Below are 57671 nucleotides of genomic sequence, written 5' to 3' on the forward strand. Positions count from 1 at the left end.
TTTGGTACCATCAATACCAACATCAATACTAAAGCCAGCGTAAACCAAAAAATGGCAAATATCCTGGCTGTCAAACTATTTATCATGTTGCTGAAACCATCAAATACCCTCGTCCACGTAAGGTTTTAAACCAAGGTAATCCATCTGTCCGCTCAGGTAATTTACGCCGCAAATTTGAGATATGCATGTCAATAGCACGATCGAAAGGGGTTAAACGTTTCCCTAAAACCTCTTGGCTAAGATGTTCACGAGAAATAACCTGACCAAGATGTTGTGCTAATAAATAAAGTAAAGTGAATTCTGTTCCAGTAAGATCAAGCACCTTGCCATTAAAACTCGCTTCTTGTCGTCCTGGGTTTAACTGTAAACCATCTACCTGACAAATTGACGAATTAAGATTATCCTGACTTTGCTCACTCCAATTTGAACGTCTCAGTAAGGCTCGTATACGTGCAACTAATTCACGATCATTAAATGGTTTAGGTAAATAATCATCTGCACCTAATTCCAAACCAAGAACACGATCCAAATCACTGCCACGAGCGGTTAACATAATCACCGGAATTTGATATTGTCTACGTATCTCTTTTAATGTATCAATACCATTTTTCTTGGGCATCATGATATCAAGTAACAATAGATCAATTGTTGAATCGAGAAGCGTTAATGCTTGCTCGCCATCATAGGCGATGATCACACTAAAGCCTTCCATTTCAAGTAATTCTTTTAACAGCGAAGTCAGTTCGCGGTCATCATCAACAAGTAAGATTTTATGCATTAGTCATATCCTCCAAGAGCAAAATACGACAAGAATCGCCGCGATGCCATGACTTTACGTTCTTTTACACGCTCTGACGCTAGTTTTCAACCACACGGATATAGTTAGATAATATTAACATTTTTATTCAAAGAGGGCGGGAGTAAATTATTAATGCGTCACTGGGCAATGATAACTTTTACATCATCGCTATTTATTGTTGGCTCAACAGCGGCTTTAGCCGAAGCAGCAGATGTTAGTATAGCAACATCATAATCTGCCGAAAAAATACAGGCTGTAAAATATGATAGCCATATTTCTAAGCGTAACATAACAAGAGATAGACTATGCAATCCCTATGATATATTTATCCCCTTAATTAAAGGTATTACATTAAGCGAAAGACAACGCCAGCAAATGCGTGACTTGATGGCTTCACAACGACAACAAAGCTTTAAAAATAGAGTTTCGCGACAAGAACGTGAAATTTTACATAATTTGATGACAGCAGATATTTTTGATGATGTTGCTTTTCGCGTAACAGCAAAAAAACTGGCACAAGACATTGTTGAACAACAAGTTGAAATAGCTCGCATATATAACCAATTTTATAAATTATTAACACACGAGCAAAAAATAATACTGGAGAAGCAACATCAAAAACAGCTCTCTCTAGCAAGATATTAAATATTTCGTAATAAGCCTAGTAATAAGTAGCAAGTAATCATTGAAGTTTTTCCTTGCCATAGACACCATCCCTGTCTTTGTTGCCCTCTTTTATGGAGGGCTTTTTTCTATGTTAGAGAAAACTAATTTTTAGATTTAATAGGCTTTGTTGAATAAATCAGAATTAGCCGACAGGATGGCTCCCTCTGCTACACCTATTATCCGATCCTGACGCTGTGTGGCATACCCAACAACGTCATACGGTTCAGCGCTTTGACCATCGCCATTGCTTCACCTACCTGAGCCTCATAGTCACGCAGCCTCAGATGGCCACCCAGCAAAGTTTTTATGCGGAACATCGCTGTTTCTGCCACTGAACGCCGGTGATAACCCACTTTCTTTTTCCACATATCATTACTCCTGCTCAGACGCTGATTCGCCACTGCATGGTTACGTTCATGGTACTTGTCCGGCCAGTATTTCGCTCCGCTTCGCGGCGGGACAAGGGGCCTGATTTTCTTTCTTAGCAACGCATCGTGGCAGTAACAGGCGTCATAAGCACCGTCTGCTGACACTTCCCTGATTTTCCGGTGGGTTTGGTTAATCAGGCCCGGCAGTGCCTGCGCATCTGTCGTTCCGCTGAGCGATAAGTCGGCACAGATAATCTCATGAGTCACACTGTCTGCTGCCAGATGAAGCTTGCGCCACACTCTTCGTCTGTCAGCCCCATGCTGCCTGACTTTCCATTCACCTTCGCCAAAGACCTTCAGACCGGTACTGTCGATGACCAGATGCGAGATTTCACCACGCGTTGGCGTTTTTATGCTGATGTTTACGCTCTTTGCTCGTCTGCTGACCAGCGAGTAGTCCGGACAGCACAGCGGCAAAGACATGAGTTTAAAAATCGAATCAACGAAGCCCTGTAATGCCCGGAGCGACAGGTTAAACACACGCTTCATCATCAGGACAGTGGTAACAGCCATATCGCTGTAGTAAAGCGGCCGGCCACGACCTTCAGGCGAAGAACTGTCAGTCCATCCAGCGATGGCCGACTCATCAAGCCAGACCGTCAGGGAACCGCGTTGTCTGAGTGCCTTGTTGTACGCGGGCCAGTTGGTAATTTTAAACTTTTGCTTTGCCATGGGGACCTGATGTTGAAACGAATTTAGCGATCAGCTCCGCCAATCACCTAAAAGTTCGATTTATTCAACAAAGCCAATAAAATTGTGCGCGTTTATTTCTGAAAACATAGCCCAGGGTACGAATATTGTCACCCTCGACAACCTCATCAAACCAGGCGCCTGATTGATACGCCGCCTCTTCATTGAATGGTGATTCGCTTCCTTTAAACAGGGTAACAACGGTTTTTTTCCCTCGAAAGCGGCCGTAATCTGTCAACGAAGTCCAGCGCCGAGGCCATCAGCGTTCCAAAGGAAGTGATCTGCGCCCTGCCTAATGGCTAATTCCGTCGCCCAATCAGCACCCTCGTTAACATCCATTCGTAAGCCTTCTGATATATGCTTCACCACTGAACCGTGGCGCATTGCATAGCCTTTCGCATCTGTGCCGGTATCTGATGGGTCATGTGCGGCAATAATTGCCCCTTTCCCCTTCCAGCCAAGCACCTTATGTGCATCGATAGCCGCTTCCAGCCATTCGCGTTTGGTGATAGCCCTCTCACTCGCACTGACGGGCTCACCTAACCAGATATGACGGTAAAGCGTTGGATTACGGTGTTTACATTCTTCCATTTCTAATCTGAGTACGTCAGGAAAATGCTGGTTATCAGTGTAATTGGCGGTCAGTAGGCAGATATCATCCGGGGGATTGACAACAAATCGCTGGTAAGTATCATCAAGAATATTTTTAGGATTGAAGTTCACCCATATTTCAGAATTGGGTTTTCGAATGGTCGGGATCAGAATATCCCAACTCTCTTTCGTCACAGCCTCGGCTTCCTCAACCCAGCAAATATCAATCCCTTCTAATGACTTAATCTTTGTTGGCTTGTTCTTGATGCCATAAAACATGAATTCAGCGTGAGTGCCTAGATGCCGAATCATGAAGAGCTGGATTTCAAATTCGGCACCATACCCTTCACGCTCAATCGTGTCTTCAAGTAATCGGATGACCGAGTCGCGAATACTGTTCTGCAACTCACGCGCGCAAAGTATACGAACCGTCTGGCGTCTTGCCGCCTCAATGAGCAACCGCGCTATCGCCCATTACTTACCGCTCCCTCGCCCACCTTTAGCGACCTTGTAGCGATGCGCTTCAATGAAAGGTTCAAAGACAGGGTTAATCATTGTCATGTCCCAAATAGTGTACTCATAGGGGATGTTTCAATTTTGATAGCCCCTCCCGCTTTACCCGTAAGAGCGGTTTCTTGTTTTTCTGCGTAGCCGTGATTAGATAACATTAACTTAACAATCGTTGGGTTAAATTCACCGGTAAGCCCTGTATTTATCAGACTATTTTCCTGGATAGTTTTTATGGACGCTAACGTGCCCGAAAAATCGCTATTTTCTTTGGCGTATTCCTGTGCGATAGACCGTCTTATCCCTAAATAACAGGCTAAACCTGCCACACTGGGCACAACATCCCCCACGGTTTTGTATTCCCCCATCAAATAGGCTGTGGCCTTTTCGAGGCTCACGGTTAACTTGCTTGGACGTCCAATTTTATTTTTACTCACCATCACTTAGTCTCTAGATTGACTGTAAATATCATCAGAGAAAAATTTCCCTGATGTTTCGCCCAGAACTTTTGGTTCTTTCTTCAAAAAATCATTGTGCTATAACTTGCGATACTTTTTACAGGGAAATGATAGTCCCTCTATTTGGGCTGCTTTTCATTTTTGCATATCATTTTTCTTTTCTTCAATTCGCCTTATCGCCGCTTTATCTTGGTTACACATCTCGAGAGCCAGCAGCAGTTGCTCATTGAGTATCAGGCTATCGACCCAGGTCATGTGTTACGATATCACCGGCAGAGCGCAATCATCGAGGAGCGTGGCGGGAATGGGTGCTGGAGGCACGGGAAGATATTTTATCGGCGTGTGCACGCAACCGGTTAACAGCGGCAGTAGGCACAGGCAGACGAGCACAGCGTTCAGGGGTAATTGCTTTTTGTATCTCAACAATTTGCGGCTGCGATTCGTGTATCGCCTGTTGGTGCGCATCCTGGGTGGCTCCCGCTATGGTGTTAACAATATCAACCGCCTGCGCATAGTGGGTAAACTGTGCTCGTGCTTCATCACGCTCGGCGATTAGTGATTGGTTGGCCAGTTTTAGGCGGACGTTTTCGACATATTGAAACCTGACCACGATGGAAAGTGCTGTTATCGTGGCAACTAATCCAGCTGTGAGAAGCAGTTTCCAATACATAACGTTAATCCGATAGACAAAGCTCACGCTCTATCGCCCGGCGATTAACCAGCCCTTTTGATACCTTGCCTTCGTCATATTGCCATCGCCGCTTTCAGGTCACGCTCCAGCAAAGCCTGACATTCCTCGTCTGTGTAGTGTTTACCCGGAATAATCGCTTTCCCGGTATGCCCGTAGCACACCGTTAACACGTCACCCCCATCTTTATAGGGTTTATGTCTTAAGCCTTCAAAATATGTTACCATCGTCGAGGCCAACAACACCGCACTACCGCCCATCGCCATCAGGATTTTTTTCAGTATCTTCATAATGCCGCGCTTTGAGTTTGTATTCCTTTTTGCGGTAGTACACGTTGATAAGAAATGTCCCGATTGTGCAGACAATACCGGTTACCGCCACCCATTGTTCAAGCGTAAAGAAACCTAAAACGGTCGTCATCAGACTTGAGAGATAGGCCGTCGGGGTTGCGTATTTTTCAGACATACTTAGTGACATTTATTGTGATTATTTCATTAGCAAGGATTAATAAATTTTAGAGTTTTCAAAAAAGATTTTCTATTGTGAAGAATGAAGCAGTAGCATCCATCATCCCCAAATTAAAAAATTGACGGTAAATTTCATCTAACGATGAGTAACAGAATGCTTGAATAACATGAACACTATTATCATTAAGAAGAGCCGAATAACTTGTAGCATTCATATCAAATATATCGATAACTTCCATACGTCCATTCAATGGCCGAAGCCCCTCAGGTAAACCCTTTATATACCTTGCTTTATCCTCGTTTAACATATGGATATCTCTAAGCGCTGGATTTCTAACAATTTCATTAGAGTTCTTGAATTTACCCCAATTATTCCCACGTATCTCACCATGACTGCCACTAACAATAACAATATTACGGTCATCGTTCGTGTTTTTCAGTAAAAATTCCAGTATTTCATCAGTACTGGTCCGATCTACCTTAGTATCAGAACCAAATTTAAGAGCGCCGTCAACATCAAATATTCTGTAGTGGGGTTTTAAACCTACGCCTTCCATTTCGGGAAAACGTATCTGTTCTCTAACAAAAAATGGATAATCAAGCTGAGTTACAGTAAAATTAGAGGCACTACCTGAAGAACCGCTTCTCAGTTTATTAACCTCTTTAGTATTTCTTAATCCAGCCTTACTCACAGAATTTGCTTTCGCAAAGCCAGCAGCCATTCCCGCTAACCACGTGGCGAGCGATACCCAGCCTAAAGTAGCTGAAGCCTCTGGATTGGAATCTTCCATTGCACCACTCACTATTCCGGTGATATCCGATGCAATACCCAACCCGCCAATAATCAATAATGACGCAGATGCAGAACTAATTGCCGCCATAACACCACCGGCTGCCGCAATAGAAGCGCCTGCCGTGAACACTGCGAAGCCAATCCCAATGATTCCTGCCACAATCCCCGTAATCGCCTGCCAACTGAGATGGCCTGACGGGTCGGTATGATTGATGGGGTCACCGGCACAGTAAGCATAATGGTTAATGCCGCCTGCACCGAATGGACTTAAGCTGTCCTGACAGTTAAAGCGCATTAACACCGGATTATAAGCTCGGTAGCCGTTGCCTAAATGATACGTACCACTGACAGGGTCAACCCGCTCACCATTAAAACCAGGCAGCCTATCGCTCGGTTTACCACTGCCGTAAGGTGACCAGACGTGGAGCTCACCTTCGGCAGAGGTCCCCGCCTCTTCAGACCATAGCAGGCTGTCGTTTTTGTCTCCCGCCGTTAGCGTCAATCCCTTATCGTCACTCACGCCCAAACAGGTTAGTTATTAATTTTTGAATAAACCATTCCAATTATGACCGGTTTTAACCAACCGGGTTGCTTTGTTTGTTGACGTGTTAACTTCATTGACCCATTCAGCCCCACGATAATAAAGTTCCCTGACGTCATTGTTGCCCGCGTGGCGCGTAATCAAACGGTTCAAGGCATCGTACCTGTAGGTCCCTGTGCGGTGGATTGTCTCATCACTTACGCCCGTTAGACGTCCCATCACGTCATAGGTCAGGGTTCGACCCGCTTCATCGCGGGTCATCCGGTCTTCAGCGTCATAGCTTAAGTTGATGGTCTTCGGATAGTTATCGTGCGTATTAGTTAGCGTTGTCAGCTGGGTCGTGTCGCTCGCGTTCTGATAACTATAGGTCGCCGTGGTGGTACTGCGGTCAACAAAGGTGGTCTTGACGGAAGTGAGGTTATTAAGGGCATCATAGCGGTACGTTTGCGCGCTCATCCGATGGCCATATGCATCCACCGTTAGGCTGTCTCCAGAGGCTGTGTAGCGAATCAGTCGGTTACGGTTGTCATAACCATACTGCTCTTCACGGCAGGTTAGGCAATTTTTCTGTGTCGTGCGTGCAGCGAGTAGACAGTTTTTCAGCCACGTTTGTGATAACATCAGTGTGGTACCGCGTTTGTCCGTGATGGTACGCGTGATTTCACGCCCAAAAATGTCATAGTTGAACGCAGTCGCTAAAGACGAGGTAGAAGCCTTATCACGCACTGGCTGGCTATTTAATCGACCCAATGCATCATAAGTTAGGTTAACCGTTAAGCTATCATCGGTAATGCGGGTGACGCGACCGTGTGCATCCATGCTGTACTGGGTTTGTTTACCAGTAATATCAGTATAGGAAACTGGAGCACCTTTTAGCGTATACTTATACTTTGCCTTGCGGTTCTGTGCATTATGTAAAAATGCCTCTTCCTTCAACTGGCCGGCCTTTGACCAGGTGTTTTCAAGCTTGGCGCTGGCTTCCTGAGCGTTCAGTAATTTTCCGGTTTGCTTGTCATAGTTGAATATTTGGCGAATACCCTCAGCCTTTATACTGCATATACTGCATATACTGCATATACTGCATATACTGCATATACTGCATATACTGCATATACTGCATATACTGCATATACTGCTAACGGCATTACCTAACTCTGGAATATAGGTGTATTTCACTGCTTTCCCCGATGGCAGGGTAATAGTTGAGGGCGTGGGCGAGACACCCTGATAGCGATAGGCAGTCTTGCGGCCTCCGCTGACACGTTGCGTGACCCTGCCTAGACTATCAAAGGTTTGCGTACCCAGGAACCAAGTCCGGGAACCCCCTTGGATATCCAAGCCGGTGACGCTAATGGAAGCCACTGCATTGCCGGTAAGGTGAGGGGCATACGTCCGGCTAACGACGGTACCGTCAGGCAATGCTTGGGTTAATACCCGACCATATTCATCATAGGTTCTTTGTGTAATCTGACCCAGCTCGTCCTGTTCTTCGAGTAACTGCCCTAGGCCATCCCACTGATAAGTGGATTCGCTATATTTTGCCCAGGTGAGGTCTTTGACGATTTTATTAAGCGGAAGCTGACTGATTTTATCTAACGTGCTGGTCACGCTAGCGCTAGTCAGCGCTGTGTTACACCGGTACTGCTTTGGCTGTAAACGGTCTGCGTGAGCGCAATTGGGTCTGTCTGTTGCAGCGATTTTTTACCGTCAGAGAACGAGACCGCTTTCTTTTCTCCCCATCCGCCATAGGTAATCTCGGAGGTTAACGGGTAAGCCGTCTGGCTTCCGGTTAACCAATCCTTGACGGTACCGGAGCTAACCTCACCTAACTGATTATGTTGACAGCTAAAGGTGGCATACCACCGCGCCGTCTCGGTATCAAAGGTGTCTTGACGGAGTGCACGTCCCGCACCGTCAAAAGACGTTTTATGTTTATTTCCCCACGCATCCGTTTCGATTGAATAAGGCCCTGCCGGATGAACCCGATATTCCCAGGTGCTGGTGTTGGTATACACTGAATCAGGACAGAGTGTCCGACGTATTATCCGTCCCAGTTTATCGTAAGCATAATGGGTTTCTATCCCTTGGGCAGAGGTTTCAGACAACACATTGCCTGTGCTGATGTGTCTAACGGTGGTGTTTGTTGCCGTTAGCCCGTCGTGGCCTGTGAACGCGTGATGCTCAGTGACAGCCTGCTCCGTCATGGTGTAAGTTAATAGCTGGCTATACGTAAACGTTTTTTCTTGACGGATATCGGGTGTTAAAGTGATAGTTTTGCGATGAAGACACCCATATATCGGGCGTGAATGCTTATCAGCATAATAGGTATTCTCCGTCAGGCTACGTTTATTTCCCGTGGTTTGCTTGACCGTTTTTTGCACCACAGCATAGCCGTTACCTGTTATTGTCTCTAATGCCGCTAACGGCTGCCACGTGTACTGGGTCATATTCTTCGGTTCACGACCGCTCTTTTGCAACGGGGTGAGCGATTGGCTTTTAACATACCGGGTAAAGCCATACGGGTCCGCCGGACAGTTACTGCCCTCTCCTTCGGCAGGGTAATAGGTGTACTCACTGATTGTCCCATCCGGCGCTTCCTGACGAACAGGATTGCCGAATTCATCAAATTGATAACGTGTCACCACCGCGCGAGAAGCGGTACCCCCTTTTTCGCCAGGTTCGGACCACGTCTCTTTTTTCGTCTTCGGCAAAGCATGCTGAGTCGGTTGGTCATCAAATTTAACCCCCGCTTTTGCGTAATACTGGGTCTCACTGAGATGAGTTTTGCCTTCCCGCACCGTTTTTTCAGACGCAAGCAGATGATAGGCGTTGTAGCGGCGGGTTACCTGACAAAGAATATGGCCGTCCGCATCCAACCGTTGCTCGGTAGAGCCGTACTGATAATCAGGCAGAAAGAAGTTCAACATCTGGTCTTTATCTGGCTGCCACAGATTAAAGCCCGCATCTTTCCCTAAATAGTTTTTTTGCGTATACGTCCAGTTGGTCACACTGGGCGGCTGTTCCCCACCCGGAATAACGGTGTGCCGATGGACACAGGGAAGGGGGGAAGGTTGGCAATCTCCGGGAATGCCATACTGTCAGCCGTTTGGGTATGGTAACTGACTGTTTCTGTTAGGCCGGTGGGCGAATGCACGGCGGTAATCGCCCGGTAACGGGCTTGGGACCCAATATCGTCGTAGTCAAAACCAGACCAATGCGGGGTCAACCGCATCACTGGTAACGCTTTTTAGCCTGTCGTTGATGAACTCAAAGATTATTTTGTAGCTGAGATCCACACTATCCGGCAAATGAGTGAAACGCGTGAAGTCTGAGTTTTTATCCGGGTAGACCACTGCGCAAAGAATATGACCATCGTCATCGGTCACTTGGGTCAAGCTGGCGGGAGAAAACTGCGAGTCCCAGCTGAGGTGTAGCCTTCGTCCTTCAGCGGAGGCAATCTGCGTCGGAACATAAATTTCACCGCTACGTAGCGATAAACGCTCTATTAGACCCGATTTGTGAATGACCTGATAGGTATTTTTATCCGCTTTTTTAAAGACAAAGGTTTTCAGCTTTTGCTGTTTTACCCTACCATTACTGTCAACGCGGTACTCCTCACCCGTAGACAGCAAGAGTTGGCCGGTATTGTTATCGTATTGCGATAAGTTCAACCGAAAACCAATACCAAATCCCGTCGGATTTGCCGTTGATAAGGGCGAGTACATCAGGGTAAGCGAGAGTGCAGGGCCCGTCAGCCCATTCGCATGAATATTGGCCAAAGGAAGCCGCAGATTAAACAATCCAGTCCGTGGGTCGACGCTGCCCTGAACGGCGCTGATAAAATTACCGGCGCTGGTATAGTGTGAAGATGAGCTCATAATGATTTTGGTTTCCTAAGCAGGATGAGCAGGATTTACGCAGAGAGGGGTTGTATGCAAAAATAGGTTTTATTACTTTAACAGCATCATGTTAATTTAAAAAATCAGCATTGTGATTTTTGATAGCATGACATTATTATTACGCGTAAATTATGATGAGGTTATATCATAACCGACTAATGGGCTACATGACTCAATGCTGAAAAGAAATAAAGAACATTTATCGGCTATGACGTTACTGTTATTTATCGCTTCACTAGACGATGCCGGGGATATCAAAGTGATCCGTATCGTTAAATGTCAGGGTAATCGTTCCCTCATTGCCGTAAAAGTCAGTCACTCTAACCTCTGGGTGGTAAATGAGATTATGCCAGAAGAGTGGAGAGCAGTTAGCGGAAGGCATCGTAAATTTATATAACAAATAACTAGTGCTTTCTAACATTACACTGCCGCCAATGTTAATCTGATTTTTTGCATTATACCAAAGATTAATTTGATAATCATTAAAATTCTCTCCGCGACCTATTACAGCGCAAGGATAATGCGGCCCTTGAATAATATTGAAGCAACTTACATTCTCATCTGGCACAAATGTATGCTCAGCCCAAACAAAGTAACTATTACTTACATCATAGTTCGTAACTGTGGTATAAATTATTTTGTGTTTTTTGAATTGCCCACCCATCGCAGGATGAATTTCAACAAATTTTCTTTTGCAGGTGCCATCATGGTGCTCTTTAAAAATTGGTTTCCCGAAACGTGAGGCCCAAGGTACGCTATTATTAATGTCCTCAAAACTTCCCTCGGTAATACGTATGTTATTGCGGTTGCTATAATTAATTTTCGGGTGCGAAATTATAGTTAAATACATTTTTTCAGCGCCAGAGGGAATATCTGCAGTAGTAAAGTGTTTTCCGTTATCCGTATCGACACTGACGGCGATACGTTTTGTGTTTATACCATCGGTGTAAACATACAGAATAATAATGGCCGTGCCATCTTCTCCAGTCGTTAGTCTCTTACTACGGTGTGAGCCTGGCTGAAGCTCTACACTGTACTCATTTTCCACCTCCGTAAAACACCAACCACTGTTACCTTTACTACTGAGTTTTTTATCAGATTCAGCAAAACATAAATTCAATATAGAAATCCACGTCTCGTTAGAAAATTTAAGCGGGTTCCCGTCTTTATTGACCGCTTTGGCTGTAATTTCAATGGGCAGCTGATTTCTCCCGTTGGCATATATGCTAGGTGATAGATTTCCAGAAACAGCTTGTATTTTTAGTGTACTAAGGATATCGATGTCATTTGGATTATCATATTGCGTTATTTCATCAGTCATTTTTATTTACCAACAATAGGTGTATCAAAAGTAAAATATAGTTTTTTTGAAAAGTATTACTGCGCCGTACACATGTATCAGCGTGGTAATTTCAATATTAATTTATGTTTTCAGATTTGAATTTTATTAAACGGATATTTCTATGAAGTGGACTTCGGGGTAGCAAAACTGCTGAATCCTTTATGCCTTGCGATGGAACTGTTAGCGCACTACCTTGATTTATTCAATCAAGCTAAATCAACCACTCATAGCACATTAACAAACTTTTTGCGGACCGCACTAATCCTTTTTTCACTTTTTTGTGGCGAATAAATTTTAACCTCCTGGTCCATGTCTAATCGCACGGCGAGCAGCGATAAACAACCGTCAATAAAGCCTTCTGCAATCAGTAATTTTGCCCGTATCAGCCTCTCATCCACTCGACGTCGGCGAGCGATGGCCCGCTTCGAATAGCCCTTGACGTAATACGCAATAATTAAACTTAGTTCTTCAGGCTGGCGTACTTTTTGCAATTGCGAAACGCAATTATCGATAATAAGACCATCCTTATCTGAGCACGAAGGGCGCATAGACGGGCGTAATGGGAGCAATCCCTTAAAACCGGCAGCTATCGGCGACCAGTCTATCCCGGTGTTGTTATCACGGGCCCATGTTCCCCATCGCTCTAACACTTGTTGAATATCTCTGCGCATCGTATTTTACCCTCAGTCTTACTCTACTTGCTTTATTCGAAATATTTTAGGTGGTGAATTTGTCAGTTCACTGGTAGTAGCAACCAGCATGCCGATTACCCGCACGGCCGTCGTCCCAATGGAGAAGTATTTTCTCTATGTCTCTGCTCATGTTATTTTCGCTCCTGTTGTGAACGGGAATATTTTTACCGTTCGTAGGCGTAACAACCTGCAACGAAATGTAACAACCTAAACCCGTTAGGTTGTTACACCATTTATTTTATTAATATCAATGGGTTAAATTTAGTGTAACAACCCAGTGCTTATACGTTGTTGCAGGTTGTTACGCCTTTCCCAAACCCGACAAACTTTTCCATCAACACGACGCAGAACTTGTTTAAAATTGCAATTTTGCAAAACATTACCAATGCGCATTTGTTCACGTCGCGATATATTTTTCGGTTCCAGGTTCAGAGCTGCACGCAAAATATCCGCTGACCGTAAAAATTGCCGTGACCGTGGTTTTTGTCAGGTCATTAAATCCGGTTCATCTAACCAACGCTCGATAATTTCCTGCCACGCATCTTTGATGAAATATTTTTCATGCACCTGATTAGCTAGTTGCTCTGCTTCTTTAAATTGAATCCATTTTTTGGTAAATAGCTCTCGTGCTTCCGCCCAAAACTGAATCACATCCTTTTTGATACCTTCTAAATCCATTTTCCCAACTTCAATCGGCAACCAACGCCGATTACCGGTTTTGTCGCCTAAAAATTCGTCTTCATTTGTCGTACCAATACTAAATGAGCGTCTGGGAAATTGTGTGGCGAATTCTTTAAACTTGGGGATCCACTTTTCATGTGTACGCGTGACAAAGGCTTTGATGGATTCCAGTTCTCTCTATGCGCTAGGGGCGTTACATCAGTTTGACCTTGTTTATGATTTTAAAACAGTTCATCTTTTTATTCATCAGCCAAGACTTAACCATCTGTCCGAGTGGGCGCTATCGGTTGAGGAGTTAAAAGACTTTGGTGACCTGGCTAGATTGAGAGTGCAAAAAGCCATTGAGATGGCAACCCTTGCCGAGCGCAACGGGCTTGATGCGCTACCAGATAATGCCTTTTCACCAGGCATCAAGCAATGCCAGTTCTGCAAAGCAAAAGGCGGATTGTGTTTTGCCCAGGCGCAGTTTGTCCATAATGAAGTCAGAGGCGATTTTGTCGATCTAATCCAACCTCTAGCACCCCAACTGAGTGATGCCCCAAAACACATTACGCTACTAACGACTGCGCAAATGGCAAAACTCTACCAGCATGTCGATTTGATAGAGAGTTTTTGTAAAGCCCTGCGAAATCTGGTCGCCGAGGCATTACATATTGGGCAATCGGTACCTGGCTTTAAACTGGTTGCTGGCAAACAAGATAATCGCACTTGGTGTGATGAGCATGAAGCCGAAGTGCTGTTAAAAAATGCCAAACTTAAACAGGAGCAAATCTACCACAAGAAAATTATCAGCCCAAGACAGGCTGAAAAACTGCTTAAAAAAGACAAACCGAGTCGCTGGGCAAAACTGGAAGCGCTTATTGCGCGAGCAGACGGTAAACCCGTTATCGCACAGGAATCTGACCCAAGACCTTCCATGATTACTAACCCCTTAAACGACTTTGACGATGTGACCGAAGCGGCACTCGTTGATAAATCCATTTAATCAAAAGGTAACTTTATGAAAATCAAATTAAAGAATGTACGTCTGGCTTTTCCTGATTTATTTGAACCTTCTCAGTTTAGTGGTCAGAGCGAATACAAATACCGTGCCACTTTCCTTATCGCCAAAAGTCGTACTGATTTGATTGAAGAAATCAAAGCCGGTATCAAACACGTGATTGGCGAAAAATGGGGCAACAAGGATATCGAAAAAATCTATAACAGCATTTGCAATAATCCTAACCGTTTTTGCTTACGCGATGGCGACAATAAAGAATACGACGGCTATGCCGGAAACCTGTATATCAGCGCCAACAATAAATCCCGCCCATTAGTTATTGACCGTAACACCTCCCTGTTAACCGCACAGGATGGTCGTCCCTACTCTGGCTGCTACGTGAACGCCACCGTTGAATTTTACGCTTATGACAATAACGGTAAAGGCGTTTCAGCATCATTAAGAGGCGTTCAGTTTTTCCGTGATGGTGATGCGTTTGCAGGCGGAAGTGTGGCCTCTGTTGAAGAGTTTGACGACCTTAGCATGGCTGAGGAAGAAGAGCTATTGGCAAGTTAAACACCAGGGAACTACCGCGGCCTGAGGTAGTGGAACAATCAGGCATCTATTAAAAATATGAGTAATTTTTACTCAATTTATCTTAAGGAAAATTTGATATGTAAAGTGTAAATAACCCGAGGAGTCTAAAAAATGAAATTAGATAATATGAGTGAAACCATTGCACTTACTAATCCAAGTAACAACCACCATTATCTACTTAAACTGGAACAACCCGTTTACGCCGATGAAGAAACCAAAACATTAATCAATATGGTTCAGCTACTGGCAGAAGAAAACAAATACCTGAGAAAAGAGAATAGGCGATTGGCAAAAAGCCATCGGTAAAATGGTGTGCTATTCAGGGTTCGAACCTGCGACCGATGGATTAAGAGTCTACTGCTCTACCCACTGAGCTAATAACTTAATGGTAATTATAGTGCAGGCATCAAGAAAGCTTTAACCACCAGAGAAAGGATACCTAAAATACCAGCACCTAACATCCAGCGTATTAATTTTTGTTCAGCACGAATGCCTGACATCTCAAGTTGTAGGTCTTTGCGGGTTATCTCCATATCTTTACGGACATTGGTTATTTCAGCCGATAAGTCTTTACGAACTTCTATTATTTGGGCAGTTAAATCTTTACGTACATCTTCTAAATCACGTTTAGTCGCAATATCCGCAACCTCATGTGATTTTCGCACAACGAGTGAGATAGCCCTAGCTTGTTCTCTGGAAATGCCAGCATCTTCAAGCGCTTCTGAGGCTTGTAATGTATCAAATGAAACCTGAGTCATAGGGAATCCTCCTTTTTTGGTAAGTATAACGGGTTTAGGCTGCAATATGCAAAATCTTTCATCAATTTAACTATTGAGGATACCTTTATGTCAAATTTAATAAATGTGCCAAATGTCACGCTTTCCAACAACGAAACGGTTGACTCGCAACAATTACTGCTAATGGTCAACGAAACACGAAAAGAACATGGCGAACCACCAATTAGAAACAACAAATTTATTGCAAAGGTCAAAGATGAACTTGAAGGAGAGACCTACACAAAAAGTGTAGGTCAAAAAAACGGCGCTGATATTGAAATTATCGAAATGACGCTTAAGCAAGCGCTCCGCGTTGCCGCGCGTGAATCGAAAGCCGTTCGCCGTTCACTGATTGATAAACTGGAGCAGCAAAGTAAACCACAAAGCGCCAATGAAATTATTGCAGCAATGGCATTGGCTAACGTTGCACAGGAACGCCGTTTAAAAAGTATCGATCAGGTTGTACAGGTGTCGGAAGAAATCGAGCATATCAAACAAGGCACAATACCCGAGGGTTTCCAAGGCTATAGCTATCTTAAAACAAAATATGGCTTGAGCGATGCAAAATGTCGCCAGTTAGTGATGGCGTGGAATGTGCCTTATAAAAAAGTGCCCCATGTTTCACCAGGCGGACAGATTACCCAGATGTCGGTAGTTGAGGAAGAAGCATTTAAATACGCTTTGGCCAAGGCGCTGCTTGAGTCTGAGAAACGCGGCAGTCAGTGGTATCACTCTAAAATGGGGCGTTTTTCCGTAACCGCCTGATAAGGATGGATTCTGCAAAATTTACTATTTTGCGATTTAGAAACCTACAGCGATATACCGATTAATTGTGGCACGCATCGCTATGCTGAAAATGCAGAAATATTACTTTTTGCCTATGCTTATAATCATGAAACCGTAAAGGTGTGGGATGTGACGCAAGATAAAACGATGCCAAAGGATTTAAAAGCCTATCTTGATGACTCTGCGATTTTAACTGTCTGGCATAATGGGGGGGTGTTTGATACGGTAATTTTAAGCAAAGTGTTAAATATTGACTTACCGTTATCCCGTGTTCACGACACGCTTGTGCAAGCCCTGGCACATGGCCTAACCGGTGCGCTTGGTTCGCTTTGCGATATCTTCAACGTCAATAGCGATAAAGCCAAAGACAAATAAGGTAAAGCACTTATCTCTTTATTTTGCAAACCGCGCCCTAAAAACAGCAAAATACAACACGCCACGGCGTTAACACATTTCGAAGAATGGCAACGGTTTAAAACTTACGCAGGTTCAGATATTTTAGCCATGCGCGAGATTTATCAACATTTACCGCGTTGGAATATGAATTTTAATGAAACAACGTTGTGGCAGTTAGACCAAAAGATTAATCGCCGTGGGATGTGTATGGACGTTGAGTTGGCCAAAAGCGCCCTAACCACCGTTGAAAACGGGCAAAAACGGTTATCAACCGACACTCAACAATTAACGGATAACGCTGTACAGACCGCAACACAACGCGACGCTTTGCTACAACATATCGTTTCGGCATTTGGCATCACATTACCGGATATGCAAGCCAGCACGCTACAGCGCCGCATTAATGACCCTGATATTCCACCGGCTTTGCGCGAACTGCTGTCAGTCCGTCTCCAGTCGTGCACAACCAGCACCAGGAAATACAAAGCTCTGCTAAAATCGGTAAGCGCAGATGGACGACTTCGAGGAACCAAGCAATTTTGTGGCGTCTCACGCACTGGACGCTGGGCGGGGCGGATTTTTCAACCGGATAATCGCCAACGACCCACGCTTAACCAAAAGACCCTTGATAACGGCATTGAAGCCTTAAAAGCCGGTTGCGCCGAACTCATTTGTGGTGACATTATGCAACTGACCAGTTCTGCGCTAAGAGGATGTATTATTGCCCCGCAGGGTAAGAAGCTGGTTATTTCTGACCTGTCAAACATTGAAGGATGCATGTTAGCATGGCTGGTGGGGGAAAACTGGAAAGTCAACGCTTTTAGCGAATTTGATAACGGCAAAGGCAATGACCTCTATAAACTCGCCTACGCGCTCGCATTTAATTTTTTACCTGAGAACGTCACTAAATCTCAACGACAAATCGGTAAGGTGATGGAGTGAGGCTTAGGCTATAGCGGTGGGGTTGCGGCATTCCTAACGTTCGCCCTCGCCTACGGTCTGGATTTAGATGAATGGAGGAAGCCTCATTACCTAATATACCGCCTGGCGTTAAGCGAGAGGCGATGCGCTGGTATCAAAAATCCGTTGAAACGGATAAAGCTTATGGCCTCAGCAAAAAAGTCTTTGTTACCTGCGATGCCCTTAAGCGCATGTGGCGCAATGCCCATCCGCAAACCGTATCATTCTGGTACGACATTGAAGAGGCAGTAAAACAGGCCATTCATTCACCAGGGATAGTGTTTAAGTGCCGTAAACTTAGCGTTCGTTGCGATAAAGGCTGGCTCAGGATTTGTTTACCTTCAGGGCGTAGTATTTGCTACCCTTCTGCGCGAACAGAGAATTGGACAAATCACCTACATGGGAACTAACCCCTATAGCCGTAAATGGGAAAGGCTAAACACCTACGGGGGCAAAATTATTGAAAATATATGTCAGAGCACTGCACGGGATGTATTGGCCTATAACATGCCAACTATTGAAAAGGCAGGTTATGAGATTGTCTTAACCGTCCATGATGAAATTATCAGCGAAGCGCCCGATACCCCAGAATTTTCCGCCGAGGGATTAAGTAAATTGTTAAGTTTTAATCCGGATTGGGCTTTTGATTTACCGCTTAGTGCTAATGGCTTTGAGACTTATCGCTATCGCAAGGAATAAAATAACACACAGGATAAAATAAACACCATGGCCTTTAGAAAAAACGACAGCCCACTTTATTTTAAGGCGGCACAAGATGCGGTACACCTTGAGCAGTCAGGCCAATACCATGACGCCGCACGCGCATGGTCACAGGCAAACCGACTGGCGCGTAATCTCAATAACCGTATCTGGAGTGAGAACCGCGCCGATTTTTGCCTTATGCAAATTAAAAGGATGTATTCATGCGGTTAATCAGGGAAGACAGCATCGAAAAACATTTGGTAAGTGAAGTGCGAAAAATCGGTGGGATTGCCTATAAATTTGTTTCACCCGGGCGACGAGGCGTACCTGACCGATTAGTCGCACTGCCCAATGGCAACATTATTTTTGTGGAATGCAAAGCACCAGGCGAAAAGCCCACTCCCTACCAGTTACGCGAACACGCACGGCTTTTTGCCCTAGGCCATCAGGTAATCGTACTGGATAGTCAAGATCTAAGCAGCATCTTACCACCTTATGAGTTGTAGGGTGCCTTTTAACCCGTTTTATAATTAAAGTTACGATCGTTGCCGCTGCACCAACGATAGTTAACATGACACCGCTTAGTTTTATTAAAAGACTATTAATTAACGCTTCAACATCTTTGCGAACTAGTGTTATTTCAGAAGATAAGTCTTTACGTACATCTTCTAAATCTCTTTTGGTCGCTACGTCAGCAACCTCATGTGACTTACGTACAGCAATAGAAATTGCTTTTGCCTGCTCTTTTGGCAAGCCTGCATTCTCTAATGTTTCAACAAATTCTTGTGTATCAAATGCAACCTGACCCATACGAAAAATCCTCCCGTGTTTAGGTAAAAATAACGGGGTTGAGGGTGCAATCTGCAAAATCTTTCACGTTAATACCTTTATTTGTTTAATTACGGAGAAATATTTTTATGTCAAAATTAGTTGTTATTGAAAATACCGTTGTACGCCAAGACGCTTTCGGGCGTTATTGTCTGAATGCTTTGCACCGGGCAGCAGTTGCTCAGGGTAAAGCAACAGAATCGCAACGGCCTTCTGTGTTTCTCAGAAGCAAGGGTATCAGCGCTTTTGTACAAAAAGTAATCGAAGCATCTCGGAGTGCTTCGGTCAATATCATCAAAGGTGGCCTTGAATATGGCAGCTGGGCAGTTGAAATTATCGCCATCCGCTATGCAGCATGGATAGACCCCTATTTTGAAGTTCAGGTCTACGAGCGGTTTAGGGATTCGGTAAAAAGCAATAACAGCATACTTGTCGAAAAAGTACAAGCTGGATTAGCAATGCTGGCATTCTGCAAACAAGAATTGCGTATCGCACCTTCTGGTATGCTTGGTGGAATGAAAAAGCTACAGTCATCGCTTGGTATGCCGGATATATTGCCAGCTTACGCTGTTGATGCACCAGGAGGGAGTTTAACAGGTTCAAGTGAAGTGACGCACTCTTTTACGGAACTTTTACAACTACATGGCAAACCTTACAGCCTACCATCTGGCTTTAAGCGTCTACAATTATTAGGTATTGTTGAGCGTAAATCACGTCCAAGTAGCAAACATCCTGATAAGGAAAAATTATTCTGGTCACTGACGGAAAAAGGATTACAGTTTGGAAAAAACCTAACCGATCCAAACCATCCCTGTCAGACTCAGCCCCATTTTTATGACAGCCAGTTCCCTAGGTTATTAGGTGTCATGATAAACGGGATTGCGGCAGCATAATAAAATATTGACCTTTAAAATCACTATTGACGAAAGAAGAAATCATGCGCTATAGTTTATCCGCATCTGCAAAATCAGATGTTGGGATTGACCTACTACTGTAACTACAAAGGCGCATAGCACGCCGAAAGCGTGTTTTTTTTATACGTCAGTCCTCCATATTAAGAATCAATGGTGGGCTGGATGGGGGAGCCGAAAGGCTCGCCGGGATCCTTTGTAGCCGGTAAGGTCAACCTCGTCCAGTTCGCCACCCAAGATTGACCTCAAAGGTGGTGATTGTCCTAAACCTACAAAGGAAATCATTACTATGAATACTCTAGTTTTCCGAAATACCGTTCTTGAAAATATTTCCCATAACGGGCAAATATGGTTTACTTCTGCTGAAATTGCTAAAGCACTGGAATATACAGAAACAGATGCGGTAACAAAAATTTTGAATCGCAATAAAGATGAGTTTTCGGAATGTATGACAACGACGGTCAATTTTGGCGTCGTTAGAAAAACGGGAAAGGTAAGAATGCCAGTTCGTATTTTCTCCCTACGTGGCGCTCATCTTGTTGCCATGTTTGCTCGTACGCCAGTAGCAAAAGAGATTAGAAAATGGGTGCTGGATATCCTCGATAAGCAAGTTGTTAATCATAATCCTCATTATCAACCACAACCACAACCAAAAGCCGTAGAGCGTTTTAGCCATTCAGACACTCGTAACCTAACGCATTTAGTTTGGTGTATGAAAAATGGCTTCCGGTTTGAGCGTTCATGGAGTAATGCGGTGTGGCTGGCACTACGCGAAGTAACTGGCACACCATCCCCTGAACGTTTTCAGGTAGCGCATATCACCTTAATGGCTGACGAATGTCGTCGTATTTACTATATCACTGAGTCACTACGCCAGATTATCAATGACGCAGAAAAGCATACGATCAAACGACTTTTACGTAAGCGTGAGAATATCGATACCGTGTTAGCGGAGATCAAACAGCTTTTTGAACAATTTCACCATCAACAAATCGGGCTAATCACCGCACGCACTGACCACTGGTACGAAAGTGAGTTAACCCATTTCATAAAACGTCACTAATTAATCTTAACGCCCCTTTTTATAGGGGCAATTTTTCATCAATTTAACTATTGAGGTATATCCTTATGTCAAATTTAATCAACATCGAAACAAAAAACATCAACGGCGCATTAATCCAGACGGTAAATGCCCGTGATCTACATCAATTTCTACAAGTTGGTGGCTTTGTTGAATAAATCAGAATTAGCCGACAGGATGGCTCCCTCTGCTACACCTACACCTGTTATCCGATCCTGAAGCTGTGTGGCATACCCAACAACGTCATACGGTTCAGCGCTTTGACCATCGCCATTGCTTCACCTACCTGAGCCTCATAGTCACGCAGGCTCAGATGGCCACCCAGCAAAGTTTTTATGCGGAACATCGCTGTTTCTGCCACTGAACGCCGGTGATAACCCACTTTCTTTTTCCACATATCATTACTCCTGCTCAGACGCTGATTCGCCACCGCATGGTTACGTTCATGGTACTTGTCCGGCCAGTATTTCGCTCCGCTTCGCGGCGGGATAAGGGGCCTGATTTTCTTTCTTAGCAACGCATCGTGGCAGTAACAGGCGTCATAAGCACCGTCTGCTGACACTTCCGTGATTTTCCGGTGGGTTTGGTTAATCAGGCCCGGCAGTGCCTGCGCATCTGTCGTTCCGCTGAGCGATAAGTCGGCACAGATAATCTCATGAGTCACACTGTCTGCTGCCAGATGAAGCTTGCGCCACACTCTTCGTCTGTCAGCCCCATGCTGCCTGACTTTCCATTCACCTTCGCCAAAGACCTTCAGACCGGTACTGTCGATGACCAGATGCGAGATTTCACCACGCGTTGGCGTTTTTATGCTGATGTTGACGCTCTTTGCTAGTCTGCTGACCAGCGAGTAGTCCGGACAGCACAGCGGCAAAGACATGAGTTTAAAAATCGAATCAACGAAGCCCTGTAATGCCCGGAGCGACAGGTTAAACACACGCTTCATCATCAGGACAGTGGTAACAGCCATATCGCTGTAGTAAAGCGGCCGGCCACGACCTTCAGGCGAAGAACTGTCAGTCCATCCAGCGATGGCCGACTCATCAAGCCAGACCGTCAGGGAACCGCGTTGTCTGAGTGCCTTGTTGTACGCGGGCCAGTTGGTAATTTTAAACTTTTGCTTTGCCATGGGGACCTGATGTTGAAACGAATTTAGCGATCAGCTCCGCCAATCACCTAAAAGTTCGATTTATTCAACAAAGCCAATCGTTACTTCATATTAAAACTCAAATTTGGATCTATTACCGTATAGGTTTGTTGGTAAGTTAGCTTATTTTCAGCAATATTTGATAGCTCTATGGCAATATCTTGCTGAGTAACTAATCCTATTTGAGGGAGTTGAATACGTTGGTGATTGCCGGTAGCAGGTAAATTAAGCAGGCCACCAGGCCGAAGGACAGTGTAATCTAATGAACTTGTTTTTAGGTAGCACTCAACCATTGATTTATGGCGAATTGACATACCAAATAGCGCCTTAGCTTTAGATGAGAGATATTTCCAACCATCACCGCAGCCAACAGAGGTCACCAATAATAAGCGCCGCATATTTAACGTTTCGGCCGATTTAATAATATTAAGATTACCAGTTAGATCAGCGCTCTTACCGCCTATAGTACTAAATATAATGCTGTTATTAGAAATATCAGCCAATGTATTTTTTATGTCGCTATATTGGCAAGCATCTCCTTCAATAACTTGCGAGCCTATTTGTGTTAGTCGTGTTTTATATTTTGCATTAAGAATAAAAACGATGACTTGATGAACTTGCTGAAGACCATATTGTACAAGATGATAACCAATTCCTTTACCTGCGCCAAAAACAATCCATTGAGACATATTTATTCCTACTTTAATAATAAAGAATACATATTTTACTAAAAGTACTCTGATATTAAACGCGAATAAGTAAGTTTTAGTTAAAATTCAGAATAAAAAAATGCCCTAATTAGGGCATTTTTTATTGGTTATTATTTGGGTTTAAACATATTGGATGTGGCTATATTTGTGGCAACATGACCACCGGCACCATTTTTACCATGGAAAGCTATCGCAGGTCGTACGTAAGCTTTAATTTCCAAACCGCTTTCAATAATTTCCGGCGCCGGTGCTTTTGTGGTCGGCGCATGGGAATAGCCTATTTTTTTTACTAATTTTATCGCAGCCGTTTCTTCTTTTCGATGACTTGCCTTTTTTGCAATGACATCGGTCACAGAAGATATATTTGGCTGAACATGGCTATAATTTTCATCCGATGAGTCGGTTGCTTTTTCCTGACTGATTTCATCGACTGAATATTCATCCTTTTTAATCTCATTGGCTATGAAAAGTTCATCATTAACCGATTGCCCATTTTGTAGCTGATCGGTTGCTCCACTATCTACTAGCGTTTCTACAACCACATTAGTGTTGTTTTCAGGCATTACTTTCGCTTCAATAAGTGGTTGACAGGCTTTTTCGTTTTGTTCAGTACCTTGAGTATTTATGGGAATAAGCAATACTTCGGCTGAGGGTAGTAAGCTTTTTTCCATCGTTGATTGAGCCGCTTCACTAATTGGCACTGTTTTTTCTTCTGCTTCAACTTTATCGATGATGTCATTACCGTTAATTGGATTGGCAGAAGATGCTGTTTTTTCATTAAATGTCATCATATTTTTACTATTTGATGACACTTCGTTCAATTCATTTAACTTAATCGGGTATTGGATCCAGACTTTACCCGAAGATAATTCAGGCGAAGCAACCGCCATTTTTAATGGTACTAATGATTTGCTTTGATTTTCATCACGATAACGACGACGGCGTTGCCCGCTAACGCGTAGGTGGCGAGGAGATCGTCTTGATCGCCGCGGAATGATCGTTTCTTGTCGTTCATTAGCATAATTGGTAGCTGCTTCTTGAGATTCAACCTGTTCGGTGACATGCGGCATATAGGTTTTTTGCTCCGCAGGCAGAATCGGTTCGGCAGTGAACAAACCAGGCTTATCCTCTGTGCTATTGGCAATAGGAAACTTAATATCTTGATATTCTTTATCAATAGATAATTTTTGCTGCTCAGTCGCACTATTTGCAACCCGTATTGATTGAGCTAGTTGACGCTGTTGACGGCGAGGAGAGGTAACGACCGTTCTTTCCGTTTCAGCCTCTTTCTTGTCAAGTGGTTGTGTTTTAGTTTCAAGTTGCAGCTGGCGTTTTTCTTCCTGACGACGACGTTCAGCTCGCTGCTCGCGACGCTGTTGTTGAGTTTCACGTGCTGCGCTCTCTTGAGTATCATTAAAATGACTTTTCTGATTACGGCTTTTACGTGATTGTTGCTCATCGGTATGTCCACGATTTTGACGGTTATCGATATTGTAATTCTGTTCACGGCGTTGAGTTGGCCGACGATTATTACGCCGCTCACTATTACGTCGCTTATCATTACCACTTTTCGATTTTTTTTCTGCTTTTTCGATTGGTTGCGCTGATTCGGTAAATAATTTTTTCAAGAATGAGGTAATTCTATTAAACAGACTTGTCGAAGTTTGCTTGTTGGTTAATTTACTCTGTTTACTTGATTTGCCCTTAGCAACCCCGGCATTTTTTGTATCTGCTTGAGATTGAAGAGCAAAAGTAGAAATAGCGGGTTGTTCAGGTAACTTTTTCTCACTGGCGGCATCATCTATTAGATTATTGGTTTCAGCTTCGTGATATTGAGCGAGATAGTAACTTAATGCTGAAACTTCTTCACCCTTACGAATGCGGACCACATTAAAATGCGGTGATTGCATCTGATCGTTAGGAACAATAATGACACGTATATTGTGTTGCCGACGTTCAATTTCATTGACAGACTGGCGTTTTTCATTCAATAGATAAGAAGCAATTGGTACCGGTACAATAGCATGTACTTCATGGGTATTTTCTTTTAATGCTTCTTCTTCGATCAAACGTAAAATAGAGAGTGAAAGTGATTCATTATCACGAATTGTTCCTGTTCCACTACAACGAGGGCAAACGTGATGACTGGATTCACCAAGTGACGGACTCAAACGTTGGCGTGACATTTCAAGTAGACCAAATCGTGATATCCGAGCGATTTGGATACGTGCTCTGTCTTGGCGTACGGCTTCACGCAGACGATTTTCAACTTCACGCTGATGGCGGACGGGTGTCATATCAATAAAATCGATAACAATTAGTCCACCTAAATCCCGTAACCGTAATTGACGGGCAATTTCATCAGCAGCTTCTAAATTGGTGTTGAATGCGGTTTCTTCAATATCGCCACCACGGGTTGAACGTGATGAATTGATATCGATAGCCGTTAATGCCTCAGTGGTATCGATAACCAGTGCACCACCAGACGGTAAACGAACCTCACGTTGAAAAGCCGACTCGATCTGTGATTCGATTTGATAGTGGCTAAAGAGTGGAACATCTCCACTGTAATATTTGATTTTACTTGCAAAATCACCACGACCAATCGCTTCAATATGATGACGAGCCATTTCGACAATTTTCGCATTATCAATCACGATTTCACCAATATCAGGGCGCAGGTAATCACGAAACGCCCGCACAATGACGTTACTTTCTTGATGAATAAGGAAAGGCGCTGATCGGTTTTCTGCAGCTTTTTTTATGGCTTGCCAATGTTTAAGACGATATTGTAGATCTTGCTGTAGCGCTTCCGCTGATTTACCTACACCAGCAGTACGGACAATTAATCCCATACCATTGGGTATTTCTAATGAGGATAATGCCTCTTTCAGTTCTGTGCGATCTTCACCCTCAATACGTCGTGATATTCCACCTGCGCGAGGGTTATTTGGCATTAAAACAAGATAGCTACCAGCTAAACTAATAAAAGTCGTTAGCGCGGCCCCTTTATTTCCTCGCTCTTCTTTATCAACTTGGATAATAACTTCCTGGCCTTCTTTTAAAACATCCTTTATGTTTGGGCGACCGTGGGGTTGATAATGGCTAGGGAAGTATTCACGAGCAATTTCTTTAATCGGGAGAAAGCCGTGCCTTTCTGAGCCATAGTCAACAAATGCTGCTTCTAGACTAGGTTCTATACGGGTAATTTTGCCTTTGTAAATATTTGCTTTTTTTTGTTCGTGTCCGGGATTTTCAATATCTAGGTCATAAAGACGTTGCCCATCAACAAGAACAACGCGCAACTCTTCTTGTTGAGTTGCGTTAATTAACATTCTTTTCATTATCAATACTCATTATTCTACTAAGTCAAAAAAGTTGCTACTAAAAATGGTTACTCTTGACCGATGGTTTCGTGACTTTTACAAAATCGTCAACCTCGCGGTTGTCGGTTGTATTGAAACGCAATTTTTCGGTGAAGCTACGTTTAAATAAAATGCTGCATTCTTAAATTAGTACTGTTGCTGAATTTATCCGTTCAATGTACAGTTTAGCTAATCCAGTAAACCTTTGTTCACAATTCAATAATTTATTTTTGATTTTACACACCGTCTTACACCATTGCTGCGTTTATGTGTTATCAAAATAGATCTATCTCAAATTACGCCAACGCTTGTTTTAATAAACATTATGGCAACTGTCAATTATTCCATTGCTTATGGGTAGATATCAAGATAACGTTTGCTGTTTATTGCGTTTTTATATGGAAAAATGTGAAAAAAATGCATTTGACAACGGAATTGACAAAGTTTAAGAAAAAAAGGCTAAAACAATGTATCATAATATTTGGTCGCAATATTTAACAAGTTAAAATGTTAACAAAATGTTATAATTAGATAATGAAAATACAGAATCAGGTCCAATTTGTTACTATCGATAATGATGAAGCAGGTCAACGTATTGATAATTTTTTATTGACACGTTTAAAAGGTGTTCCTAATAGTATGATTTACCGGATTATTCGCAAGGGTGAAGTAAGAATAAATAGCGGTAGAATCAAACCTGAATATAAAATTCAAGCAGGCGATTTAATCAGGATCCCACCCGTTCGGCTGGCAGAAAAGCAACAGAATGTTATTTCGGCTAAATTGGATAAGGTAGCTGCACTCACTGATTATATACTTTACGAAGATGAGCATCTGCTTGTTTTGAATAAACCTTCCGGTATGGCTGTTCATGGTGGCAGTGGGGTAAATTTTGGTGTTATTGAAGCTTTACGCGCATTACGTCCTGAAGCACGTTTTTTGGAACTTGTCCATAGGTTAGATCGCGAAACATCGGGTGTTTTACTGATAGCGAAAAAACGTTCGGCTCTTAGGCTATTACACCAACAGTTACGTCTGAAACAAATGCAAAAAAAGTATGTTGCGTTAGTGAAAGGGCAATGGCCGTCGCATATTAAAGTTGTTCAGGCCCCTTTATTAAAAAATATTTTACAAAGTGGCGAACGGATAGTAAAAGTCAGTGCTGATGGTAAACATTCAGAAACCCATTTTAAAATTGAAGAGCGTTTTTCTAATGCTACGTTAGTCAATGCCAGTCCAATAACAGGGCGAACACATCAGATCAGAGTACATGCACAATATGCAAAGCATCCTATAGCATTTGATAACCGTTATGGTGATCGCGATTTTGATCAACAGTTAACGATTACCGGTTTGAAACGATTTTTTTTACATGCTAGCTCATTAATGTTTATCCATCCGGCCAGTGGGGAAAAATTAACTTTCAATGCCCCTTTAGATCAACAACTTAAAAGCTGTTTGGCAATATTACGTAAGCAATAATGCATCGCTAATCAAATTAGTAAACCAGCTTGCATTATAAACTGGTTTTCTTTTTGTATGCTGTAAGATAGTTAATTGAGAGGGTTGATACCGTGAGCACGTAACATATTGATTAAAATAATTAAAGGTAAACCGATTAAAGTATTAGGATCCCGTCCAACAAGTTTTTCAAATAATGTGATGCCTAATCCTTCTAACATAAAAGCCCCTGCGCATTGATAAGGCTGTTCTTTTGTAAGATAGTTTTCAATTTGTGTATTTGTTAAATGGCGAAAATAAACAGTGAAAAGTTCACATCTAGAATTGTATTTTCTGCTTTCACTATCAAATAAACAGAGTCCGGTATAAAAGATAATTTTTTTGCCGGAGGCTTGCTTCAGTTGCTTGGTTGCTTTGCTATGAGTTAGTGGTTTTCCTATTATTTGATTTTCCAGGATACAGACTTGATCTGCACCTATTATTAAATGTGTAGGATATTTAGTTACTAATGATTTTGCTTTTTCAATGGCTAAGCGAGTTACGAGAAAAGTTGCTGATTCATTGATTAATGGGGTTTCATCTATATTAGGCGCATCAGCAATAAAAGGTAAGTCTAATTTTTGTAGTAGATGATAACGTGAAGATGACATTGACGCCAATACAATTGATTTCATAAAATATCTAAAATCCATAGCCAAATGAGGTGAGACATTTTAAACTAAATAGAGCTTAAATAGCGAATGTTTGGTGGAAAAATAAGCAAAAGAAGCCTTTTACTTTGACTATGTCTCATTACAAAGATAATATGCGCGCCTTATGCAAAAGGTAAAATTACCCTTAACGATTGATGCGCATCGCGCAGCACAAAAAAACTGGATTATTCAGGATATTATTCACCTGAACAGGTTTTGCGTGTCGTAGAATCAGTAGTAAGTATAGATAGCGATGTAACTAGTGAGCTATCGTTTGCAATAGATAATCAACATTTAGTTGTCATAAGAGGCGATTATGATATTGATGTCACGTTAAAATGTGAACGTTGTGGTAAAAATTTTAACCACCATGTTCATGTAACTTATTGTTTTAGTCCTGTCATTGATGATGAGAGGATTGCGTTATTACCTGAAGAGTATGAGCCAATCATTATTGACCAATTTGGTGAAATAGATTTGCTAGCAATGATTGAAGATGAAATAATCCTCTCTTTGCCGGCGATCCCGGTTCATAACTCTGAACGCTGTGAAGTGTCCGACGCGAATATGGTTTTTGGTGAGTTGCCTAACGAGGCAGAAAAGCCAAATCCCTTTGCCGTATTAGCTAGTTTAAAAAAAAGTACTTAAGGAGTAAGGTCAATGGCCGTACAACAAAATAAACCCACTCGTTCTAAACGTGGTATGCGTCGCTCACATGATGCATTGACAACTGCCGAAGTATCAGTAGATAAAAATTCTGGTGAAACCCATTTGCGTCATCATGTGACTGCTGATGGCTATTACCGTGGTCGCAAGGTTATTAATAAATAGTTGTTGTGTTAATTATTAAACGATTAATGCCTTGGCTAATTTAACCTTAGCATTAGATGCGATGTGTGGGGATAATGGTCCTCGCATTATTGTGCCTGCTGCATTGCAGGCACTCGTTTCTAACCCACAGTTAAGATTATTACTGGTTGGTGTTCCAGAAATTTTAAACCCATTGCTTGCAGATCAGTGTGCTGAGCTGCGTGATCGTTTGCAAATTATTCCTGCTGAATATGCTATTGCTAATGATATTAAGCCATTACAAGCAATCAGGCAAAGTAAAGGCTCGTCAATGCGGATTGCTTTAGAATTAGTGAAGTCTGGTCAGGCGCAAGCGTGTATTAGTGCTGGAAATACTGGTGTACTTATGGGGTTAGCAAAACTCATATTGAAGACAATAAATGGTATTGAAAGGCCAGCGTTGACAACGATTTTGCCAAATCAAGAACATGGTAAAACCGTTGTACTTGATTTAGGCGCTAATGTTAACTGCGATAGTCAAATGTTAGTACAATTTGCCGTGATGGGAGCAGTAATGGCTGAAGAGGTTGCTAATATAAGCAATCCACGCGTAGCATTATTAAATATTGGTGAAGAAGAAAATAAGGGTTTAGATAATATCCGCGAAGCCGCCTCAATATTAAAAGCAACACCTTCTATTAATTATATGGGTTATCTAGAAGGTAATGAGTTATTGACGGGTAAAGCTGATGTATTCGTTTGTGACGGCTTCGCAGGTAATGTAACGTTGAAAACAATGGAAGGTGTGATACGCGTTATTTTATCTTTAGTAAAATCTTCAACTACAGAAAATAAGATCTCATCGTGGCTGATGAAGTTGATTAAACCGTGGTTACAGAAACGTATCTCAAAACGTTTTGGGCACCTGGATCCTGATCAATATAATGGTGCTTCACTTTTAGGATTACACGGCATTGTAATTAAAAGTCATGGAGCGGCAAACCAAAAAGCATTTAAAGCTGCAATTGAACAGGCGATTCAGGCGGTAGAGAAGCAAATTCCTGATAGAATTGCGACTCGCTTGAATACCTTACTACCCAAGAGTGATTAAAGCAAAATGTATACAAAAATCTTAGGTACTGGCAGTTATTTGCCTGTACAGATTCGTACGAATGCTGATTTAGAGAAAATGGTAGATACTTCTGATGAATGGATAACTACCAGAACAGGAATTAAAGAACGCCGCATCGTAACAGAAGAAGATAATGTATCTACAATGGGTGATAAAGCTGCGCGAGAAGCGTTAGAAATGGCTGGCATCGCAGCTAATGAAATTGATTTAATCATTGTAGCAACAACTTCTTCGACCCATGCTTTTCCAAGTGCGGCATGCCAAATCCAACAAATATTAGGCATTAAAAACTGTGCCGCATTTGATGTTGCTGCTGCATGTGCTGGCTTCACTTATGCCCTGAGTATTAGTGATCAGTTCATTAGAACAGGGATGGCGAAGAAGGCATTAGTTATTGGTTCTGATGTATTATCAAGAGTATTAGATCCGAATGATCGTAGTACACTTATTTTATTTGGTGATGCAGCAGGTGCAATCGTTGTCGGCGGTTCACCAGAGCCAGGAATTTTGTCGACCCATTTACATGCCGATGGTAATTATGGTGATTTATTAACTTTACGCCATCAAGAGCATAGTAAATGCTCAGAGCCAACTTATGTCACAATGGCGGGTAATGAGGTTTTTAAGATCGCGGTGAGTGAATTAGCTAATGTAGTGGGTGAAACATTAGAAAAAAATGCACTAGATAAATCAAAATTGGATTGGTTAGTCCCGCATCAAGCTAATTTACGGATTATTCAAGCAACAGCAAAAAAGCTGGCAATGCCAATGGATAAAGTCGTTATTACGCTGGATAGACACGGTAATACTTCAGCAGCATCAGTACCGACAGCGTTTGATGAAGCAGTCAGAGATGGCCGCATACAGCGAGGGCAAATGGTATTGCTTGAAGCATTTGGTGGTGGTTTTACTTGGGGCTCAGCGCTGATCCGTTTTTAAATTATACAGGAAAATAAAAATGTCTAATTTTGCAATGATCTTTCCTGGCCAAGGTTCTCAATCTCTTGGCATGTTAGCTGATCTAGCAAAAGAGTTTGCAGTAGTAGAGGAAACGTTTGCTGAGTCTTCTAATGTCTTAGGATATGATTTATGGGATTTGGTCCAAAGTGGCTCAGAAGCAGAATTAAATAAAACTTGGAAAACACAGCCAGCACTTTTATCCGCATCTGTGGCAATTTTTCGAGTATGGCAGGAAAAAAAAGGCAAAATGCCTACACTAATGGCAGGCCATAGTTTAGGTGAATATTCTGCATTGGTCTGTGCCGATGTCATCGATTTTAAATCCGCTGTCAAATTGGTAGAACTACGCGGGCAATTGATGCAAGAGTCTGTGCCGGCAGGGATGGGGGCTATGTATGCAATTATTGGTTTGGATAATGAATCAGTATTAGCATCTTGTCAGCAAGCTGAACAAGGCCAAGTGGTTTCTGCAGTTAATTTTAATTCGCCAGGTCATGTTGTTATTGCCGGTGAAAAAAGTGCTGTTGAGAGAGCGGCAGCATTATGTAAAGCTGCTGGTGCAAAACGTACTTTACCGTTGGCTGTCAGTGTACCTTCACATTGTGTATTGATGCAGCCTGCTGCAAAAAAATTAGTGCAAGCATTAGAAGAAGTTGTATTTAATAAGCCTAATATTGCTGTTGTAAATAATGTTGATGTTAAAATTGAAAATTCGGTAGAGGGTATTCGACAGGCTTTAGTCAGGCAGCTGTATAATCCTGTACGCTGGGTTGAAACCATCGAATTCATGGCTGAGCAAGGGATCGTGCAACTATTAGAAATAGGGCCAGGTAAAGTATTGACTGGTTTAACTAAGCGCATTGTGAGTACGATTAATTCGGTAGCGATTAATGATACGGCATCATTAAACGCTGCGTTGATAAATAATTGAGGAAAACATGAGTTTTGATGGAAAAATAGCCTTGGTAACTGGGGCAAGTCGTGGTATCGGGCGATCAATAGCTGAACTACTGGCTGAACGTGGTGCGAAAGTAGTTGGTACTGCTACAAGCAAAGAAGGTGCCGAGGCGATTAGTAGCTATCTTGGTGATAAAGGTAAAGGTTATGTCTTGAATGTGACAGACCCTGAATCTATTGATAGTACTCTATCTAAAATTCGTGCAGAATTTGGTGAAATTGATATTTTAGTTAATAATGCAGGTATTACCAGTGATGATCTATTGCTGCGAATGAAAAAAGAAGAGTGGGATAGAGTTATTGATACAAACTTAACTTCGATCTTTAGTCTATCCAAAGCTATAATGCGTTCAATGATGAAAAAACGTTATGGTCGCATTATCTCTGTAGGCTCAGTAATTGGCACATTGGGTAATATTGGACAGGCAAATTATGCAGCGGCTAAAGCAGGTGTTATCGCTTTTAGTAAATCATTAGCACGTGAAGTAGCTACCCGCGGTATTACGGTGAATGTTGTTTCACCTGGTTTCATAGAAACCGATATGACTCGAGCATTGACAGATGAACAGCAAGCAGGCATTTTAGCTAATGTTCCTGTAGGGCGGCTCGGTGATGCAAAAGAAATTGCCAGTGCTGTAGCATTTTTAGCTTCTGATGAAGCAGCTTACATCACGGGTGAAACATTACATGTCAATGGTGGCATGTGTATGATTTAAAAACCAATAAATCATTTGCATGGTTAATGCTAAAATAGCATATAATAATGCGAAATCAGGTTCGAATAGCCAGGATTGGGTTGTGCCTTTCCTGTATCTAAACTACGAAAACCATCGTGAAAGCGAGTTTTAATAGGAATTTAAATAGTATGAGCACTAAAGACCAAGGTGTTGCCAACAACAGTATTGAAAGCCGTGTTAAAAAAATAATTGCTGAGCAGTTAGGTGGTGTTAAAGAAGATGAAGTTGCAAATAATTCTTCATTTGTTGAGGATTTAGGTGCGGATTCTCTTGACACTGTTGAACTAGTCATGGCATTAGAAGAAGAGTTTGATACCGAAATTCCTGATGAAGACGCGGAAAAAATCACGACAGTGCAAGCAGCTATTGATTATATTAATAGCCATAGCTCATAAGCCGTAAATTTAATTATAGAGAGCTTTTATGCACATATTCAGGCGGTCGATCGACCGCCTATATTTTCACCGAAACTTATTCCTTTTTCTGGAGGATATACGTGTCTAAACGTCGAGTAGTTGTGACTGGACTCGGCATGTTATCTCCTGTCGGCAACACAGTTGAGTCATCTTGGAATGCTGTATGTGCTGGACAGAGTGGCATCAGCCTTATCGAGCATTTTAACACTGAAAACCATACAACCAAGTTCTCGGGTCTAGTTAAAAATTTTAATCATAACGATTATGGTATTTCGGCTAAAGATGCGCGCAAGATGGATCTTTTTATTCAATATGGGCTTGCTGCTGTTAAACAATCTATCGAAGATGCAGGTATAAAAATCACAGGAAAAAATGCGCATCGCATTGGCGCAGCAATTGGTTCTGGTATTGGCGGATTAGGACTAATCCAGGAAAACTGTGATGTTTTACTGACTAATGGTCCGCGTAAAGTAAGTCCTTTTTTTGTTCCTTCAACTATTATCAATATGGTGGCTGGACACTTAAGTATTATTTATGGCTTTAAGGTACCAACTATCTCTATTGCTACCGCTTGTACTTCTGGGGTGCATAACATTGGTCATGCAGCGCGGATTATTGCTTATGGTGACGCGGATATCATGCTGGCGGGTGGCGCAGAAAAAGCAAGTACATCTTTAGGTATTGCTGGATTTGGCTCTCTCAAAGCCTTATCAAGACGTAATGACGAACCTGAGCGATCAAGCCGACCTTGGGATCAGGAGCGAGATGGTTTTGTATTAGGCGATGGAGCGGGTATTTTGGTGCTGGAAGAGTATGAGCATGCTAAAGCTCGAGGCGCCAAAATCTATGCTGAATTTGCGGGGTTTGGTATGAGTAGTGATGCCTATCATATGACGTCACCACCAGAGAATGGTGAAGGTGCGGCACTGGCCATGACAAATGCGTTACAGGATGCAGGTATAAACGCAGAAAAAATAGGTTACATTAATGCTCATGGTACATCAACACCGGTAGGAGATATTGCTGAAGCGCGAGCAGTTGCATTAATTTACCTAGAGCAGAGTAAAATATTGGTTAGCTCGACTAAATCGATGACCGGTCATTTATTAGGCGCAGCAGGTGCAATTGAATCTATTTTTACGATTCTGTCGTTAAGAGATCAACTTATTCCTCCAACAATTAACCTTGAAAATCTCGATAGTGAATTAGACGAATTAGTGAATACAGGACGGCTAGATTTTATACCGGATCAGACACGTAAAGTTGAAGATATGCAGTATGCATTATGCAATTCTTTTGGTTTTGGCGGCACAAATGGTTCGATTATTTTTCGTAAAGTCAATTAATTGATATTTTCTTATAAAGAGGCCTCAATCTAACTTAAGTTAAGGCTTTTTTATTGATTATAAATGATGGATGTCAAATAAACTGTAGCGATAAGTAGCAGGTATTCAGTTTGATTAAGAAGTTAACGCAATGATATGTTGGATTAATGGTGAACAGCAAAATAATATTTCGGTAATGGATAGAGCTGTTCAATTTGGTGATGGCTGTTTTACAACAATTCGCGTGGTTGGACATCAACCAGCCTTATTGTCACACCACATTTATCGATTACAAAAAGGGGTTACACAACTACTTTTACCTACACCAGATTGGCAAAAATTGGCTGCTGATATAAATAAAATAGCGCTATTGAATAAAAAGGATTTAGCGGTGATTAAAGTTATCATTAGTCGTGGTGAAGGCGGGCGAGGATATAGCATAGCAGGCCTCAACAAAGCAACAGTCATTATTTCGTTAACTGATTATCCAGCTATTTATTTAAATCAACAGCAAACAGGTATTAATTTAGCATTGAGTAAAATCCCCGTAAATAGTAACTGTTATTTGGCCGGCATTAAACATTTAAATCGATTAGAACAAATATTAATAAAACAGCAAATTGAATTATTAAATGTTGATGAAGCTATTGTGACGGATACTAATGGCATATTGATTGGATGTTGCGCAGCAAATATGTTTTTACGGAAAGGAAAACAAATTTACACGCCCAATTTAAATCACGCTGGTGTTGAAGGTGTAATGCGCAAACAGGTTATTGCGAGTTTATCTGATACTGATTATGAACTTTTCTATATCAGCGACTATCCTAATATATTGGCACAGAGCGATGAGGTAATCATTACTAATGCTTTAATGCCCATATTATCGGTTAAGCGTATTATAACGCAGCCTAAGCAACCCGTATGGAACTATTATTCTCGTGAATTATTCGATTTTCTTATGCCATATTGTTTGAGGTTAACTTAATTTTGTGATTAATATTAGATTAACGTTTATAGTGTAATATTAGGAAATGAATGGTAAATGAAGTATGCAAGAAGAATATTGTGGTTGATTATTTTTTTATTAATATTGAGTGGCTGTATTCTTTATACATTTTACCGTCAGATACAAAATTACGCTGATACAGCGATTAATATTCATGAAACAACTATTTTTACTTTGCCAGCAGGTACAGGGCGAGCCGGATTAGCATCATTGTTAGCAGAGCAGAAAATAATAAATTCGGCGAATAATTTTCAATGGTTACTAAGATTAGAACCACAATTCGCACAATTTAAAGCGGGAACCTATCGATTAAATCCTGGCATTTCTTTGCGAGCAATGTTAGCAATGTTTTATGCTGGTAAAGAAGCGCAATTTAGCTTGCTGTTTATTGAAGGCTCTCGTTTTGAAGACTGGAAAAAAGCATTACATCAAGCGCCTTATTTAAAGCAGACTATTGAAAATCAGTCTGCTGATAAACTAGCGCAGCAATTAGGGTTACCGCCAGGTCAATCACTAGAGGGATGGTTTTATCCAGCTACTTACTATTATACCGCAGAAATGAATGATATTGACATATTGAAGCGTGCGCATCACAGAATGTTAACGGCTGTTGAATATGAATGGCAGGGACGAGCGTCAAATTTGCCGTATAAAACGCCATATCAAATGTTAATTATGGCTTCAATTATTGAAAAAGAAACCGGCATTGATATAGAGAGAACTAAAGTGGCATCGGTATTTATTAATCGTTTAAAGAAAAAAATGCGGTTGCAAACGGATCCTACTGTTATATATGGTTTAGGCGATAAATATCGGGGGGTGCTTTATCGTAGTGACTTAGATAAGCCAAGTCCTTATAACACTTATTTGATTGTTGGGTTGCCTTCTTCGCCAATTGCTATGCCAGGTATAGCTTCAATTAAAGCAGCGGCTCATCCTGATGAAACCGATTATTTTTATTTTGTAGCCACAGGTAATGGTGGGCATACTGTTACTATCAATATTAATGATCATAATCAGGCCGTTAAACATTATCGTCAGACAAAAGATAAAAATGAATGAAAAGTCGTTATATAGTTATTGAAGGTCTCGAAGGTGCAGGAAAAACTACCGCGATAAAAACAGTTGTAGAAACTCTCGCTAAGATAGGAATTACTGAGATTGATTTTACCCGTGAGCCGGGAGGAACGCCGCTAGCAGAAAAATTGCGACAATTAATTAAACATGGTATTGCCGAAGAAAAAGTCACTGATAAAGCGGAGTTACTAATGCTTTATGCCGCGCGTATTCAATTAATTGAAAATGTTATCAAGCCTGCTCTTGCAAAGGGAATGTGGGTGATTGGGGATCGCCATGATCTCTCATCACAAGCATATCAAGGTGGAGGACGTGGGCTTTCTGCCGAATTGATGCAAGTATTGCGCAATACGATATTGGATGATTTTCGACCTGATCTAACACTATATCTTGATATAGAACCCACTCTTGGCTTGCAGCGAGCGCGGGATCGTGGTGAACTAGATCGGATAGAAAAAGAGTCATTGGACTTTTTTGAACGAACCCGTCAGCGCTATCTTGAATTAGCTGCGGAAGATGACACAATTATCACAATTGATGCTAACAAATCACTAGAAGAGGTGCAAAAAACCATTCGCCAGACATTGTCGAATTGGTTGGTAGCGCAAGGCAAGTAGAATGAACTGGTATCCATGGTTAAATCATGCCTATAGACAGATAATTGCTTTCCATCAGAACAAGCAAGGACATCATGCATTGCTATTACATGCTAATGCTGGAATGGGAAGTGATTCACTCATTTATGCTATTAGCCGCTGGCTGATGTGCCAACAACCAGTGGGTATGAAAAGCTGTGGTAGCTGTCATAGCTGTCATAGCTGTCATAGCTGTCAACTGATGTTAGCAGGGACACATCCTGACTGGCATAAAATTACCGCTGAAAAAGGTAAAAATACGATAGGTATTGAAAGTATTCGTTGTTTAACTGACTTTTTAGTTAGCCATGCACAGCAAGGTGGTGCGAAAGTTATTTGGTTTCCTGCGGTGGAAGCACTAACAGAAGCGGCTAGCAACGCATTATTGAAAACTTTAGAAGAGCCGACAGACAAAACCTATTTTTTTTTAGAGTGTCGAGATCCAGCTTCATTGCTAGCCACGTTACGTAGTCGATGTTTTTATTATTACCTTTCAGTACCTGAGTGTAAAACCGCGATCTCATGGTTACAAAAACAAAAAATATCGTTAGCGCAAGTTGATATTGAAACGGCAATAAAACTGAATGCAGGTGCGCCTCTTGCCGCTTTGACACTGTTACAACCGGATAATTGGTTGAAAAGAAAGCAATTTTGCCAATCATTAATTCAGCATTTATCAACAAAGACACTTTTAAACTGGTTACCTGAATTGGATCAGCCAAACGCTTCCTGTCGGATCAGCTGGCTGATAAGCCTATTGTTGGATGCAGTAAAATATCAACAGCAAGCAGGTAATTATTGTGTCAATCAAGATCAGTCACCATTAATTACTAAATTGGCTGGCATCAACTCTGTAGACATCTTATTGAAGAGCGCTACTGAATGGCAAAATTGTCGCCATCAATTAATGTCAGTGATGGGGTTGAATCAGGAACTACGATTGACATCTCAGTTAATCAACTGGCAAAACACAATTCATCACCATAATTAAAAGAGTTTATTATGTTTTTAGTGGATTCACACTGTCATCTCGATTGTTTAGATTATAAGAATAAACATAAAGATATCGATGATGTTATCGTAAAAGCAGCGGCTAATGAGGTAAAATATATTTTAGCTGTTGCAACAACCCTACCAGGCTTTATTAACATGAAAAAACAGATTGGTCAGCGTGACAATGTGGCCTTTTCTTTTGGCATACATCCGCTTGATCTCAATCAAGGTAATGATTTTGATGAGCTGGCACGTTTAGCGTCAGGCGATGAAGTTGTTGCGTTAGGTGAAACCGGTTTGGATTATCACTACCAAAGTGAAAATGCTAAATTGCAACAAACATCTTTCCGTCAACATATTCGTATAGGTTGTCAATTAAAAAAACCTGTTATTGTCCATACACGAGCAGCCCAGCAAGACACATTAGCGATATTGAAAGAAGAACAGGTGGATAATTGCGGTGGGGTTTTACACTGTTTCACGGAAGATGAGCAGATGGCTAAAGCATTATTAGATTTAGGGCTTTATATCTCATTTTCCGGTATAGTGACATTTCGTAATGCCGCACAGATCCGCCAGGCTGCGCGTATGGTGCCTTTAGATCGTATTTTAATTGAAACTGATGCTCCTTACCTAGCGCCTGTTCCCCATCGCGGCCAAGAAAATCAACCCGCTTATGTAAGAGATGTAGCACAGTTTTTAGCCCAATTGAAAGGTATAGATATTGAAGAAATTGCGCGAGCTACAACACAAAATTTTTGTGATCTTTTTCATTTAACCATTAAACGTGATTAAGACACTTGCATCTTCATAAAAATTTAAAGGATGACATTATGGCAGCAGAAACGATTTTTAGTAAAATTATTCGCCGCGAAATCCCCGCTGATATTGTTTATCAAGATGATTTAGTGACGGCGTTTAGGGATATTGAACCACAGGCTCCGGTCCATATTTTAATTATTCCTAATATTTTGATCGCCACTATCAATGATGTAAAACCTGAGCATGAACAAACGTTAGGCCACATGATTACGGTTGCGGCAAAGATTGCTAAGCAGGAAAACATTGCTGATGATGGTTACCGTTTAATTATGAATTGTAACCAACATTCCGGCCAGGAAGTTTTCCATATTCATATGCATTTAGTGGGAGGTCATCCTTTAGGGCCGTTATTAACAAAAAAGATAGATAGATAAATTTTGTACCGTTATTTTGTTGATTTTTTATTAGAAAGACAAAAGTAATTTTTTGGTTAATATTTAATTATAAAGCAATTTAAATTGGTATTTTGGCGCAGGCTTTGTTATTCAGTTTACCTTGCAATTAAAGGTACACAGGAGAAGAGTAAATGAGACGTATTTTTCAACTTATAGTTGTGACATTCATATTAGTTGGTTGTTCATCGATAACGAGTAAAAAACCAGCACCTGTTATTACAATCGAACCGACTGAGCCTACCGAACAACCAACAACACCAACGTCTCCAGATACTGTACCGCAGCTACCAAAGGTAAAAACAGTAGATTGGTCAACAGCCGTGATTCCTTTAGCCCATCAATTGGTACAAGCTCAAGGGGTTGAGTCAGGCAAGGTGTTATTAATTGATTCAATAAAAAATAATACCAATATGTCAATTCAATCAATGCAAGCAACCGATGCGATTATTGAGGCGGTTAATAACCAAAATGTATTCAAATTAGTTCCACAAGATGTGGTGGCAAATGCACGTAAAGCACTGGGCTTATATCAGGAAGACAGTTTAGTTACGCGGAGTAAGGCTATCGGCCTAGCGCGTTATGTGCAAGCTGACTATGTGCTTTATTCGGTCATTTCGGGCAATCAGCAGCAAAGTGAAATTGAAATGCAGCTAATGGCAGCACAAACGGGTGAGATCCTCTGGTCGGGATCAAATCGCATTGAATAAAAAGAAAACACTTATTAACTTGTTATTACAAAAATATCCAGCAATAACTAGTGATAAGTGGCGAATTAAGGCGTTATCAGGAGCGAGCGGTGGAAGTTTTTACGCTGAAGCAACTGTCAATATTAAATTGATTGCGCGTTTTGCCGGAAAAGATCAGCGTTTATTAGGTATTAACCGGCAAAAAGAGCGTAAAATATTACACCAGCTTACTCAATTTGTTGCTGCTCCGAAGGTACTGGAAGATGATAATGACTGGTTACTATTAGAATGGATGGAAGGTAAGGCAGTTATTGATACCGCATATTCTTTACTGGAATTATATCAACCATTAAGTCGGATACTCGCATCATTACATTCATCTCCATTATCTGGTTATTCACTGCATCTAAAACAACATTTAGCCAGTTACTGGTATCAAATTGATCGGCGCAGACTATCAGCTAATTGGTTAAAGTTGCATCATTTTTTTCAACATGCCTGCCAACCTAAAACCAGTAAAAAAGTACTTGCCCATCTTGATATTCATAGTGGAAACGTTTTATTAACTGATAACGGAACTTTGAGACTTTTGGATTGGGAGTATGCCGCTGATTGTGATTTGGCATTTGCGCTGGCAACGTTATTCGCGACAAATAGTTGGGAAGAAAATGTACAAAGTCAGTTTTTGCAACACTATTGTCAGCAATTGCATGCTTATAATGATTTTTATAAATTAAACCAGCAAGTGCTGTTATGGCAGCCTTGGGTTAATTATATGAGAATGATGTGGTATGAGGTCCGATGAATGCAGACAAAAGATCCACAATACATAGCGCTGGCTTAGCCTATTAGAATATGGTTTGGTTTGATCTGATAATAAATAGTAATTCAAAAAATGTATGAAGAGGATAATTTATGGGGCTAATTTAATCGAGTACCAAACATCGATAAAGCCATTATTTCGGTCCACTGTCATAATGATTTAGGTATGGCGGTAGCAAATTCTATTACTGCAATTCAAGCCGGTGCTCGACAAGTAGAAGGAACGATTAATGGTTTAGGAGAACGCGCTGGCAACTGGGCCTTAGAAGAAATTATTATGCCAATTAAAGTGCGCCAAAAAATGTTGGCCGTCACAACAAATATTAATCATCAAGAAATTTACCGTACCAGCCAATTAGTCAGCAAGTTATGTAATGCCCCTCTCACTGCTAATAAAGCGATCGTTGGCAGTAATGCTTTCTCACATTATTCAGGTATCCATCAAGATGGTGTACTAAAGAATCGAGAAACTTATGAAATTATGACACCAGCATCCATTGGCTTAAGGGAAACGCAATTAAATCTGACTTCTCGTTCTGGCCGAGCGGCGGTAAGGCACCGAATGACAGAGATGGGATATCAAGATACAAATTACAATTTAGAACGTTTGTATGAAGCATTTTTGCACTTAGCTGATAAAAAAGGCCAGATCTTCGACTATGACCTGGAAGCTTTAGCTTTTATAAATCAACAACAAGAGCCTGAATTTTTCCGTTTAGCCTATTTCAGTATCCAATCTGGCTCAAATCTACTAGCCACAGCCACGATAAAAATAATATGTGGCGATAAGGAAAAATCTAATGCAGCAACAGGCAATGGTTCGGTGGATGCGATTTATCAGGCCATTAATAAAATAGCAAAATATCCAATTAAACTGATTTCCTACCAGTTATCCGCTAAAGGTCATGGCAATGAAGCTTTAGGTCAAGTTGATATCGTTGCAGAATGCTTTGGCCGACGTTTTCATAGTATCGGCCTGGAAACCGATATTGTCGAATCGTCGGCTATGGCAATGATCAATGTGTTAAATAACATTTGGCGCGCAGAATTAGTGAAAAAACAAAAAAATCACAGCAATACAGAGGTAGTGCAATAATATGGCTAGTAATTATAATATTGCTGTCTTACCAGGGGATGGTATTGGCCCTGAAGTTATGGCACAAGCCTTAAAGGTATTAGCTGCTATTGGCCAACAGTTTAATTTGACCATCGTAACACATAAATATTATGTCGGCGGAATTGCTATTGATCGCCATGGTCAGCTGCAACACTTTCAGGTTGCCAACAAGCGGATGCGATACTCTTTGGTTCAGTTGGTGGCACGCAATGGGAACACCTGCCGCCTGCTAGTCAGCCTGAGCGTGGCGCATTATTACCCTTACGTAAACATTTTCAGTTATTTAGTAACCTACGACCCGCTAGTCTATATCCTAGTTTAAATAACTTCTGTCCATTACGGGCGGATATTGCCGCAAAAGGTTTTGATATTCTTTGTGTGCGTGAATTAACCGGTGGGATCTATTTTGGTCATCCTAAAAGACGTGTTGGGTCTGGTATTGATGAAAAAGCCTTTGATACCGAGATTTATCATCGTTTTGAAATAGAACGCATTGCGCATATCGCTTTTCAGGCAGCACGTAAACGAAGCTATAAATTAACATCAATAGACAAAGCTAATGTATTGCAAAGTTCGATTTTATGGCGAGAAGTTGTCAATGATATTGCCAAAATTTATCCCAATGTCGAAATCAATCATATGTATATCGATAATGCCACTATGCAGCTCATCAAAGATCCTGCTCAATTTGATGTTCTGCTCTGCTCTAATATTTTTGGCGATATTATTTCCGATGAATGTGCAATGATTACCGGTTCAATGGGGCTGTTACCTTCCGACAGTTTAAATCAACAAAATTTTGGCTTATACGAACCAGTTGGCGGCTCAGCACCGGATATCGCTGGTAAAAATATTGCTAATCCAATTGCGCAAATCTTATCTGTAGCGCTATTGATGCGTTATAGCCTGCACCAACCACATATTGCTGATGCGATAGAAAATGCCGTCAATAAAACCTTATTGCAAGGTTATCGAACTCAGGACTTGGCATTAGATAAGCAATTTGTCAGTACCGATGAAATGGGCAGTATTATTGCCAGTCATATTATGCAAGAGGTTTAGATTATGGCGAGAACTTTATATCAAAAATTGTACGATGCACACATTGTCCATGAAACGGAAAATGAAACACCATTAATTTATATCGATAGCCATTTACTGCATGAAGTCACTTCGCCTCAAGCATTTGATGGATTGAGAGCACATAACCGCTCGGTCAGACAACCCAATAAAACTTTTGCTACCATGGATCACAATGTCTCTACTCAGACTAAAGACATTAATGCTAGTGCTGAGATGGCTCGCATTCAAATGCAAACCTTGATAAAAAATTGTCAACAATTTGCTATTACTCTTTACGATTTAAAACACCCTTTCCAAGGTATTGTCCACGTTATTGGGCCAGAACAAGGCATAACTTTACCTGGCATGACTATCGTATGCGGTGATTCCCACACAGCAACTCATGGTGCATTTGGCGCATTAGCTTTTGGTATTGGCACATCCGAAGTTAAGCATGTCTTGGCCAAGCAAACCTTAAAACAAGCTCGAGCTAAAATCATGAAAATTGAGGTCATTGGTAAACTAGCTAATGGCATCACAGCAAAAGATATGGTACTGGCGATGATTGGCAAAATCGGTAGTGCCGGTGGCACCGGTTATGTTATTGAATTTTGCGGCGAAGCAATTGAAAACTTAACTATGGAAGGCCGAATGACTGTCTGCAATATGGCAATTGAAATGGGTGCTAAGGCGGGTATTATTGCGCCTGATGAAACCACTGTTAATGATATTAAAGGCCGACAATTTGCACCAAGCACAGAACAGTGGCAACAAGCCGTTAGTTATTGGAAAACGCTGAAGACTGATCCCGGTGCTCATTATGATGCGATCAAAACTATCTATGCTGATGAAAGCGCCCCTCAGGTTACCTGGGGAACTAACCCTAGGCAAGTAATTGCGATCGATAGCCCCATACCGTCATCAGATCAATTGCGCGATCCCACTGAATATGCTTCTACAGAGAAAGCATTAAATTATATGGACTTACAAGCTGGGAGCAAATTGACCGACATTAAGATTGATAAGGTATTTATCGGTTCTTGCACTAATTAGCGTATTGAAGATTTGCGTTCTGCTGCAGCTATCGCGCAAGGCAAAAAAGTGGCCCCTAATGTACAAGCAATTGTTGTTCCTGGTTCAGAGCCAGTAAAAGCACAAGCTGAGCACGAAGGTTTAGACAAAATATTTATCGATGCGGGTTTTGAATGGCGTTTACCTGGTTGCTCTATGTGCTTAGCAATGAATAACGATCGCCTTGCTCCTGGCGAACGTTGTGCCTCCACCAGCAACCGTAATTTTGAAGGACGGCAAGGCCGTGGCGGTCTAACTCATTTAGTCAGCCCAGCAATGGCAGCCACGGCGGCTATTTACGGCCATTTTGTCGATGTACGTAAGATCGATAATAATCAAATAAAACAGGAATTGGCAAAATGAAAAAGTTTATCCAACACACCGGCTTAGTGGCTGCTTTAGATGTTGCCAATATTGATACTGATGTGATTATTCCAAAACAATTTTTACAAAAAGTCACTTGAATCGGTTTTGGTCAACACCTTTTCCACGATTGGCGTTTCCTGGACGATAACGGGCAACAACCTAATCCGGATTTTGTCCTTAATAAACCACGTTACCAAAGTGCCACTATTTTATTAGTCCGTGAAAATTTCGGTTGTGGATCATCGCTCGAACATGCGCCGTGGGCATTAACAGATTAGGGCTTTTGCGCCGTTATTGCGCCAAGTTTTGCCGATATTTTCTATAACAATGCCTTTAACAACCAATTATTACCAATTAAATTAAATGAAGAAGAAATTAACCAGTTATTTAACTATGTTGAACAATATGAGGGTTGTCAATTCACCATTGATTTGACGACCCAAACAGTCATTGCTTGGGATAAAACTTATTTTTTAGCATTGATAATTTTCATCGTTATTGCTTGATAAATGGGTTAGCTAATATTGGATTGACTTTACAATGGCTTTGTTGAATAAATCGAACTTTTAGGTGATTGGCGGAGCTGATCGCTAAATTCGTTTCAACATCAGGTCCCCATGTCAAAGCAAAAGTTTAAAATTACCAACTGGCCCGCGTACAACAAGGCACTCAGACAACGCGGTTCCCTGACGGTCTGGCTTGATGAGTCGGCCATCGCTGGATGGACTGACAGTTCTTCGCCTGAAGGTCGTGGCCGGCCGCTTTACTACAGCGATATGGCTGTTACCACTGTCCTGATGATGAAGCGTGTGTTTAACCTGTCGCTCCGGGCATTACAGGGCTTCGTTGATTCGATTTTTAAACTCATGTCTTTGCCGCTGTGCTGTCCGGACTACTCGCTGGTCAGCAGACGAGCAAAGAGCGTCAACATCAGCATAAAAACGCCAACGCGTGGTGAAATCTCGCATCTGGTCATCGACAGTACCGGTCTGAAGGTCTTTGGCGAAGGTGAAAGGAAAGTCAGGCAGCATGGGGCTGACAGACGAAGAGTGTGGCGCAAGCTTCATCTGGCAGCAGACAGTGTGACTCATGAGATTATCTGTGCCGACTTATCGCTCAGCGGAACGACAGATGCGCAGGCACTGCCGGGCCTTATTAACCAAACCCACCGGAAAATCAGGGAAGTGTCAGCAGACGGTGCTTATGACGCCTGTTACTGCCACGATGCGTTGCTAAGAAAGAAAATCAGGCCCCTTATCCCGCCGCGAAGCGGAGCGAAATACTGGCCGGATAAGTACCATGAACGTAACCATGCGGTGGCGAATCAGCGTCTGAGCAGGAGTAATGATATGTGGAAAAAGAAAGTGGGTTATCACCGGCGTTCAGTGGCAGAAACAGCGATGTTCCGCATAAAAACTTTGCTGGGTGGCCATCTGAGGCTGCGTGACTATGAGGCTCAGGTAGGTGAAGCAATGGCGATGGTCAAAGCGCTGAACCGTATGACGTTGTTGGGTATGCCACACAGCGTCAGGATCGGATAACAGCTGTAGCAGAGGGAGCCATCCTGGCGGCTAATTCTGATTTATTCAACAAAGCCCTTTACAATATGAAAAGTTCATTACCAGTTATGAAGAGCAGCAACCACTATTTTTGCGATAAAAGTTCAAATAACAGGCACTGCCTCACTATGTAGGCAAAGCCTGATGATTTTTCTTTTTATTTAAATTAATTAAAATGTTAGAAAAGGTGATGACATTCTATTTAATTAGATGCCTAAATCTTATATTGCGTTTTATTTACTGAAAAATAATTTAATTTATCTATTAATAATGAAAATTATCCACATGTAGGGCTATATTTATTAATTTATTCACCTTTTCTGTGGATATCCATGTGAAAAAAGCTAGAGTAAACAGGGTATAATTTCATAAGTTTTTCAATCGATAGATTTCGAAATAAAAAATTAATAGTTTTTTTTCATAGAGATAAATCGATTTAATCGATTAAACATAGCTCAAAGCAGAACAGATAGCTAACCATCAAAACAGGATGAACAAAGATCCAGCAATATCCATTTTATCCACAGGATACGCTGTTTTGTTAAACAAGCTAACAGCTCTTTTTAACATAAACCATCCTGTCAAGACTGTAAATTAAACCAGTAAAGGCTTTTTATTAGAGTTATCCAGTAAAATTGTGGATAACTATAGCTGAGATCCTGTTTATTACCGATTCGATTAAATTCATAACAGAAAAAAAATATATCGACCATGGATAAAATGATTTGATTATCAATGGATTGTTCTTATTTACTCGATCTATGTTAAAATTTTCACTGTGTGTACAAATTTAACTGGCTATTTTTTATACAGGCGTGATTTATGCAATTTTCTCCCCTGCCCACTTATGATGAACAAAGTTTACTGAGTAAAGCCAAAAGCCTAGCGGGTTATACCATGGCTGAACTGGCTTATCAGGCAGGTATCGCAGTCCCCCACGACCTTAGATTTGCTAAAGGTTGGGTAGGTCAGTTATTAGAATATTGTTTAGGCGCAAATGCTGGTAGCAAAGCAGAACAAGATTTTGCTCATCTTGGTATTGAACTTAAAACCATCCCTATTAACCGCTATGGTGAGCCATTAGAAACAACCTTCGTTTGTGTGGCAGCTTTAACCGGTAATAGTGGAGTAACCTGGCTTTCAAGTCATGTACGTCATAAGCTATCACGGGTTTTATGGATACCCATTGAAGGTGAGCGCCAAATCCCATTAGCTAAACGAAGAGTTGCTTCACCCTTATTGTGGAGTCCCAATCCCATTGAAGAGCAGCTGCTTAAAACAGATTGGGAAGAATTAATGGATATGATCGTATTAGGTCAGGTTGAAAACATCACCGCACGCCATGGCCAGGTACTACAAATCCGCCCTAAAGCTGCAAATAATAAGGCTTTGACAGAAGGGATAGGTAGATACGGCCAGCCAATAATGACGCTACCGCGTGGATTTTATCTGAAGAAAAATTTTACTGCTCCAATACTGGCCCGCCATTTTGATTTACCAACGCATAAATAACAACTTAACTCAGCTATCTGCCGAGTGTGGTCTTTATAATGACAATTTACGAAAAAAATGTTCAATTCGTTGATGGGACTTTTCAAAAGACGCGCGACGAATATTGTGCATTTCTTGCCAACGTACATTGAGTGGTACATGGTAACCTTCATTTTTGGCGGCTTGAATAAATTCATCCAGTGCCTCTACTGAATCCAGTACCGTTATTTTGGCATATTTTCCAATCACTTTAGGCAAAAATAGCGTTACCGGAAAATTGTCAGCCAACTCCGATGACTCATTATAAACATATGCACCATGATGAATCAGCTTATGCTGTTTATCACGACCTAGCGCACAGTGAATATCATCAGCTAACCACTCAGCACGAGAATTTGTTGTTCCTTGTATGGGATCATTACGTTTATATGATGTAATGTTATCAAACGCACCAAAATCACGGAAATGAGTAGAGACTAGTAATAAATCATAATCAGGGACAAAAAATTCTTGTATTTCCGGTTCACTTAACACATAAATCGGTTTCCCGGCTATTTCTATTCGATAGTGGTTATGATTATTAGATTGAGGAATAGCTTCAAATTGATATTCCTGCCCAGTTGGGGAGCGTGCTAATAAAATCATGCGATCGCCACGTGAGCGAAATGACTCAAGACAACCTAACTCGATCAGTTCGTTGATCCTATCGCTAGTTATAGTCAAAGGCACACCAATTGCTTCACCATTTTGTATATTTTTACTGATCAAAGCATTGTATTTTTGCACCTGTTCTGACTGTCCAACAAGCTGACTAAAATTTTGATCAACACAAATAAATCCGGCTTGTGGACCCCAATCGGCAGTTTTCCCTTTAATCATAAGCGGCTTAGTGGGATAACCGGCTTCAATTAAAGAGGTCGCATATGGACTAATGGGTCGAATACCATAAATGAGATTTTTTTGAATCGCATAGTTAGAAAGGGTTTTTAAATGCGTTGCTGGAATACCACTTTTTGGTTGGTTTTTCTGACAACTAGTGGAAGGAACAGGTTGTTCCGCCATTTGTCTAGGATAGGCAGCATTTAATATTAAATTATTAGATATACGATGCATTTATACTTTGTTCCTGCCATTTAAAAAGTGATATTTTACCTATTTTATTGCATAAAAAAACAGTCACATAACTTACTTTAATAAGTAAAAAATAAATTCAGATTGATTGCATGTCTTAACTAATATTCATTCAATTTGATAGATAATTAGTTGACTTTAGCGCAAATAAAAATGTGCCATTTATGGCACATTTTTGTTGCAAAATTATATAGATTAGTTAACGCTTTTTGCTAGCCTGAATATAAAGCATATCCAGTGCGATGGTAGCCGCCGCTAAGGCAGTAATTTGTGAATGATCATAAGCCGGAGCAACTTCCACAATATCCATGCCAACAATATTCAATGGTTGTAAAGCTCGCAACAACTTTAAGGCAAGATCACTGGTTAACCCTCCGACAACCGGCGTTCCTGTACCTGGCGCAAAGGCAGGATCCAAACAATCAATGTCAAAGTTCAAATAAACCGGTAATTCACCCACTGTCGATTTTATCTGAGCAATAATATCTTCCAGCGGTGCGTCATTCACATAAGCTGCATCCAACACTGTACAGCCATTGTGCTTATCATATTCGGTCCGAATACCAATCTGAATTGAGTGTGTGGCATCAATTAATCCTTCATTTGGCGCATGGTAAAACATGGTACCATGATCAACTTGACTGCCATTACTATAAGTATCGGTATGAGCGTCAAAATAAACCAACGCCATGGGGCCAAAATGCTTTGCGTGTGCACGCAGTAAAGGTAACGTGACAAAGTGATCACCACCAAAGGTTAAACATCTTTTGCCGGATACCAATAACTTTTCGATATGTGCCTGCAACTTATCGCTCATATCCTGTGCATCACCAAAAGCAAATACCAGATCTCCGCAATCAACTACTTTTAACTGATCGTTGAGATCAAACTGCCATGGCCAACGTTTACCCTCCCATTCCAGGTTTGCTGATACCTGTCGAATAGCAGCCGGCCCATGACGGCTGCCCGCCCGACCTGATGTCGCCATATCAAAGGGAACACCTGTGATCACCCATTGTGCATCACTATCATAAGGTGAAAAATGGAGTGGAAAACGCATGAAACCAAAGGCATTAGAAACCAAAGAGTTATCTTCTTGATTATTTAATGTATTATTGATCATATAATTTATCTCAAACTGTTTATTAGTGAATAACTTTCACTATTAAGACTACTGCGCTTCTGCCTGGCATCCTCCCTGTCTTAAAGGACGAGATTGACGATGCACCGGTTAAGATTTATTCCCTTATCGCTCAATAACCTTGGCTAACTTATATTGACTCACCTTCTAAATAGGTATAACCATATAATCCTGTTTCAAATTCAGCCAGAAACTGCTCCTTTAAACTTTTCGTCAAATCTTTACTATTGACTTGATCACGAAAAAGCGTCAATAACATGTTAGGATCAAGCTTGACGTAATGGAGCATATCCGCCACCGAATCTCCCTATTCACTTTGTAAATACCTGACTTCACCTGAATTATCAATATAGACGTCAATCGCTGCTGTATCGCCAAACAAATTATGCATATTGCCTAATATTTCTTGATAAGCACCGACCATAAAAAAGTCTATCATCGGCGGCTCTTCCAGATCATAATTAGGCATCGGCATAGTAGCAGCGATAACATCACCATCGATATAGTGATCAATAATAACATCCGAATCACAGGTAATATCTAATAAAACCGCCCGCCGTTCTAATGGCGCATTTCATCCTTGAATCGGTAATACTGGAAAAAGTTGGTCAATCCCCCAGGCATCAGGCATCAGGCATCAGGCATAGATTGAAATAACGAAAAGTTAACATATAACTTATCAGCCATCCGCTCTTGTAACTCATCGATAATCGGACGAGGAGCTCGATTACTGGGATCTAAATCCTGCTGAATACACGACGACAAATATTAAGATAAAGCTCTTCAGCCCAAGCACGATCTGTCAAATTTAACATGCCATGGGCATATTGGGTATGCACATCATATAACGAAAGTTGACTATCATGCAGCCATTCACGTAATGAACGGCTATTTCCCTGTTGCATTTCATTCCATGTCTCCCACAGGGAAATCAGCAATAATTCGGTATCTTTCGGTGGTGGCGTGATCTTAGTAAATTCATTACGTTCAACACCAATTATATTGGAAACTAATACGGTATGATGTGCGGTTAACGCTCGACCAGATTCAGTGATCACCGTTGGATGCTCTAACCCATGTTCATCACAAGCTTCACCTATCGCCCAGATAACATTATTGGCGTATTCGTTTAAACCATAGTTGACAGAACAATCTGATTGCGACCTAGTCCCCTCATAATCAACCCCAAGACCACCACCAACCTCAAAACATTCAATTTTGACACCTAATTTATGTAACTCAACATAAAAACGAGCCGCCTCTCTAGCGCCTGTGGCAATATCGCGAATATTAGACATCTGAGAACCTAAATGGAAATGTAATAATTGCAAACTTTCCAGGCGCCCTTCACTTCTTAATGTATCAATCAACTGCAAAACCTGAGCCGCGGCCAACCCAAATTTTGATTTCTCACCACCACTCGCTTGCCATTTACCCGAACCTTGTGACGCCAAACGTGCTCGTACTCCCAACCGAGGAATAACATCTAACCTTTTAGCTTCATCCAAAACTAGGGCAAATTCAGTCATTTTTTCAATCACTAAGTAAACTTTATGGCCAAGCTTTTAGCCGATCAACTCTAAACGAATATATTCCCGATCTTTATAGCCATTACAAACAATCACTGATTTCGTCATACCTGCATGCGCTAATACAGCGATTAATTCTGCTTTGGAGCCGGCTTCTAAACCTCAAGGTTCTCCTGATCTCACTAAAGTTTCAATCACTCGCCACTGCTGATTTACCTTAATTGGGTAGACAAGAAAGTAATCACCTTGATAGCCATAATCACGACGCGCCCGTTCAAATGCAGCATTAATTGACCGCAATCGATGTGGTAAAATTTGCGGAAAACAAAACAGGGCCGGCAAACGCAGATGTTGCTGTTCCTCCTGTACTTTTTCAACTAAAGCGGCTAAATCAATTTTCGCGTCTGGTTGGGCAAGATTAGGACACATAGTAATATTACCTTGTTCATTAACCTGGTAATAGCCGCCTCCCCAATATGCAATATTATAAGTTTGTTGCATTTTACGCGCGATATTGTTATTCATACTTATCTCCTGAAATGGAGTATGAGCTTCACTTTTTCCTCAACATATACTATCTAATGAGATAATATTCTGTGCAAATTTTAAAATTTCCAGGAAACAGCAATAACTCTTATTTTATTAAAAAAGGATTCATGACAACTCAGCAATCATTCTGTTATTTAATAGTTGCAAAACAACTTATCAATGAATGATTTTAGTCTGTCTCGAGTACGACCTATAATTTCGACTAGAAGCCATAATATAGAGAAAGGAAATAGAAGCGGCTACACAGACATTAAGCTGTGATGATTGGTAATTTGCTATTTGCTGATAATGGAACATTACCCATTCACCTCAAAACATGGTTATAACATTCAGCCTCAGAACGGCTTTGTTGAATAAATCGAACTTTTAGGTGATTGGCGGAGCTGATCGCTAAATTCGTTTCAACATCAGGTCCCCATGGCAAAGCAAAAGTTTAAAATTACCAACTGGCCCGCGTACAACAAGGCACTCAGACAACGCGGTTCCCTGACGGTCTGGCTTGATGAGTCGGCCATCGCTGAATGGACTGACAGTTCTTCGCCTGAAGGTCGTGGCCGGCCGCTTTACTACAGCGATATGGCTGTTACCACTGTCCTGATGATGAAGCGTGTGTTTAACCTGTCGCTCCGGGCATTACAGGGCTTCGTTGATTCGATTTTTAAACTCATGTCTTTGCCGCTGTGCTGTCCGGACTACTAGCTGGTCAGCAGACGAGCAAAGAGCGTCAACATCAGCATAAAAACGCCAACGCGTGGTGAAATCTCGCATCTGGTCATCGACAGTACCGGTCTGAAGGTCTTTGGCGAAGGTGAATGGAAAGTCAGGCAGCATGGGGCTGACAGACGAAGAGTGTGGCGCAAGCTTCATCTGGCAGCAGACAGTGTGACTCATGAGATTATCTGTGCCGACTTATCGCTCAGCGGAACGACAGATGCGCAGGCACTGCCGGGCCTGATTAACCAAACCCACCGGAAAATCACGGAAGTGTCAGCAGACGGTGCTTATGACGCCTGTTACTGCCACGACGCGTTGCTAAGAAAGAAAATCAGGCCCCTTATCCCGCCTCGAAGCGGAGCGAAATACTGGCCGGACAAGCACCATGAACGTAACCATGCGGTGGCGAATCAGCGTCTGAGCAGGAGTAATGATATGTGGAAAAAGAAAGTGGGTTATCACCGGCGTTCAGTGGCAGAAACAGCGATGTTCCGCATAAAAACTTTGCTGGGTGGCCATCTGAGGCTGCGTGACTATGAGGCTCAGGTAGGTGAAGCAATGGCGATGGTCAAAGCGCTGAACCGTATGACGTTGTTGGGTATGCCACACAGCGTCAGGATCGGATAACAGCTGTAGCAGAGGGAGCCATCCTGGCGGCTAATTCTGATTTATTCAACAAAGCCCCTCAGAACGTAACCATTTTAAATTGAGAAGTAGTATCAATACCGATACTACCGCATAACGCCTGATGAGAAAAAAGGTTCATCAGTTATCGCGCTGTTTATACCTTTATTATAAGAAAAATCCAAAATCAAATTGAATAAAACATCAACATATTTATCTATATCTAGCAAATCAGATTTTTGCCATCAACAAAGATAAAAAACAGCTAGCAATAGCGCAAAATTAACATTATAATAGACGTCTGGATGGTAATACATCTAATTCAGTTTCTCCGAATTTTTAAGGTAATAAAACATCTATGACCACACATCTTTTCACTTCTGAATCAGTATCAGAAGGTCATCCTGATAAAATTGCAGATCAAATTTCAGACGCAGTTCTTGATGCAATTATTGAACAGGATCCAAAAGCACGCGTTGCATGTGAAACCTATGTAAAAACAGGTATGGTAATGGTTGGCGGTGAAATTACGACCAGCGCCTGGGTAGATATTGAAGAAATTACGCGGCGCACGATACGCGAAATTGGCTATACCAGCTCCAATATGGGTTTTGATGCCAATTCCTGTGCTGTTATCAGTGCAATTGGCAAACAATCTCCTGATATTAATCAAGGAGTCGATCGTGCAAATCCTTTAGAACAAGGCGCAGGCGATCAAGGGATCATGTTTGGGTACGCTAATAACGAAACCGATGTTCTTATGCCAGCGCCAATTACTTATGCTCACCGCTTAGTCGAACGCCAAGCAGAAGTGCGAAAAAATGGTACTTTGCCCTGGTTACGTCCAGATGCTAAAAGCCAAATCACTTTCAAATATGAAAATAATAAAATAGTGGGCATTGATACTATTGTCTTATCTACTCAGCATGCTGAAGAAATTAGCAAAGACACCTTATCAGAAGCGGTAATGGAAGAAATTATTAAGCCCGTATTACCGACAGAATGGTTACAGAAAAATACTAACTATTTTATTAATCCAACAGGTCGTTTTGTTATAGGCGGTCCAATGGGTGATTGTGGTTTAACTGGCCGTAAAATTATTGTCGATACTTACGGTGGCATGGCTCGCCATGGTGGCGGGGCTTTTTCTGGCAAAGATCCGTCTAAAGTCGATCGTTCTGCTGCCTATGTAGCGCGCTACGTAGCAAAGAATATTGTTGCCGCGGGACTTGCTGATCGCTGTGAAATTCAAATTTCTTATGCGATTGGTATCGCTGAACCGACATCCATCATGATCGAAACTTTCGGTACTGAAAAAATAGCCAATGAAACGCTGGTTCATTTAGTGCATAAAATCTTTGACTTACGTCCTTATGGTCTAGTCAAAATGCTCAATTTATTACAGCCTATTTACCGTCAAACTGCAGCGTATGGACATTTTGGCCGTCCTCAATTCCCATGGGAAAAAACGGATAAAGTTGCTGAACTTCGCGCAGCCGTCGGTTTTAATTAACTAATCGTCGATTTTATCTTGTTAAAACAGCAAAGGGACAGTTAGATAACTTTCCCTTTTGTTATTTTAGAACTATGCAAAAATAGCAATTAGTTATTAAAATTTTTTAACGATTATTTAAAAAATACCATAATAAATTAATTACTTTTGTTCTAAGCTCACGCTTAGCCCATTTAACCATATTAATAGTATGAAATCACATCGAGTACCTATCGCTTTACAACAGATTGTCATGCGAGTATTGCGCAACAAACTGGCTACAGCGAGTACCAAATTAGGAAAAACCTTTACAGAACCGTTGATTAATTACCGACAACGAGGAACCATCGCTGGTAGTGCTCACCTGGAGGCGTGGGAAATACGTCTTAACCCCATTTTTCTGATTGAAAATGGTGAAATTTTTATCAATCAAGTTATTCCACATGAGTTAGCCCATTTATTGGTATATCACTGTTTTGGTAAAACAGCCCCTCATGGTAAAGAATGGAAATGGATGATGGCAATAATCCTTGATGCTCCACCACAGAGAACACATCAGTTTGCATTAACCTCAATTCATAAGCAGACTTTTCATTACCATTGCAAGTGCGACCTATCTCATCAATTAACCCTACGGCGGCACAACAAAATCCAACTCGGGAAAGGGGAGTATATTTGCAAAAAATGTGGTCAATATCTTGTTTGGCAAAATCAATAGGAGAGCGAATCACTCTCCTTTGTTGATCAAGCTAAATCAGTCATAAGCATCTTAGCAATTTCAAAGTAAATAATTAATCCTGTGCCATCAATAAAAGTTGCAGTAAAGGGAGCAGAAACAATCGCAGGATCAATATTAAATCGTTTCAGTACCATTGGAATAATCGAAGAAACAATCGCACTCCACACAGTAATTGCCATCATAGTCAAACCGCCAACCAGGGTAACTTGATAGCCTACGTTCAAGATCCAGGCACGAAATATGCCAACACAACCTATCGTTAGTGCCACTAAAAATGATATAGATATCTCTTTTTTAAGCACAGCACCTAAATTACGTAAACTGACTTCCCCTAATGCCATTGCTCGCACTAAAGTAGCAGTTATCTGAGTACCACTATTACCGCCGGTGACAATTAATAAAGGAATAAAGAAAGCTAATGAAATGGCAGATTCCAACTGATCAGAAAAAGCTTTCAATACTGAACCTGTATAAGCTTCAGCCACAAATAGCATCAATAACCAAACAACACGTTTACGCCATAATGTTATTGGGCTGGTTGACATATAAGGCACTTCTAAAGGTAGCGTGGCGCCTTGTAGATGTGCATCGTGGGTATTCTCATCCTCAATTAATTCAGCGATGTCTTGAGCACGTAATACCCCTTTTAGTTTAGAAAACTCCACAACCGGAATAGAATCAACATCACAATGATTGAGAAGAGCAAACACTTCTTCTCGTGATTGATCTGGTGAAACAGAAAAAAAATCACATTGCATAATATCTGATACAAATAATTCATCTGATGAGGTTAATAATGTTTTCATTAATAACACACCATTCAGATATTTATTTTTATCAATTACATAAAGATAAGTCGGGATTTAATCGCCGGTAATTATATTAGCCAGATTATTTTTAATAGCGGCAACAGAATCATTCATAGAAACTGCAATATAAGATTGGCTCATATATGCACTAACTTTCACTTCATCAAATTTATTATGATGTTACTCATTGAAATTTTCTGTAGGACTATTGGCCGGACACACCACATTGGGAGCCGTTTTTTGTAGGGATGTTAACTTCATTTTCGAAACCCTATCACTGTTATAAACTGCAAACAGTTCTCAATATAATGGCAAAACTAGATGCGAGAATATTAAGATATCTCAACGTATCAGTTTTAGCACTATACAACGTATCCTGAAAATAGCATGAAGTTACATGGGGATACACCTTGACTCGATATATCCTGTCCTGATTTTGGGCGTCTCTCGACGTCGTCAGATCAGCAACCTATGTTTGTATAGGAGCCTCGCCTAACGAGATACTGCACCGCGCTTAATATTAAAAAATAATATTAACTCGGGCGGATTATAATGAAGATAAATAGCTTTTCCAATTATAGCATTACATATAGTTTAGCTTTTGTTTAAGTTGATAAATAATAAAATCAATCGGCAGAGTTAATAAACAAAAATAATATTTAAAATCGTAAGTTATTTAAGGCTTTGTTGAATAAATCAGAATTAGCCGCCAGGATGGCTCCCTCTGCTACACCTATTATCCGATCCTGACGCTGTGTGGCATACCCAACAACGTCATACGGTTCAGCGCTTTGACCATCGCCATTGCTTCACCTACCTGAGCCTCATAGTCACGCAGCCTCAGATGGCCACCCAGCAAAGTTTTTATGCGGAACATCGCTGTTTCTGC

At 41.5% G+C, this 57671-nt stretch carries 55 protein-coding genes, 12 pseudogenes and 1 riboswitch (2 of these 68 running past the window's edge); of the genes and pseudogenes, 37 read left to right on the plus strand and 30 right to left on the minus strand.

Features of this window, described 5'->3' with window-relative positions:
• The 3 genes from cpxA to E3U36_RS04590 all read right to left on the minus strand — a co-directional run.
• Positions 1–86, minus strand: the start of a protein-coding gene (cpxA, locus tag E3U36_RS04580; protein ID WP_180817249.1) for an envelope stress sensor histidine kinase CpxA. Its footprint begins 1285 nt before the window's first position; 86 of the gene's 1371 nt are visible here — the first part of the coding sequence; its start codon is at positions 84–86; its stop codon lies beyond the left edge, outside the window.
• Complete coding sequence (gene cpxR, locus E3U36_RS04585) at positions 83–778, minus strand: envelope stress response regulator transcription factor CpxR (protein WP_180817250.1); 696 nt, start codon at positions 776–778, stop codon at positions 83–85. The genes cpxA and cpxR overlap by 4 nt, the downstream gene beginning before the upstream one ends.
• A gap of 158 nt (positions 779–936) precedes the next feature.
• The gene (locus tag E3U36_RS04590; RefSeq protein ID WP_180817251.1) at positions 937–1089 is read right to left on the minus strand and encodes a hypothetical protein; all 153 of its coding nucleotides are present in this window, start codon (positions 1087–1089) and stop codon (positions 937–939) included.
• 55 nt (positions 1090–1144) lie between these two features.
• Here E3U36_RS04590 and E3U36_RS04595 point away from each other — a divergent pair, with 55 nt between their 5' ends.
• Positions 1145–1444: a Spy/CpxP family protein refolding chaperone gene (locus tag E3U36_RS04595; RefSeq protein WP_255479100.1), complete on the plus strand. Its 300-nt coding sequence runs from the start codon at positions 1145–1147 to the stop codon at positions 1442–1444.
• Between the two features lie 197 nt (positions 1445–1641).
• Here the strand turns inward: E3U36_RS04595 and E3U36_RS04600 are convergent, their stop codons facing one another.
• From E3U36_RS04600 to E3U36_RS04660, 15 genes and pseudogenes are all read right to left on the minus strand, one after another.
• The gene (locus tag E3U36_RS04600) at positions 1642–2565 is read right to left on the minus strand and encodes an IS5 family transposase (protein ID WP_180817253.1); all 924 of its coding nucleotides are present in this window, start codon (positions 2563–2565) and stop codon (positions 1642–1644) included.
• Between the two features lie 73 nt (positions 2566–2638).
• Positions 2639–3735 (minus strand): annotated as a pseudogene (locus E3U36_RS04605) (PBSX family phage terminase large subunit); the annotation flags it as partial.
• Positions 3732–4121, minus strand: coding sequence for a DNA-packaging protein (locus E3U36_RS04610; RefSeq protein WP_180817254.1), 390 nt, complete (start codon positions 4119–4121; stop codon positions 3732–3734). The pseudogene E3U36_RS04605 and the gene E3U36_RS04610, both read right to left, overlap by 4 nt.
• 153 nt (positions 4122–4274) lie before the next feature.
• Complete coding sequence (gene lysC / locus E3U36_RS13395; RefSeq protein ID WP_439647279.1) at positions 4275–4394, minus strand: Rz1-like lysis system protein LysC; 120 nt, start codon at positions 4392–4394, stop codon at positions 4275–4277.
• 28 nt (positions 4395–4422) lie between these two features.
• Positions 4423–4809, minus strand: coding sequence for a hypothetical protein (locus E3U36_RS12520; RefSeq protein ID WP_180817535.1), 387 nt, complete (start codon positions 4807–4809; stop codon positions 4423–4425).
• A 74-nt stretch (positions 4810–4883) separates the two neighbouring features.
• The gene (locus E3U36_RS04620; RefSeq protein ID WP_369412955.1) at positions 4884–5117 is read right to left on the minus strand and encodes a glycoside hydrolase family protein; all 234 of its coding nucleotides are present in this window, start codon (positions 5115–5117) and stop codon (positions 4884–4886) included.
• Positions 5077–5292, minus strand: coding sequence for a phage holin family protein (locus tag E3U36_RS04625; RefSeq protein ID WP_238337515.1), 216 nt, complete (start codon positions 5290–5292; stop codon positions 5077–5079). The genes E3U36_RS04620 and E3U36_RS04625 overlap by 41 nt, the downstream gene beginning before the upstream one ends.
• Positions 5293–5350: 58 nt before the next feature.
• Complete coding sequence (locus tag E3U36_RS04630; protein ID WP_238337516.1) at positions 5351–6607, minus strand: RHS repeat-associated core domain-containing protein; 1257 nt, start codon at positions 6605–6607, stop codon at positions 5351–5353.
• An 18-nt stretch (positions 6608–6625) separates the two neighbouring features.
• Positions 6626–8236 (minus strand): RHS repeat domain-containing protein, encoded by a 1611-nt coding sequence (locus E3U36_RS04635; protein WP_180817257.1) that lies wholly within the window; start codon positions 8234–8236, stop codon positions 6626–6628.
• An 11-nt stretch (positions 8237–8247) separates the two neighbouring features.
• Positions 8248–9636: a hypothetical protein gene (locus E3U36_RS04640; protein WP_180817258.1), complete on the minus strand. Its 1389-nt coding sequence runs from the start codon at positions 9634–9636 to the stop codon at positions 8248–8250.
• Positions 9637–9828: 192 nt separating this feature from the next.
• Complete coding sequence (locus E3U36_RS04645; protein WP_180817259.1) at positions 9829–10506, minus strand: hypothetical protein; 678 nt, start codon at positions 10504–10506, stop codon at positions 9829–9831.
• Between the two features lie 256 nt (positions 10507–10762).
• The gene (locus E3U36_RS04650) at positions 10763–11848 is read right to left on the minus strand and encodes a hypothetical protein (protein WP_180817260.1); all 1086 of its coding nucleotides are present in this window, start codon (positions 11846–11848) and stop codon (positions 10763–10765) included.
• A gap of 245 nt (positions 11849–12093) precedes the next feature.
• Positions 12094–12540, minus strand: coding sequence for an antiterminator Q family protein (locus E3U36_RS04655; protein ID WP_180817261.1), 447 nt, complete (start codon positions 12538–12540; stop codon positions 12094–12096).
• Between the two features lie 147 nt (positions 12541–12687).
• Complete coding sequence (locus tag E3U36_RS13535; protein WP_500784360.1) at positions 12688–12747, minus strand: hypothetical protein; 60 nt, start codon at positions 12745–12747, stop codon at positions 12688–12690.
• Positions 12748–12822: 75 nt separating this feature from the next.
• Positions 12823–13419, minus strand: a pseudogene (locus E3U36_RS04660) (VapE domain-containing protein); the annotation flags it as partial.
• Here E3U36_RS04660 and E3U36_RS04665 point away from each other — a divergent pair.
• The 3 genes from E3U36_RS04665 (at position 13403) to E3U36_RS04675 (ending at position 15124) form a co-directional block, all read left to right on the plus strand.
• A complete protein-coding gene (locus E3U36_RS04665; RefSeq protein ID WP_238337542.1) occupies positions 13403–14227 on the plus strand; it encodes a DUF2800 domain-containing protein in 825 nt (274 codons plus the stop codon). The pseudogene E3U36_RS04660 and the gene E3U36_RS04665 overlap by 17 nt on opposite strands.
• A 15-nt stretch (positions 14228–14242) precedes the next feature.
• A complete protein-coding gene (locus tag E3U36_RS04670) occupies positions 14243–14797 on the plus strand; it encodes a DUF2815 family protein (protein WP_180817262.1) in 555 nt (184 codons plus the stop codon).
• Positions 14798–14929: 132 nt separating this feature from the next.
• A complete protein-coding gene (locus E3U36_RS04675; RefSeq protein WP_202881828.1) occupies positions 14930–15124 on the plus strand; it encodes a hypothetical protein in 195 nt (64 codons plus the stop codon).
• 86 nt (positions 15125–15210) lie between these two features.
• On the opposite strand, the gene E3U36_RS04680 is transcribed toward E3U36_RS04675, so the two are convergent.
• The gene (locus E3U36_RS04680; protein WP_180817263.1) at positions 15211–15576 is read right to left on the minus strand and encodes a CCDC90 family protein; all 366 of its coding nucleotides are present in this window, start codon (positions 15574–15576) and stop codon (positions 15211–15213) included.
• An 87-nt stretch (positions 15577–15663) separates the two neighbouring features.
• Here E3U36_RS04680 and E3U36_RS12525 point away from each other — a divergent pair, with 87 nt between their 5' ends.
• From E3U36_RS12525 to E3U36_RS12530, 4 genes and pseudogenes are all read left to right on the plus strand, one after another.
• Entirely contained in the window at positions 15664–16359 is a 696-nt protein-coding gene (locus tag E3U36_RS12525; RefSeq protein ID WP_238337517.1) for a phage antirepressor Ant, read from the plus strand.
• Between the two features lie 12 nt (positions 16360–16371).
• A pseudogene (locus E3U36_RS04695) lies at positions 16372–18435 on the plus strand (DNA polymerase family A protein).
• 27 nt (positions 18436–18462) lie between these two features.
• Positions 18463–18669 (plus strand): ANR family transcriptional regulator, encoded by a 207-nt coding sequence (locus E3U36_RS04700; protein ID WP_180817264.1) that lies wholly within the window; start codon positions 18463–18465, stop codon positions 18667–18669.
• The gene (locus E3U36_RS12530) at positions 18660–18944 is read left to right on the plus strand and encodes a PDDEXK family nuclease (protein WP_238337518.1); all 285 of its coding nucleotides are present in this window, start codon (positions 18660–18662) and stop codon (positions 18942–18944) included. Before E3U36_RS04700 ends, E3U36_RS12530 begins: the two co-directional genes overlap by 10 nt.
• Positions 18945–18960: 16 nt before the next feature.
• Here E3U36_RS12530 and E3U36_RS04705 read toward each other — a convergent pair.
• Positions 18961–19248 (minus strand): annotated as a pseudogene (locus E3U36_RS04705) (CCDC90 family protein); the annotation flags it as partial.
• A gap of 107 nt (positions 19249–19355) precedes the next feature.
• Between E3U36_RS04705 and E3U36_RS04710 the strand changes: the two are divergent.
• Together E3U36_RS04710 and E3U36_RS04720 are read left to right on the plus strand one after the other, a co-directional pair.
• A complete protein-coding gene (locus E3U36_RS04710) occupies positions 19356–20159 on the plus strand; it encodes a KilA-N domain-containing protein (protein WP_180817265.1) in 804 nt (267 codons plus the stop codon).
• A 307-nt stretch (positions 20160–20466) separates the two neighbouring features.
• On the plus strand, positions 20467–21240 hold the full coding sequence (locus tag E3U36_RS04720; RefSeq protein ID WP_180817267.1) for a BRO-N domain-containing protein: 774 nt from the start codon (positions 20467–20469) through the stop codon (positions 21238–21240).
• A gap of 223 nt (positions 21241–21463) precedes the next feature.
• Here the strand turns inward: E3U36_RS04720 and E3U36_RS04725 are convergent, their stop codons facing one another.
• Positions 21464–22387, minus strand: a complete 924-nt coding sequence (locus E3U36_RS04725) for an IS5 family transposase (RefSeq protein WP_180817268.1) — start codon at positions 22385–22387, stop codon at positions 21464–21466.
• Here E3U36_RS04725 and E3U36_RS04730 point away from each other — a divergent pair.
• Entirely contained in the window at positions 22381–22527 is a 147-nt protein-coding gene (locus E3U36_RS04730; RefSeq protein WP_180817269.1) for a hypothetical protein, read from the plus strand. The two genes, E3U36_RS04725 and E3U36_RS04730, sit on opposite strands and share 7 nt — an antisense overlap.
• Here the strand turns inward: E3U36_RS04730 and E3U36_RS04735 are convergent.
• Both E3U36_RS04735 and rne read right to left on the minus strand, forming a co-directional pair.
• Positions 22468–23094 (minus strand): NAD(P)H-binding protein, encoded by a 627-nt coding sequence (locus tag E3U36_RS04735; protein ID WP_180817270.1) that lies wholly within the window; start codon positions 23092–23094, stop codon positions 22468–22470. The two genes, E3U36_RS04730 and E3U36_RS04735, sit on opposite strands and share 60 nt — an antisense overlap.
• 131 nt (positions 23095–23225) lie before the next feature.
• Positions 23226–26459, minus strand: coding sequence for a ribonuclease E (gene rne / locus E3U36_RS04740; protein WP_180817271.1), 3234 nt, complete (start codon positions 26457–26459; stop codon positions 23226–23228).
• 555 nt (positions 26460–27014) lie between these two features.
• Between rne and rluC the strand changes: the two genes are divergently transcribed.
• Positions 27015–27962, plus strand: coding sequence for a 23S rRNA pseudouridine(955/2504/2580) synthase RluC (gene rluC, locus E3U36_RS04745; RefSeq protein WP_180817272.1), 948 nt, complete (start codon positions 27015–27017; stop codon positions 27960–27962).
• Between the two features lie 71 nt (positions 27963–28033).
• On the opposite strand, the gene E3U36_RS04750 is transcribed toward rluC, so the two are convergent.
• Positions 28034–28615, minus strand: coding sequence for a Maf family protein (locus E3U36_RS04750; protein WP_180817536.1), 582 nt, complete (start codon positions 28613–28615; stop codon positions 28034–28036).
• A 142-nt stretch (positions 28616–28757) separates the two neighbouring features.
• Between E3U36_RS04750 and yceD the strand changes: the two are divergent.
• From yceD to leuD, 20 genes and pseudogenes are all read left to right on the plus strand, one after another.
• Positions 28758–29281, plus strand: a pseudogene (gene yceD, locus E3U36_RS04755) (23S rRNA accumulation protein YceD).
• Positions 29282–29293: 12 nt separating this feature from the next.
• Positions 29294–29464, plus strand: a complete 171-nt coding sequence (gene rpmF / locus E3U36_RS04760) for a 50S ribosomal protein L32 (RefSeq protein WP_180817273.1) — start codon at positions 29294–29296, stop codon at positions 29462–29464.
• Positions 29465–29495: 31 nt separating this feature from the next.
• Positions 29496–30533 (plus strand): phosphate acyltransferase PlsX, encoded by a 1038-nt coding sequence (gene plsX / locus E3U36_RS04765; protein ID WP_180817274.1) that lies wholly within the window; start codon positions 29496–29498, stop codon positions 30531–30533.
• A gap of 6 nt (positions 30534–30539) precedes the next feature.
• Positions 30540–31493, plus strand: a complete 954-nt coding sequence (locus tag E3U36_RS04770; protein ID WP_180817275.1) for a beta-ketoacyl-ACP synthase III — start codon at positions 30540–30542, stop codon at positions 31491–31493.
• A 19-nt stretch (positions 31494–31512) separates the two neighbouring features.
• The gene (fabD, locus tag E3U36_RS04775; protein ID WP_180817276.1) at positions 31513–32445 is read left to right on the plus strand and encodes an ACP S-malonyltransferase; all 933 of its coding nucleotides are present in this window, start codon (positions 31513–31515) and stop codon (positions 32443–32445) included.
• Between the two features lie 7 nt (positions 32446–32452).
• Positions 32453–33187, plus strand: a complete 735-nt coding sequence (gene fabG, locus E3U36_RS04780; RefSeq protein ID WP_180817277.1) for a 3-oxoacyl-ACP reductase FabG — start codon at positions 32453–32455, stop codon at positions 33185–33187.
• A gap of 149 nt (positions 33188–33336) precedes the next feature.
• Positions 33337–33603, plus strand: a complete 267-nt coding sequence (gene acpP / locus E3U36_RS04785) for an acyl carrier protein (RefSeq protein WP_180817278.1) — start codon at positions 33337–33339, stop codon at positions 33601–33603.
• 101 nt (positions 33604–33704) lie between these two features.
• Positions 33705–34970, plus strand: a complete 1266-nt coding sequence (fabF, locus tag E3U36_RS04790) for a beta-ketoacyl-ACP synthase II (RefSeq protein WP_180817279.1) — start codon at positions 33705–33707, stop codon at positions 34968–34970.
• Between the two features lie 130 nt (positions 34971–35100).
• Positions 35101–35937 (plus strand): aminodeoxychorismate lyase, encoded by an 837-nt coding sequence (gene pabC, locus E3U36_RS04795; protein WP_180817280.1) that lies wholly within the window; start codon positions 35101–35103, stop codon positions 35935–35937.
• A gap of 57 nt (positions 35938–35994) precedes the next feature.
• A complete protein-coding gene (mltG, locus tag E3U36_RS04800; RefSeq protein WP_180817281.1) occupies positions 35995–37020 on the plus strand; it encodes an endolytic transglycosylase MltG in 1026 nt (341 codons plus the stop codon).
• Positions 37017–37652, plus strand: coding sequence for a dTMP kinase (gene tmk / locus E3U36_RS04805; RefSeq protein ID WP_180817282.1), 636 nt, complete (start codon positions 37017–37019; stop codon positions 37650–37652). The genes mltG and tmk overlap by 4 nt, the downstream gene beginning before the upstream one ends.
• 1 nt (position 37653) lies before the next feature.
• Entirely contained in the window at positions 37654–38661 is a 1008-nt protein-coding gene (locus tag E3U36_RS04810) for a DNA polymerase III delta subunit-related protein (RefSeq protein WP_180817283.1), read from the plus strand.
• 11 nt (positions 38662–38672) lie between these two features.
• Positions 38673–39458 carry a metal-dependent hydrolase gene (locus tag E3U36_RS04815; RefSeq protein WP_180817284.1) on the plus strand — a complete coding sequence of 262 codons (786 nt, stop codon included), beginning with the start codon at positions 38673–38675 and terminating at the stop codon, positions 39456–39458.
• A 38-nt stretch (positions 39459–39496) separates the two neighbouring features.
• A complete protein-coding gene (gene hinT, locus E3U36_RS04820; protein WP_032114612.1) occupies positions 39497–39859 on the plus strand; it encodes a purine nucleoside phosphoramidase in 363 nt (120 codons plus the stop codon).
• 152 nt (positions 39860–40011) lie between these two features.
• Positions 40012–40587, plus strand: coding sequence for a penicillin-binding protein activator LpoB (gene lpoB, locus E3U36_RS04825; RefSeq protein WP_180817285.1), 576 nt, complete (start codon positions 40012–40014; stop codon positions 40585–40587).
• Positions 40580–41371: a phosphotransferase gene (locus E3U36_RS04830; protein WP_180817286.1), complete on the plus strand. Its 792-nt coding sequence runs from the start codon at positions 40580–40582 to the stop codon at positions 41369–41371. Before lpoB ends, E3U36_RS04830 begins: the two co-directional genes overlap by 8 nt.
• Before the next feature lie 120 nt (positions 41372–41491).
• Positions 41492–42484, plus strand: a pseudogene (locus E3U36_RS04835) (2-isopropylmalate synthase); the annotation flags it as partial.
• A 1-nt stretch (position 42485) separates the two neighbouring features.
• Positions 42486–43567: pseudogene (leuB, locus tag E3U36_RS04840) on the plus strand (3-isopropylmalate dehydrogenase).
• Between the two features lie 3 nt (positions 43568–43570).
• Positions 43571–45001: pseudogene (gene leuC, locus E3U36_RS04845) on the plus strand (3-isopropylmalate dehydratase large subunit).
• Positions 44998–45557: pseudogene (gene leuD, locus E3U36_RS04850) on the plus strand (3-isopropylmalate dehydratase small subunit). The pseudogenes leuC and leuD overlap by 4 nt, the downstream one beginning before the upstream one ends.
• Here the strand turns inward: leuD and E3U36_RS12935 are convergent.
• Positions 45500–45628 (minus strand): hypothetical protein, encoded by a 129-nt coding sequence (locus tag E3U36_RS12935; protein ID WP_255479091.1) that lies wholly within the window; start codon positions 45626–45628, stop codon positions 45500–45502. The pseudogene leuD and the gene E3U36_RS12935 sit on opposite strands and share 58 nt — an antisense overlap.
• Between E3U36_RS12935 and E3U36_RS04855 the strand changes: the two genes are divergently transcribed.
• A complete protein-coding gene (locus E3U36_RS04855) occupies positions 45622–46545 on the plus strand; it encodes an IS5 family transposase (RefSeq protein ID WP_180817287.1) in 924 nt (307 codons plus the stop codon). The genes E3U36_RS12935 and E3U36_RS04855 overlap by 7 nt on opposite strands.
• An 840-nt stretch (positions 46546–47385) precedes the next feature.
• Positions 47386–48075, plus strand: coding sequence for a DNA mismatch repair endonuclease MutH (gene mutH, locus E3U36_RS04860; RefSeq protein WP_180817288.1), 690 nt, complete (start codon positions 47386–47388; stop codon positions 48073–48075).
• Between the two features lie 33 nt (positions 48076–48108).
• Here mutH and E3U36_RS04865 read toward each other — a convergent pair whose 3' ends face one another.
• The 3 genes and pseudogenes from E3U36_RS04865 to speA form a co-directional block, all read right to left on the minus strand.
• Positions 48109–49167: an anthrax toxin-like adenylyl cyclase domain-containing protein gene (locus E3U36_RS04865; protein ID WP_238337520.1), complete on the minus strand. Its 1059-nt coding sequence runs from the start codon at positions 49165–49167 to the stop codon at positions 48109–48111.
• A 217-nt stretch (positions 49168–49384) separates the two neighbouring features.
• Entirely contained in the window at positions 49385–50308 is a 924-nt protein-coding gene (gene speB / locus E3U36_RS04870; RefSeq protein ID WP_180817290.1) for an agmatinase, read from the minus strand.
• Between the two features lie 148 nt (positions 50309–50456).
• Positions 50457–52380 (minus strand): annotated as a pseudogene (gene speA, locus E3U36_RS04875) (biosynthetic arginine decarboxylase).
• A 441-nt stretch (positions 52381–52821) separates the two neighbouring features.
• Here speA and E3U36_RS04880 point away from each other — a divergent pair.
• The 3 genes and pseudogenes from E3U36_RS04880 to E3U36_RS04890 all read left to right on the plus strand — a co-directional run bounded on the left by E3U36_RS04880 (position 52822) and on the right by E3U36_RS04890 (position 55952).
• A pseudogene (locus tag E3U36_RS04880) lies at positions 52822–53745 on the plus strand (IS5 family transposase).
• Between the two features lie 355 nt (positions 53746–54100).
• Positions 54101–55255: a methionine adenosyltransferase gene (gene metK, locus E3U36_RS04885; RefSeq protein ID WP_180817291.1), complete on the plus strand. Its 1155-nt coding sequence runs from the start codon at positions 54101–54103 to the stop codon at positions 55253–55255.
• A 190-nt stretch (positions 55256–55445) separates the two neighbouring features.
• Positions 55446–55952: a SprT family zinc-dependent metalloprotease gene (locus E3U36_RS04890; protein ID WP_180817292.1), complete on the plus strand. Its 507-nt coding sequence runs from the start codon at positions 55446–55448 to the stop codon at positions 55950–55952.
• 26 nt (positions 55953–55978) lie between these two features.
• Here the strand turns inward: E3U36_RS04890 and E3U36_RS04895 are convergent.
• A pseudogene (locus E3U36_RS04895) lies at positions 55979–56941 on the minus strand (magnesium transporter).
• Between the two features lie 175 nt (positions 56942–57116).
• A riboswitch (M-box (ykoK) riboswitch) is annotated at positions 57117–57289 on the minus strand.
• A gap of 229 nt (positions 57290–57518) precedes the next feature.
• On the minus strand, positions 57519–57671 hold the 3' end of the coding sequence (locus E3U36_RS04900; protein ID WP_180817293.1) for an IS5 family transposase. Its footprint extends 771 nt past the window's final position; 153 of the gene's 924 nt are visible here — the last part of the coding sequence; the start codon falls outside the window, past its right edge; its stop codon occupies positions 57519–57521.

The sequence above is a fragment of the Arsenophonus endosymbiont of Aphis craccivora genome, assembly GCF_013460135.1.
GTDB classification, from domain to species: domain Bacteria; phylum Pseudomonadota; class Gammaproteobacteria; order Enterobacterales; family Enterobacteriaceae; genus Arsenophonus; species Arsenophonus nilaparvatae.

Excerpts from the sequence above, each read along its gene's own strand:
- cpxR (WP_180817250.1), bottom strand. The coding sequence starts at position 778 with ATGCATAAAATCTTACTTGTTGATGATGACCGCGAACTGACTTCGCTG.
- E3U36_RS04590 (WP_180817251.1), bottom strand. The coding sequence starts at position 1,089 with ATGTTACGCTTAGAAATATGGCTATCATATTTTACAGCCTGTATTTTT.
- E3U36_RS04600 (WP_180817253.1), bottom strand. The coding sequence starts at position 2,565 with ATGGCAAAGCAAAAGTTTAAAATTACCAACTGGCCCGCGTACAACAAG.
- E3U36_RS04610 (WP_180817254.1), bottom strand. The coding sequence starts at position 4,121 with ATGGTGAGTAAAAATAAAATTGGACGTCCAAGCAAGTTAACCGTGAGC.
- lysC (WP_439647279.1), bottom strand. The coding sequence starts at position 4,394 with ATGACCTGGGTCGATAGCCTGATACTCAATGAGCAACTGCTGCTGGCT.
- E3U36_RS12520 (WP_180817535.1), bottom strand. The coding sequence starts at position 4,809 with ATGTATTGGAAACTGCTTCTCACAGCTGGATTAGTTGCCACGATAACA.
- E3U36_RS04620 (WP_369412955.1), bottom strand. The coding sequence starts at position 5,117 with ATGAAGATACTGAAAAAAATCCTGATGGCGATGGGCGGTAGTGCGGTG.
- E3U36_RS04625 (WP_238337515.1), bottom strand. The coding sequence starts at position 5,292 with ATGTCTGAAAAATACGCAACCCCGACGGCCTATCTCTCAAGTCTGATG.
- E3U36_RS04645 (WP_180817259.1), bottom strand. The coding sequence starts at position 10,506 with ATGAGCTCATCTTCACACTATACCAGCGCCGGTAATTTTATCAGCGCC.
- E3U36_RS04650 (WP_180817260.1), bottom strand. The coding sequence starts at position 11,848 with ATGACTGATGAAATAACGCAATATGATAATCCAAATGACATCGATATC.
- E3U36_RS04655 (WP_180817261.1), bottom strand. The coding sequence starts at position 12,540 with ATGCGCAGAGATATTCAACAAGTGTTAGAGCGATGGGGAACATGGGCC.
- E3U36_RS04665 (WP_238337542.1), top strand. The coding sequence starts at position 13,403 with ATGGATTCCAGTTCTCTCTATGCGCTAGGGGCGTTACATCAGTTTGAC.
- E3U36_RS04670 (WP_180817262.1), top strand. The coding sequence starts at position 14,243 with ATGAAAATCAAATTAAAGAATGTACGTCTGGCTTTTCCTGATTTATTT.
- E3U36_RS04675 (WP_202881828.1), top strand. The coding sequence starts at position 14,930 with ATGAAATTAGATAATATGAGTGAAACCATTGCACTTACTAATCCAAGT.
- E3U36_RS04680 (WP_180817263.1), bottom strand. The coding sequence starts at position 15,576 with ATGACTCAGGTTTCATTTGATACATTACAAGCCTCAGAAGCGCTTGAA.
- E3U36_RS12525 (WP_238337517.1), top strand. The coding sequence starts at position 15,664 with ATGTCAAATTTAATAAATGTGCCAAATGTCACGCTTTCCAACAACGAA.
- E3U36_RS04700 (WP_180817264.1), top strand. The coding sequence starts at position 18,463 with ATGGCCTTTAGAAAAAACGACAGCCCACTTTATTTTAAGGCGGCACAA.
- E3U36_RS12530 (WP_238337518.1), top strand. The coding sequence starts at position 18,660 with ATGCGGTTAATCAGGGAAGACAGCATCGAAAAACATTTGGTAAGTGAA.
- E3U36_RS04710 (WP_180817265.1), top strand. The coding sequence starts at position 19,356 with ATGTCAAAATTAGTTGTTATTGAAAATACCGTTGTACGCCAAGACGCT.
- E3U36_RS04720 (WP_180817267.1), top strand. The coding sequence starts at position 20,467 with ATGAATACTCTAGTTTTCCGAAATACCGTTCTTGAAAATATTTCCCAT.
- E3U36_RS04725 (WP_180817268.1), bottom strand. The coding sequence starts at position 22,387 with ATGGCAAAGCAAAAGTTTAAAATTACCAACTGGCCCGCGTACAACAAG.
- E3U36_RS04735 (WP_180817270.1), bottom strand. The coding sequence starts at position 23,094 with ATGTCTCAATGGATTGTTTTTGGCGCAGGTAAAGGAATTGGTTATCAT.
- rne (WP_180817271.1), bottom strand. The coding sequence starts at position 26,459 with ATGAAAAGAATGTTAATTAACGCAACTCAACAAGAAGAGTTGCGCGTT.
- rluC (WP_180817272.1), top strand. The coding sequence starts at position 27,015 with ATGAAAATACAGAATCAGGTCCAATTTGTTACTATCGATAATGATGAA.
- E3U36_RS04750 (WP_180817536.1), bottom strand. The coding sequence starts at position 28,615 with ATGAAATCAATTGTATTGGCGTCAATGTCATCTTCACGTTATCATCTA.
- rpmF (WP_180817273.1), top strand. The coding sequence starts at position 29,294 with ATGGCCGTACAACAAAATAAACCCACTCGTTCTAAACGTGGTATGCGT.
- E3U36_RS04770 (WP_180817275.1), top strand. The coding sequence starts at position 30,540 with ATGTATACAAAAATCTTAGGTACTGGCAGTTATTTGCCTGTACAGATT.
- fabD (WP_180817276.1), top strand. The coding sequence starts at position 31,513 with ATGTCTAATTTTGCAATGATCTTTCCTGGCCAAGGTTCTCAATCTCTT.
- fabG (WP_180817277.1), top strand. The coding sequence starts at position 32,453 with ATGAGTTTTGATGGAAAAATAGCCTTGGTAACTGGGGCAAGTCGTGGT.
- acpP (WP_180817278.1), top strand. The coding sequence starts at position 33,337 with ATGAGCACTAAAGACCAAGGTGTTGCCAACAACAGTATTGAAAGCCGT.
- pabC (WP_180817280.1), top strand. The coding sequence starts at position 35,101 with ATGATATGTTGGATTAATGGTGAACAGCAAAATAATATTTCGGTAATG.
- mltG (WP_180817281.1), top strand. The coding sequence starts at position 35,995 with ATGAAGTATGCAAGAAGAATATTGTGGTTGATTATTTTTTTATTAATA.
- tmk (WP_180817282.1), top strand. The coding sequence starts at position 37,017 with ATGAAAAGTCGTTATATAGTTATTGAAGGTCTCGAAGGTGCAGGAAAA.
- E3U36_RS04810 (WP_180817283.1), top strand. The coding sequence starts at position 37,654 with ATGAACTGGTATCCATGGTTAAATCATGCCTATAGACAGATAATTGCT.
- E3U36_RS04815 (WP_180817284.1), top strand. The coding sequence starts at position 38,673 with ATGTTTTTAGTGGATTCACACTGTCATCTCGATTGTTTAGATTATAAG.
- hinT (WP_032114612.1), top strand. The coding sequence starts at position 39,497 with ATGGCAGCAGAAACGATTTTTAGTAAAATTATTCGCCGCGAAATCCCC.
- lpoB (WP_180817285.1), top strand. The coding sequence starts at position 40,012 with ATGAGACGTATTTTTCAACTTATAGTTGTGACATTCATATTAGTTGGT.
- E3U36_RS04855 (WP_180817287.1), top strand. The coding sequence starts at position 45,622 with ATGTCAAAGCAAAAGTTTAAAATTACCAACTGGCCCGCGTACAACAAG.
- mutH (WP_180817288.1), top strand. The coding sequence starts at position 47,386 with ATGCAATTTTCTCCCCTGCCCACTTATGATGAACAAAGTTTACTGAGT.
- E3U36_RS04865 (WP_238337520.1), bottom strand. The coding sequence starts at position 49,167 with ATGCATCGTATATCTAATAATTTAATATTAAATGCTGCCTATCCTAGA.
- speB (WP_180817290.1), bottom strand. The coding sequence starts at position 50,308 with ATGATCAATAATACATTAAATAATCAAGAAGATAACTCTTTGGTTTCT.
- metK (WP_180817291.1), top strand. The coding sequence starts at position 54,101 with ATGACCACACATCTTTTCACTTCTGAATCAGTATCAGAAGGTCATCCT.
- E3U36_RS04890 (WP_180817292.1), top strand. The coding sequence starts at position 55,446 with ATGAAATCACATCGAGTACCTATCGCTTTACAACAGATTGTCATGCGA.